We start from the raw sequence: 57,671 nt of genomic DNA, 5'->3' as shown, positions 1-57,671 counted from the left end.
TAAAAAATAAAAATTTTACAACAAAAACAGTTAGTTATTATATTGCCGGCTAATTTGTGTGTTCGTGATGATGACATAGTAATCAAGAGAAATCACCGTGCTCTATTTTCGTTATTATTTCAATTAGTTTATCTTTATTTTCAGATTCTAGAATTTGCAATGGACTTAACCCATTTAAAGCTTTCAAAGGGAGTGACAACCATTTGAGATATAACATCTGATCTTTAAAAATAGCTATAAGTCTAGATTCTATTTCGTGATCTAAGTAATTACTCATTTTTACCTCTAATAATATAATACCGACTGACTTAAATGTACCACTCAAAGTTGATTTTTGCGCAATTACTCAACGTTAAAAATATGTAACCTTCTTTAATTACTAAGCTTTAATAAAAGCTTAATTGTATATACGAGACAAACAAGAGGACAAGTAAAGACGCTAATGGTGTTTTTTTGATGTAATGTTAAATATGTAGACAAATACGGGTATATTGGTGAGGTTTGTGTTGCTTTCGGTACAATTCCACCACGCTCATCTTTAAGCTGTCGAACCCACTTATCCATTGTTGATTTACCGAAATTCATTACTTCAGCAGCTTCTTTTACTAAGTCGTCTTGGTTTAAAACGAGTTACGCGGATTCTAATCGAAATTAGGGTATAAAATTAGGACGTATTCTTTTTCACCTATCCATGTTATGAGATGATGATATCACCTCTGAAGAAGTGGCCAAATTTAATGTGCCACTACAGGTGTTTAATCGTTAATCTATTTATACGAACCCATATATTACAGCTTTATTGTAAACATTCACCGCATACAAAAATACCGTCACGATGGACGGTATTTAACATCAAAGCTATTTATACGCACTGAGATAAAACGATATTCTTAAATGATCCTTTCCCAATAAACACATGTATTAGATTTGCCAAAGATATCTTTACTTGGTTTTTTTCCAATGTTTTTTATCACATTCCCTTCATGTTTTTTCATTAAAAATGATAATTGCTGATGAACATACATAAATGGTCGCTCTGTTTTCTCGTATGCAAATAATGCTTTGATATATTGAGATTGATTATTTTTTGCAATTTCAAGAATTAATTCATGAAAAGAAAATGTTAATTTCATCGATTTTATAGCATTAGTAATTTCATCATCAAAAACTGAAAAATCAAACTCTTCCATAAAAACCTCATTACTTTAATACAGCTAGATACAACAAAGGTCGCCTAAGCGAATTTCAGAAATTCAGATAACTGGTGTAATGTTCAATCTAAGTAGTTATGAACCTACTTTATTATGCTTTAAATTCTTTTCAACTAGTTCATTACTATTATTAAGGATGGAAATCAGATCACTATGAATATTATGAAAAGAAATAGAAGTATCAACACTTTTAAAGTCGATAGGCGAGCCATAACGTAAGTCATGTTTTATGTAATAGTCATTTAATAAATCCACTTCATTTTTTGATTCAGAGTTAAAAAGTTCACTTCCGTACAGTTCATTAATTTCCTTTAATAGTTTTATAAGATCATGTCCAAATTCTTTGCGTAATTTGTCATTATATTGTTCATAGTCTTTCTTCAAAAGAAGATATTTACCAATACATTCAAATCCTTGACATAATAAATGAGCAGATACTAACTTATGCCCATCATAAGCTTTTAGTAATCCAGCTGCTGCAACAAAACTTCGTCCTTTTTCAAACATAGGCATTGTTATATTCACTTCTCACTCCTAAAAATTAGTATTTTATTAGATAATCCTATCCTCTAAATCCAAGATCAAATTTGACGCGATTATTGGTCTTAGACCAATAATTTCACGATTAACAAAGGCCGCCTAAGCGACCTTTCAAATTTGGTACATGTAACGCATCTTATGTAAGATTAGCGCCAATAAGTGGTTCGCTACGTGAAATCTAGCGAACTAGCTCCTGCAAACAATAATTCCAGGCACGTAGCTGCCAGCGTTTCAAATGATAAACGCCACAACCTGTCGCATAGTTCCGCCACATCATCAATCACGCAGTCGCCAACCTACCCAAAAATAATGCTCAGTTTATTTTGCGTTCACGCGCCCTCCGACGAGGCGTGAATGAAAATTAAAATGAGTATGTAATAACGGTTCGTGAGAGCAAGTTGTCGAGCAGTACACTATATTGACTAAGTAATCGTGAGATCTTGTGTTGAAAACTACAAAACGGTGACTCATTATGAAAAATAGATCTTCATCACAGAGTGGATATAAAAGTTAGAGAAGTAAGTAGACTGGGCTTGTCTAACAGATGGAGTATTTAACTTTTATGCTAATGTGATATTTTTAGCATAATTACCAAAGGGTTACAAAATGAAAATGAAATTTTTTATTATAGCTATTACTGCACTGTTTTTAACTGCATGTGATCCAGATGATGGTTTAGCAGGTGCAGTAGGAGAGACAGGTGCAGTAGGAGAGACAGGTGAAGCAGGGATCAACTGTTGGGATTCGAATATGAATCATATTAATGATACAAGTGAAGATATTAATGGCGATGGCGTATTTAGTACGTTGGACTGTAGAACTACCATTACCGACACCCAAAGTCCTGAAGTAGTATTTAATCATCAGCACATGTGCGAAGCATTTGCTAACTTAGGCCAATATCCCGAAAGTTGCCCGTCTGCAAGTCATTCGCTTCCAACAGGTATGATTACTCAAATATTTCGAGCACAATTATTTGACGATGGGACGGGGACGGGGGGCTACACCAGCTGTACAGCTACTCCAGGTGATGGTTTACTTACCATTAATATTAGAGATGTAGTTAATTCAGAAGGCAATGATGAAAAACATGCATACTATGAACTTGAAGGTGCTTACATAGCTGCCGATATAATAATGTCTAAAAACGCTGTTATTTTAGATGGCGCGTGTAAAGCTCGCTGTGACAGCGATAGTAAGTGTATTGGTTCAAATGCAATACAAAAGACCTCAGAGGCAATGTCTTGCAGAATATTTTATCACTCAGATTCTGTTAGTAAATACGAACGACTTTGTGCTATAGCACCCTCTGCAGCACTCGCCGGTGAACTTTGCAAGTTAGGCTTAGGTAATGCAAATCGATGGACTGCTAAATGCCCGTAGCAACCCAAAATTTTAAATAGCCACGCAATGATAACGTGGCTATTTATATTAAAATTCGAAAGGAAAAGATCATTCATCGAATACGTTTTTTTCGGGCTCAGTTTTTTCTTTTTTATGCTTAACCAGTTTTATAATCACATACTATTAAAATTAAACCCTACGGATAACGAGCTATTCCTTAGCCAGTAATATCAATAAATTTTAGCCGCACACCAGTGCGCATAACGGGTGTTATAGTAAATCTACGGTTAACTAATTATTTTTTTGATTGATAATTAATAAAGAATATACCCGCAAAACCTAAGCATAATATGGCCTTTATTGCCTTTAACTCTAATAAAACAAGGCTCATTGCAGCTTCACGATATTCATATTGAGTTGAGCTATACCCCAGCGAAACCAGTTTACATTACCCCTCAACCCGCATTGCAGTATTTAAGAAACCACCTATAATAAACCGATTAAAGAAACCAACTTAAATTGAACCAGTAGGTGATGATAATGCTGATCCGTGTTTACCTTCGTGCGTCAACCACCGAGCAAGATGCCCAACGGGCAAAAGAAGAACTCAAAGCTTTTGGAATGAAATTCGATCATCGTATTGCCGGTTACTACATCGAAAACCAATCAGGTACTAAACTCGAACGCCCAGAACTCAATAAGTTGATTGAAGATAGTGAAGCTGGCGATGTATTACTGATTGAAAAGATGGACCGTCTTACTCGTTTGCCCTGGGGGGAATGGAAAACACTAAAAGCACGCATCATGGCTAAAGGGTTAGTGATCGTTGTTGTTGATCAACCGATGACGCATACAGTGTTTAGTTCAGGCGAACAAAATAGCATTACCTTAGCTTTAACCGAATTCATGTTGGATTTGGGGGCCGCTATGGCGCGTGATGATTATGAAACGCGTCATAAGCGCCAAGCACAGGGAATTGCGAAAGCAAAAGCAGAGGGGAAGTATCGAGGTCGCCAACCGAATGTAGCGTTACATCACGATATTCTAGATCAACTGACGTTAGGGCGTAGTTATTCGCAGATACAAGCTAAGTTAGGGTGTAGTCGGGCGACGATAGCGAAGGTAGCAAAGATTGAATAATCTCTGAAGTATTAATGGTTTAGTTGTTTTTATTTCCAATTTATTTTGCTGAGACGGTTATAGACCTGGAGCAAGAAGGCTATAATTATCGGCATACTTAAAATACAAGAATAAACAGTTCCTAGAAAAGTCGCTTAGACGGCTTTTGTTGTATCTGGACGTTACAACGTGTCAGTGCTAATAAATAAGTTTGATTTATATTAGATTAACAAGGGGAAGATATTGTGTCGATAATCTGTGTTTTCTGAAAAAATCAAGTCCAAGTCATCTAATTGGTGCAAATAGTTAGAACTAAATCACAAAAATTGTCATGAATCACAAAAATAACTATACATCTCAAATAAAAGAAATTTCATATTGCGATCACGACAAATTCGCCGTAACCTGACGCCAGATGTGAAAAAACCTAGCTTGCAGGCTAGGTTTTTTCGGGATACTTAAAACGAATTTGAGACCTCGTTAAGTCCTACTATGATAGCCATATCGAGTTAGTTCTTCAAGTATTCCCTTAACATCTCTTTAATTTGTTTATACCCACTACAGCGTGAATCATTCGTGCCAGCACTGAGAGTCAGCTTTACAGCCACTCGATGAAGTGAGCGACCCTGTTAAGGTTGTAGGTAATGTTTCGGCAAATTAATGACAGGTGAGAAGGAGGGAAGCCCCTGAATCTATCCGTAACTGGGGATAAGGGATCTCAATCAATACACCAAACTCAAGCAACGCTGTCACAAAGCGAGCAACTTATAGAGCACTGACACTAGAATGTTATCTCAGTTGTAGACGACAATGTGACGAACCAGACGAGTGATTGACTCCGAACCATAGGGGTGTTCTGGTTACTGAAGATACATGGTATGTAGGCTTCAGGGGTGCAAAGATCTAGACTCGGCTCCATACCGAATCAGATGTACTCGAAACAGCGGCAACTCTTAGAGACTTTAAGGGTAGCTTGCTGCTGTTTGGGATTCCTAATCTCCCTCTCACCTCCCGAATCATTCTCCTACGCTTTTAGTCTCTAAACATAAAAAAATAACCTTTGTTTATCGCGGAGCGAAAACTTAAAACGACTTCGTCGTTACAAGCAACTGTGTGTAAACTTGAGTACAACTTGTTGTGCTAAGTTTTCCATATTTGCGATAACTGATAACTCAACGCAAATAAACAAGAGTCACTTCAGATCTAAAATGTCCGATTTCTTGACTAACAATAGCTAAAGCCATAGCGTATTTTTCAGTTTGTTGTAGCTCTTTCATTCTATTTTGAGCATATGTGTGTCTGAGTCCATGCCCACCATTTGACCAGCCCATAGCTCTATTTGATGCTTGAGTGAATGATGATGACCACCTATTTCCGCCTGCTAAATCATATTTTGTTACGTAGTTGATTGTTCTATCTGAAATGATTTTTGGATTTTCAAGTCTTCTTTCTTCTAATTTACCAGCAAGATCTTTTGGTATATTTATTTCTCTAATTAATCCTCCTTTTCCAATCACAGTATATTTTATTCCGTCCATTCCTTTAAATTTCAGCGCCTTAGCTTCCAGACTTTTAGCTCTGAACATTGCCGGACATTCATCAAGTCTATGTATTGTTAATAGTTCATGAGCTCGTAAGCCAGCCGCGGCCGCAAGTTGAGTTGAAAAAGCATATTTTTCACTCTGATGATCACAGATTTTTTCGATCTGTCTTTCTGTGTAGTTTCTTGATTGATTGTTTTTATTTTTGTCAGATTTAACGATCTGTAGTTTTTTATCTTTAGCAAGTGGGTCTTTTACTTTCGCAGAATGAAACATTTTTTGCAGTGCAAGTCTGTCTCTGTTTAATGAGCTTTGTGAATGTGTTTCACTTCTATCTGATAAGTATTGTATCGCTTGTTCTTGCGTTATTTCTTTGAGTCCGCAATTCAAATATTCATTTGCATATTCAGCAATTGTTTTTAATGACTGATAATCATTTCTGTCTGTGCCTAAGCGTTTTTCGCTTATTTGTTTCATTATATTTTTTGCTTGTGTATCAGCAATAGCTTTTGAATCTTTCTTACTTCCAAATTTAGTCACGATAATTTTTCTCAAGCCATCTGCCGATTGTGCGATGATCAACTTTAATTTTTTGTGTACTTAACCAATGCTGTATTTCTGAGTTTTTAACGTTTTCTTTTTTCAGTTCTATTATTTCAACTGACAAATGATCTAATTTTGATTTACGTTTGCTGTAAGGCCGACGTCGATTTTCTTTTGTTTCTTCTTTTAGCGATTTAGCAATTAAAGCTGCGTTGAAATTTTTTATCATTTTTATTGTCTCGTTAGTTAGATCTAACTGATCATTAATAAATTAATAATTCAGCGGCGTTCGCCTGTTCGCCCCATTTAACGTTGGACTGTTCACACGTAGCGTTTTAAGTTCGCTCAACTATATTTTTAATAGTTCTTTTTTATTCCTTTTTTTTAAACATTGATGATATTTATTTCGTTATAAATTATAAATATGACGAAATAACTGTTGTAGACAGCAAAGCTGAATATGTCAGTGTGTTTGATTGTTGAATGTAATATTTTAAATAGTAAGTACATGATCTAAAAAAACTTATCATAAAAACTTTATTAATGTGCTGAAGTGAATGCTCGTGATATATAGATATACACGTAAGAAAGAGCATCATTAAATAAGTTATTTTGAATAGCTGAGTAGAGCACGAGATTAGATCGAGTTTGATCTATTAGATTTTTCGATAATTTGATATTTAGTTAGCTAGTTAATAGCTGAGTAGATTACAGCGCTTTCGCGTGCGGCTTTTACTGTTCAACCGTCTTTAAGAAATTAAATAATAGTTCTTTTTAACAAAAAATGCAATGGGCGTCAATTTTGGGCGTGAAAGTATATAAAAAACTTATAGATTAGTGACTTACAAGCCCTAGCTATGTTAATAAAAAATTAACATAGCTAGGGCGCAGCCCGTTTTTTTTGAGAAATGTGAGAGTTGAGAGAATGAGTCTAAGCGAAAGAACGATGCTCTCGCATGAGCAAAAAATTGCGGGGTATAAGAGCTAAAAAATGAGGAGTAGGTTTAAAAATGCAGTTTACATATTTGAAATATACGTAGCATTCGATTTTGTAGTTAACAGAATTAACATACTGCAAAGCAAGAAAATTACCAGGGAGAGGTTTGTGCCACATTCTAGACGAAATAGTTATTTCTGAATCACGTAACACTGATAACAAAATAACAACGTCACTTTTTTACTGATTTAATCGAACAAAAACTATAAAAATACCGGCTATTCTATCCGTTCGGGATGAACAGTGATCACGTAGTGCGGGTTAGATGGATACTGTTAAATACAGCCGTTTTTAGAGAAAAGTCATACTAGGTGTCGAGTGATCGGTATTTTTGGTCTTAGAATCGTTTTTAGGGGCGATTTGATGGGTATTTGAGTCATGTCAGACTGATAAGTGATTTATGGCAAGATGGATTGCTAAAAATAATCAGATTTAAAATAAATCTAAGGCATAAGGTCGCTTATTGTGGCCTTGTTATACTGGACGATACTACTGAATTTGATTATAGATGAGATAAAAACGAGAAAAGCCACCTCAAGAGGTGGCTTTTCCTTTTAAATCAATTACATAAGTGCCGTAGCATCATGTCTTATTCGTTTTTAATTATATATACTTAATTAAAAACGTCAATGTTTTTTGATTTGTTTCAAATCTATATGCATAGATGTGATAATTAAATAAATAAAAATAACTATTAACAGGGTTGTTATGACATCTATAGTTGACTATATCTCAGCCGAGAGGCTGAAGAGCTACGAAAAAATATTGAAAATATCGGAGACTGAAAAACAAATTCTTGCATATCAGTGGTCAAAATCTGTAGTGTCTTCTCTTTTGCCTACAATGCAATGCTTAGAGGTTACTCTTCGGAATGCAATTAATCATTCAGTTGTTTCGAACCCACCGAGAGCTGGAAAGTTTGTTGTTAATGACTTGTGGTTTGAAGATCTTGCTGAATATAAGACTCGGAAAATGCAGCATCCTAAAATTAAGATAGTTAAAAAAAAGCTTAATAAAGGAACTATAACACAGGATAAATATGATCATGACGTTAATAAAATAAAAGAAAAAAATAAGTCATGGGAAGAGCGTGAAATATTAAATATTAAGAGAAAAATAAAAAAATTAAAAGATATTGATGCAAGCCATAGTGACATTATATCAGGGTTAGCTTTTGGGTTTTGGACGAATTTATTATCAGAGCAATATTTCGATATTAGTGAAGAGTTGTTATGGCCAAATTTAATTTCAACAGTATTTCCCAATTTGCCTAAGGAAATAACTGATCTTCAGAATGATGAGCAGTTAAAAATAATAGAAGATAAAGTCAATTCCTTTAGGGATTTAAGAAATAGGATGTTCCACCATGAACCTATTTGGAAGTTTTATAATTGGAATGATGGTAAATTGGATTATTCAGACCCAGTTTATGGGGTTAATGCTTCTTTGTCTATTTTGAGTAGAGTTCATAATGAAATGTTAACGTTCATTGAATGGATGAGCAAAGAACGAGTGGAATATTTAAAGAAAACAAAATCAATAAATCAATTTTCTGATTTATGCTCTAAGGATGGTTTGAATTCTTTTATTTCTCATGATGATATAGATTTATCTTATACAAGAACTCAAGCAAAAAGATGTAAGAACAAATTAATTAAAGATATTATCGACAATGGTCGAATGATTAGAGTAACTAAAAATGGAGAAACACTAGCTTTAGTTGGCCGAGGAAACATAGAAGCTCTTTATTTACTATGACGATTTATTAACACTACTTTCGTAAACAGATCTCTCAAAGGCTGCCAACTAGCGGCCTTTGTCGTATCTGGACGTTACCGCGTATCGGGTTGCAAGATACATACTGTTAAATACAGCCGTTTTTAGCGAAAAGTCACACTAGGTATCGAGTGATGGGTACTTATGGTCTTAAAATTGTTTCTAGGGGTGATTTGACGGGTATTTGGGTTACATCATATTGATAAGTGATTTATGGGAAGATGAATTGATAAAAATAGTCAGATTTCTTTTAAATCTAAGCTTCAGGGTGTGAAGCCTAATGGAACGAAAAGTCTCGCTAAGCAATATTGTACTCAGACAGTTGTGCTCGAATTAGCCTAAAGGTTATATTCGATCATAACTTTTCTGGTAAAAGTACCGGCTCAAAAAACGATGGTTTAATGACATCATGAAAATGAGCCCACAATAGAGTGGGCCTGATTTAACTAAGAGTGAGTTAGTTGAATCTTGATGTTATGTGTTTCGATGTAATCTACTAATTTTCTGTAATCTGATAATAAAGGCTCTCGACTACCCCAATTATTTCCTTCATCAGGAACATTCGGATTAATAAAAGTTCCTAATGGATCAATTAAGTGCTGACTGTCTTTGATGCACATTTCTGTATACTCCCAATCAAGTTCAAAGACGCCATGATATGACGTCATAAACGCTGAGATAAGAGTATATAATTCATCATCTTGATTGGTTTCATGTTGTAACTGAAGAATGGAGGATTTTAAACTTTCTGATTGGAATTGTTTATTTTCTTCGCAATACCACACGCATTCACAGTTATCGCCATCAATATTATTGATGGTCATAAGAGGGCTATTACTTTTTAGACGAACTATTGAGCCAATTTTAAACATTATTAATAATCCTTATTATTGATATGTTGGCTACATGTATAGATAAGTTTCAAACTTACACCTAACATATATATGTAAACATTTATTAATAAATGTCCAATGGTCTGTTTTTAATTGCTTTATTTTAATGTGGCTTGGTGTTTTTACAACCAAAAGGATTTACATGGAAGTGGAAAGCTATTTCAAATTATTAGTAGTATCGACCGTCTTTTGACGGTTTTTTTGTATCTGGACGTTACCGGGTATTGGTATGTAATAATGAATGATCGTTCATTATCATTTTTTGGTTCGTATTAGATGGATACTGTTAAATAGGGTTGTTTTTAGAGAAAAGGTATGACCGGTGTCGAGTAATGGGTCTTTGTGGTTTTTAAATTATTTAAAGTTAAAGTTAATCTGATATGCTTGTTGTTGCATTGTATGGGGAGGGATGAATGGATATTATTCATATATTTAATTTAATATTAATTTATATCGTTGTTGTTGTTCCTCTTTATCTTCTTATCAGTAAGAGAAAATAATCTTATTAAGTAATTTTTATTGTGAAAATATTTTGGAAAAAACCACATGCCAAGGAAGAAAGCGAAAATAAATATTTATATGATAGATAATGGAAGAAAAACATTATTAGCATCTAGCGCTATGCTTTCTGAGGTTGAAGTTATTTCAATTTGGAATAATTCTCGATGTGATTATGATTTAAGCTATCCTTATTATTCATTTGAAGTAGTTGATAGTAATGATACGTTATTACTCAATAAGTTTATTGATAAAAAAAGTGCATGTGATTATATTTTTAAAATTCATCAAACTATAATTAGTTATCTATAAAGTATGGGGTGCTTAGGTCTCCCTTTTTGTATCTAGCTATTACTATATATTGGTTCGCATAAATAAGTTTGATGTTAAATGACCTCTTATTGAGGCGGTATTTTTAATCGTTGTTTTAAAATTTAGTCAAAAAAAAGCCGCTGATTTATCAGCGGCCTTTCGACAGATTAATTACCGATAGTCAGGGTAATTACATACGAGCTTTAAAGATATTAACAATCTCAGCAAGGTTTGCTTGACGAGGATTCGTTAAAGAACACGCATCATTTAGGGCATTTTGTGCCATGAATGCGAGTTTATCTTCAGTAACACCCAGGTCAGCTAGACGTTGCTTAGTCCCTACCTTCTCAGATAGTGCATCAATAGCTTCAAGGGCTGCGTTAACTGCTTGCTCTTGAGTCATACCTGATACATCAACACCCATTGCTTTTGCAATATCAACAAAACGCTCTGGTACTTGCTTAGCATTGAAGCGTGAAACTTCAGCCAATAGGATTGCGTTACATAAACCATGAGATAAGTTGTAAACACCACCTAATTGGTGTGCCATTGAGTGAACGTAACCTAAAGAAGCATTCGAGAATGCCATACCAGCTAAGTACTCACCGTACTGCATTGCATCACGTGCTTCACGGTTTTGACCGTTATTCACTACTGCTTCTAAGTTGTTAACAATTAACTCAATCGCTTTGATTGCTGATGCATCAGTGATTGGCGTCGCTGCTGTTGAAACATACGCTTCAACTGCGTGAGTTAATGCGTCCATACCTGTCGTTGCAGTTAGGAACTTAGGCATTGCTACCATTAGCTCGGAATCGTTAACTGCTATGATAGGGGTGAAGTGCTTATCAACAACTGGGTATTTAGTTTCATCTTCTTGGTTAGTAATGATAGCAAATACAGTCATTTCTGATGCTGTGCCTGCAGTCGTGTTCACTGTTACCAATGGAAGTTGTGGTTTCTTAGAAAGGTGTACACCTTTTGAGTAGTCACGGATATGACCACCGTTAGCTGCAACCAATGCGATACCTTTAGCTGTATCGTGAGAAGAACCACCACCGAATGAAATCACGAAGTCTGCTTTGCTTTCAGCAAGAAGAGCTAGACCATCTTCGATGTTTTTCTCAGTTGGATTAGGTTGCACACCATCATAGATAACGTAATCAAGGTTATGTGCTGTAAGCTCATCTGTTAGCTTACTAACCAGACCCACTTCAACTAACACACCATCAGTAACGATAAGTGCTTTTTTCAATTCTTTTGACGCTAATTCAGCACCTCGGCATTTATTTTTGGTAACGATCTTTATTATCTTAATAAATATATGATGAATGCAGTTAAACCCATGCAATGACATAAAAACCACAAACAATAGATTATATATGGTAATAATGAGAGAGAATTTAGATAAGGAATATAGGCCATTACTTATATCTGAATATTTCAACGAACCGGATCGTATTAATAGATTTGATGTTAAATGACCGCCCATCGAGGCGGTTTTTTGATATTTGTAGGTTAGTTTGTGATTTGTTACATCGTAACTACAATGTAGTTACGATGTAATTGTTAATTATCTACAATTTGAATGGGATCCGAATAAAGCGGAAAGTAATATTCGAAAGCATGGCATTACTTTTATAGAGCCTGAATCAGTTTTTAGTGATAAATGTTCTCATGTGATACCTGGCCCTGACAGCTCATATGGTGAAGAGCGCTTTATCATTATGGGATTGAGTGAGAAACATAACACTCTCGTTGTATGTCATTACTATCGAGGTGATGACGAAAGAATTCGAATTATTTCAGCTCGGAAAGTAGAAAAACGAGAACGTAAACAATATGAGGAATTTCGTTATGCGTGATCAATATGATTTTTCAAACTCAATGGTTAATCCATACGCGAAAAAAGTAAAGAAACAGATCACTATTCGACTCGATGATGATGTGGTGACTTACTTTAAAGATTTATCTGAAAAGAATGGTATCCCATATCAAAACTTAATTAATCTTTACCTAAAAGATTGTGCATCAAAGAATAAAGAATTAACAATGGATTGGCAGTAAAGCCTTACAACAAAGGTCACTCAGTATGTAGTGACCTTTTTTAACCAGCTAAACAATTTCTTTTTGTTTTGTGTTTTCAGTCTCTAAATCAATTTTAATTTCATGTAGACGAGCAACAACTTCTTTTACTAAGATTATTGCTTCTGGCTGCTGTCGAAGATGAAATATTAGCAATGCCACCTAAAATTCAGGCTCGTATAATTAAGTTACTTGAATTACATGGAGCAAATTTAGGTCCACCACATACAGACTCAATGGGATTCGACCCTTTACGTCAAGCAATTGTACTTTGTGCCGGTAACAAAGGTGGAAATAAAAAACGTTTTTACAAACAAATGATCCCTATTGCTAATTTTGAGTTAACTAAATATCTTGAAGAATTGGAGAAATGACGAACGAAATGTTACTAGAAATTAAGTTCCAAGCTATTAGTGAAGAACTAGAGCTAAATTGGCTAGAAATATGGGGATGAGTCAGCCGTCTGTTGTTGCAATAGAGCAGTGTGGTATGATGTAAAGCTATCAACGATTAAGCGTTATATTGAGGCTATGGGCGATAAGATGAGTATCAATATTGAATTATCGACAGGTAAATAAAGTTTTAAAACTTAATTAGAGGCCGCTGAAACGGTCTTTTTTATGCCTGATTGATAATATTTAGTGTTATCAACAACTCAAAGAAACTGTCACAGCTCAAAGATTTATTCGAGCTGAAGTCGGCGAAAATACAATAAAATCTGCCCCCTAAAACAATATAGAAAACCATCAAAAGAAGCCTGTTTTAATAATAAAAATCATAAGTAAGAGATTAATAATTAATTTCTAAATACTATTTTCAGAATGGTTAGAAATTGAAATTCCTAACCATGAACATGCTGATCTTTTAAGTATTTTTTTAACTTAGAATTATTTATTTCCTGTTCAAACTTTCTAGCTCTAATTCTTAGTGGTATCACAATCCCCACGAGCTAGCGAAATAAAAAGATCTGCGGCTTATAGATGAACTATAAAAGCAATTATTGAACGAGGGACGCACATTCAAGCTGGTCCTGTCTACATTTCAGTCATCAAAAGCTATTTTAGCCTAGATATTTAGCTAAATATCAAACTTTATGAATCTAATATAATAAGGAATTTATTATCATGAAAAAAATAGTGATAGCTATTGCTCTATGTGGAATCTCAACATCAACGATGGCTGAAACAAATACTTATGATCTAACTGTAAGTACTCAAGGTTCATCTTTTTTATTTGAAAAATCGAACGATTCAAATCACACTAATAATAAATATGTTATTGAACGCCACTCAACACCAAAAGGAACAGAATACTATTTTAAAATATCACCAGATGCACCAATCGAAAATACTGATGGTATTTGGCAATTAATTACATCTGAATATTCAAAAACAGCGCAAGAAGCTAAAGATATATGCGCAAAAAATCGTTTATCTAATAGTAAATGGAGAAGTCCAACAACAGCAGAAGTTGATGGTGCAATGAAAAACTTTGACCAAAGTTTCGGTATGGCTATGGCTGAAATGGGAAAAAATACATCATTTATGGGGGCTCTAGTTGACGGAACCTATATGTACTCCAATCAATCACATAAAGGAAAAGTTGTTGTTTCAACCTCATTAACTAATCCAGAACCAACTCTTTGTATTCAAGAATAAACCCAAAGTATATACTTTAGGTTTATAACAGAAAAGCAGGGCAGATTATAACGTCTTGCTTTATTTGTAATTTAGGTAAACGATAGCTGAAGTGGCGTAGTTAATTTGGCCGCCTAGTTAGAGGAAATATCACCCCTCATAATTTAATAGGTGACACTATGACTAAAAGAATACGTCCTAATTTTACACCCGAAGTTATAGTCGGCTTACTTACCTTCGCTACTTTATAGTATTAATCCCCAGATCAAAGTCGCCATCCAGCATTAGATTAAATGCCCTGACTTGCTCTGTGATAAGCTTGGTCGGATCTATTTGACGCCAATAATTAATCTTGAACACGATTTGATCGATTTCCGTTAACACCCCATCAAAAATGGCATTTAAGATGATTAAAAACCAGCTTAGCTAAGCGGTAGTATCAAGATCTCCTTTTTGGGTTTGTTCCAATACCTCATAGTAACTGTGGCGTTTAGCCAATATCCCCACCGACATCGCATAGAATCGAACCGACTGCTGCTCAGCTTGGGCTAACGCCAAATCAGTTAGTAAATGCGTAATACGGCCATTACTATCATCTAATGGGTGAATGGTCACAAAACATAAATGAGTAATCGCCGCACGCATGAGTGTTGTCTTTAGATTGGTTAAACCACGCAGCTCAGACTCAAGAATAGTACGGCTTGGCGCTTCAAAGTGCACAACAGGTTTATCTATTCGGCAAGAGCCTATTTGCATCGGCGCATCGCCCCTTAACTGCCCACCTATCACCGGATTAAACATCGTATAGTCTTCAGGGAACAAGCGTTGATGCCAGGTTAAGAACCGCGAGAGCGTTAGTGGCATATCAAAGATTTTCTACCACATCAAGTATAATTTCTGCTAACCCATCTTTTTCTTCGGTGGTTGGAAACGGATTATCTTCGGTCATCCCAAGCTTATTAACTAACAACTAACGTACTGAAAACGCATTGATTTTTTCCCTTACAATGGCACTAGAATGAACAATGTTAGCCAGTAGTATATCAAGCATACTTTGTTGTTGATTCGGAGATTAGCAGGTAATTTTACCCAACAGTATGCCTTGGTTAAGGTGAGTTTTCCTCACCATTGGTTCGGTTACATACAGCTCCCAGTGAAAATGAGGCCAGTTATCTTGCTGCCATACCCACATAATTTATCCCTTTGATGCGAAAACCACCCTATTCAAATCACATTACGATTTGAATAGAAACGTTAATCAAATCAAACGTACAAAAATGTTAGATTAGTGATCTCTAAAAGATATTTAACTGTGTGAAAAGTTCTAGATTACAGTTAAATGACAGCCCATTGTGGCGGCTTTTTGTATCTGGGCGTTACAGTATAGGATCGCCTTGAGACAATATTGATATGTTGTATTAATTTCAGTCTGTTCTTTAAAAAATCATTTAAAGTCAAAGCCAATATGATATGCTACCTATTGCATTTTGCGTGAGATAGAGAGGACTGAATCGATATTATTCATAATTTAATATTAATTTATATCGTTGTCATTATTCCTCTTTATCTTCTTATCAGTAAGAGAAAATAATCTTATTAAGTAATTTTTATTGTAAAAATATTTCGGGAAAATCCACATGCCAAGGAAGAAAGCGAAAATAAATATTTATATAATAGAGAATGGAAGGAAAATATTATTAGCATCTAGTAATATGCTTTCTGAGGTTGAAGTTATTTCAATTTGGAATGATTCTCGATGTAATTATAATTTAAGTAATCCTGATTATTTATTTGAAGCAGTTGACAGTAATGATATTTTATTACTAAATAAGTTTATTGATAAAAAAAGTGCATGTGATAACATTTTTAAAATTCATAAAAATATAATGAGTTATCTAAAAAATACGGAGAATTAAGTCTAAGCTCTTGTATCTAGACGCTACTATATATTGAGTTACATAATATATATTATTATTTTAAATATGAATTTTATAATTAATCATAACCTTGTGGTTACATCATAAATTGATTTTTATTTAGTTTATTACAGATCGTAATTTGTGATGTAGTTATAATTTTTATTTAATTTTCAACATATACTACACGATTCTAATAGAGTATTTATCTATGATTGTTATATATGCGAAACTTTCTAAAAATCATCCTATTTTTCATTTTTGTATCATGAGTTTACTTTTTATTACCTTTATCTGTAGTGTTTATTTACTTATAAAATATACCTATTTGTGGGCGTTTGTTGGGTTAATTATACCATTACCATGTTTCTTTTTATTTTCGAAGTCTTCAAAATATAAAAGGAAACATTTACATGATTAAAAATAAGATAGTAGATCAACAGCAACATTTATTAGCATTGTTGATCACAAGAAAGACTAAAGATAAATTCATCAAAAAATACGTAAAAGAAAAAAAGGCTACAGAATCATTAAATAGAATATAATTATAAATCAAGGGATTAATTGGCTCACACCAAGGATAACGCTCGATGTTTTTTCAGTATCACCCTTCATTATATTCGAAATATTTATATAAGGTTGCTCGAAGTTGTCCAACACTTCGGATATGTGTCACGTAGGTGACACATATCCTTGTCTGCTATACGCTATTTTTATATTCTCTTTTATCAATAGCCATTATTTGTTCGAAATTAGTTTCAGACCAAATTCGAAGGTCATTAACTATATCAAATAGGGAGTTTCCGAGTTGTGTCAACGAATACTCAACAGATGGCGGACTAGTTGAGTGAACTTGACGATAGACTAGACCCATCTCCTCCAGACGTCGTAGTCTGTCAGTTAATACTTTGGTTGATATTCCCGAGATGCTACGACGTAACTCTCCAAAACGTATAATACGGGTTGAGAGAATGCCAATAATTAAAACTGACCACTTATTTGCAATTACATCCAAAATAATTCTAGTTGGGCAATTTTTATCGTACGCATTTCCAAAAGGTAGCTCTTTTTTATCCATTGTATTTCACTTTTAATTGGTTACATGGTTACTTAATTGTGCCTACTTTACAGCAGGGTATATCAAGGTATAAAGTTTCTTTAAACATTCTAAATAGGAAATTTACTTATGATTGAAATAACTTGCCATAAAGGAACAGAGGCAAATGTTAATAGTTTTATTTTGTCTGATAATAAAAATGTTATCGTTGTTGATATGCTTAGAAATAGCATAGAAGCTGAACTGTTAGCCGATAAGGTAGAAAAAACAAATAAAAATTTGCATTGTATATTTATAACTCATGCCCATGCTGATCACTATATAGGGCTAGGCGCATTTCATCGTCGTTTCCCACATGCACCAATTATAGTGGCGACTGAAGAGATCAAACAAGACATCATTCAGTTCTCTCTTTGGATGGAGTCAATAGGTTGGTTAGATGCAGAACCCCATATGAAAGTTAAAACAGATAAAAACCCTGATGGTTTTGATTATACCAACTTATTGACAGTTCTGGATAAGCCTTTTCTTAAACTACCTAATGATGAAAATATAATTAAAGTATGTGCCGATTATCCTGGTAGCGAATGTGGTCACATGGCAACGCTTGAAATACATGAGCAGAAAGTTTTTATCGCATCTGATTTGATCTATGACAAAGTACATACTTGGTGTGGTCCGGGTGTAAGCGAACAGGACATTAACAATTGGATTCTAATTCTCGATGGATTATTGGTGCAATATGATAATAGTTGGACTTTTTACGCAGGCCACGGTGGGAATGGTGATATATCACTCATAACAGCGTTGCAAGACTATTTACGAAAATTCCTAGAAGTCACTTCATCGGCGATGAACAAGCAAGAAGCAATAGATAAAATGAAAAGCCTTTTTCCTAGTTTTGGCCAAGAGGATTTTTTGCTCGTACATAGTATTAACTTTCATGTAATAGAAGGCTAAAAAATAAATCCAATAGTAGCAAAAAGAGCAGAACTTCCATCACGTTATTTTTTGCTACTATTGATCTTAGTTCTTTCTAACCTTATTGCATCTGGATTATTTTTCAGGAGATTTTGAATCCATTCATTATGTATTTATTCTGTCCATTATGCTCTGAATAATCCAGTATTAAATAATTACAAAGTGGGGCTGGGTACATTAATCCAATAGCTTGATAGTGCTCCCTGTGCTCATAATAACTCATTACCTTAATATTTTAAGGAGCCTAGATTGAACGTTCATTTTCCAATTTTTTAGCCACCCGAATTACTGTCCTATTCGACACATTTGTCAATTTTGCTGTATCACTAATACTTAGCTTATTAATCACTCGTAACTGATATATTTTTTCATGTAGATCTAAGTCTGCTCGCCGCCCGAGGTATTTCCCTTCTTCCAAAGCTTTCTTTATTCCTTCAGCCTGACGACGACGGCGATCTTGGTAGTCTTTTCTGGATATTGCAGCCAGCATGTCCATCATCATATTGTTAATCGCTCTGATCATTGAGCTAGTGAACTCATCCGTAATTTGAGGCGCGAAAGCAATATGACTTGTTGGTAAGTCAAGGCTAATAACCTTTAATTCTTTCTTGTACAGCATTTCTTTTAATTTAAACCAACTTTGCTCATCTAGACGAGAAAGTCGATCTATTTGCTCTATGATGATTGCATCTCCAATTGCTGCATCTTCAAGTAAGCGAAGTAATTCAGGTCTTTGCAGTGAAGCACCTGATTCATTTTCAATATACCAACCCGCGATACGGCACCCTTTGTCATGAACAAAGTTTTTTAACGTGTTTTGTGCTCGTTTTGCATTCTGGTCATTGGTTGATGCTCTTAGGTAACCAAATATGTACATAATATACTCTAGGTGACATTTAGATAATGATCTAATCTAGAGTGACATTTAAGTTATGACAAAGATAGATAAATCGCCAATTTTTGATAGTGACATTTAAGTATACCTAATTGTCTCATTATCCTCCTATTGGATTAGCACCATTAATTATACAAACCGATTAATCGGTTTGGGGAATTGATTTGCAAACATCGATTAGTAATGTCAACAGCCGTTCAATTGGACAGCGCTCAGCTATGGTTCAATATATCCCACAATTTTCGCCGTAGGATTTGTGTATCCTCCAGCTATTGGGAATGATTATTGTCATGATGATTCATTATAAATTGGTTTGTTATAGATAGTTTCTTAAATGCTGCAATGCGGGTTCAAGTGGTTAGTGAACTGGTTTCGCTGGGGTATACCTTAAATAACAAATCAAAGTTTGGTAACTGATTTTTGCCACCTTACTGGTTAGAGTAAGTATTCATGCTTGTAAAATTCATGGACGCCTCCCCTACTAGAAGTAATCCGAACTCTGCACAACATCTAGACATTATATTTCATTGATCAACTTTCTGAACTCTCGTACACGTAACCATTATGTAGTGGTCAGTTTATTGATGTTTTTCAGTGCTAACCTATTATTCATCAAGGTTAATATTCTCGACATAATTTCTGGCAAATAAGTAACTAAGTTCCTTCTAGATGCATGAACATTCTTTACATTTAATAGAAATGAATAGTGTATGCTTCGTATGAAATATCTAAGTATAACAGGCCTATAAAGTTGAACTAACACACAAATCAATCTCATAGATATGCTAGATTACCAACATAAATATAATTAGTTAGTTGGTATATATGAGGCGATATGGATATTCCTGACAACTTAATCAATGAGATTAAAAGAGGTAGAGTTGTTCTCTTTTTAGGGGCTGGAGCCTCAATGGGTAGCATTTCAAAATCTGGTAAAGAGATGTTTAGTGCGAATGCATTGCGCGATAAGCTGTGCGAAAGGTTCCTTGGGGGCTATGATAAGGATCTCACCTTAGCCTCAGTAGCAGAACTTAGTATTTCTGAGTCAGATAAAGTAACGGTTCAGCAATATATCAAAGAGCTTTTTGAAGATTTTGAGCCCTGTGACTTCCACAAGAAGATTCCGAAGTACAAATGGTCTACGGTTTTTACAACTAATTATGATCTCATCATCGAAGGTGCTTATGATGTTTTCGAGAAAAAATCTCAGCGTCTAGTTCCAATTATCCGAACGACCGACCGAATGGACTCGATGGTTAAGCCAGATGAAGATCTCGCGTATATTAAATTACATGGATGCATTTCTAGAATTAATGAAACCGATCCCGAGTTAATTTTAACGGCAGATCAATACGCAACACATCAGAAGAAAAGAACTACACTATTTGAGCGTCTTAAATCACTGGGAACAAGCCATACAGTACTCTTTGTTGGGCATAGCTTAGAAGATTCGGATATCCGGGCTGCATTATCTGAAATTCAAGATTTAACGGATAGTAGGCCTAGGTATTATGCTTTAATGCTTGGAGGTTCAGATAGACAGAAAAGGTTGTGGGAAAGCAAACGAATAACCATTTTAAACGGAGCCTTTAAAGCGTTTATGGACTCTTTGGATTCTCAAGTTACAGATATCGAGAGAGCTTTGATATCTGTCTCTGATAAACAACACCCAATAGAAAGAAAGTTTGTTAGTAACGATTTTTCTCTTACACCTCAAGCTTTATCTGAATTGAACAACTCGCTTAGATTTGTACATGGAGCTATGCCATCTGACACCGTAGATCCAAAAATGTTTTATAAGGGGTATTCTCAAAGCTGGACACCAATAAGCCAAGAATTGGATGTTCGTAGGAGAATCTCAGACGAAATAGTATCTGACATTATTTTAATAGATGAGAGTGAGCGGAACTCACAATCTTTTGAACTGTATCATTTGAGTGGGTTCGCTGGTTCTGGTAAGTCAGTAATTTTGCGACGGGTAGCTTGGGATGCTGCAACTGATTACGATAAGATCTGCTTATACTGGGATTCTAATGAACGGCTACCTTTTAAAGCTTTGCTCGAAATTGCTGAAAAAGTGGGTGAGCGAATTTTCGTATTTGTAGACAATGCTTCAAGTCATGTGTCTGATATTTTGGCCTTGAATCATAAATTTAATCAGGCTTCGTTACCTCTGACCTGCATAGCCGCTGAAAGAACTAATGAGTGGAATATCGAATGTTCTCCGCTTCAATCGCTTTTATCAGATAAGCTTGAAGTTGGATATCTCTCAATGAAAGAGATCGAAAGACTTATAGATCTACTTGAAAGACACAATGCTCTTGGAGAACTAAAGAAGTTGACCTCTGAAAAAAGGCGAGAAGCTTTTTCTGAAAAAGCTGGACGTCAATTACTTGTGGCGTTGCATGAAGCTACTATGTCAAAGTCATTTGAGCAGATTATTCGCAACGAGTACGACAACATTGTTCCAAGGAAAGCTCAACTCATTTATAGGACTATCTGTATTATGAACAGGTTTGATGTCTTGGTTCGAGCCGGAATCATAAATCGAGTCCATGGTGTAAGTTTTACGGATTTTACGGACCGATTTTTCTCTCCTTTAGAATCAGTAGTCAAAGTTATCAAATATGACGTAGCACAAGACCAAGCTTACGTTTCTCGTCACCCAATCATTGCAGAGATGGTGTTTGAATATTCTATGGGTTCAGAGGAAGATCGGCTTGATACATACTTGTTATTACTAAAAAACTTAGATATTGGCTATAGCCCCGACAGAACAGCATTTCGCGAAATGATTAAGTATAGAAATTTATCGGGAGTTTTTAACTTACACAAAAACATAGAAACCATTTACAAACAAATAGAAGATATTTGTGGTGATGATGATTTCTATTATCAGCAAGTAGGCATATTTTATATGCGAAGTAAGACACCTAATTTTGTAAAGTCTGAAGAGTATCTGAACCTTGCAGAGAAATTTGGTGAATTTAATCCATCAATTCAACACTCTCTTGCTGAGCTAGAGCTAGCTAGAGCTAAAAGAGCTACGGGATTGGACAAAGATAGGCTCCTGAATAAAGCAGACCGTTTAGCGAAAGAGATATCAAACAAAGATAAAGTTACTTCGCACTCATTTGATACTCAGTGCAAAATTGCACTTCAAAGACTTGAAGATGTAATTCAATCAGATGATGAAGAGCTGTTGACTGATGCTATAAAAAATACAGAAGCTGTCATTCAAAACGCCTTGAAGAAGTTTCCTGATGATGAGGTGATTTTGTCAGAAGAAGCTGCTTTTGCCCAGTTAATTTCAGATGACCAGCGCTCAATGAGGGCGTTGGAAGCTGCACACAAGATAAACCCTTCGAATGGAGCTTTATCTAACAGGCTTAGCAAAATATACCTATCTGGTTCACTTCCTAATGTAGAAAAAGCAAAAGAAATTTTGAATAGAACACTAGATGCAAGCCCTCTAGATAAGAATGCTCATGCTGGAATTGCTAGTATATTTTCGATTTACGAACCTAGTGAAAAACAGAGTGCGGAACATCATTGGAGAAGGTCATTCACAGATGGGGATAGCAATGTGTTAAATCAATTATGGTATTGCAGGCAGTTGTATATAAACGCTAAGTACGACGATTATCTTAACCAGCTTAGTAAACTTAAATTGATTCGATTACCACCGAAAACTAAACATACTATTAGAGGGTTGTTGTCAGGGAACAACGATGAGCCATTACTTATATCAGGAAAGATCGTCAACCAAACATATTCTTTCTGTTTATTAGAGGCGACTGGCTACTCCGGAGTTCATTTTTTACATCAATCTAATTGTCCATCTGATATATGGAATAATCTGAGCTGTGGTGACACATTAGAATACAACCTTGGTTTTACATTCTCTGGTGCTGCGGCCGTCATTAAACAGAAATCGCAAAAAGAGGATAAGGCTGCATTGGAGGCAATTTTAGAACCGTGAATTTACTGTGTGAATGACAACTTTTGTCTAAAATCTTTCACTTTGTAACATGCATATCCATGCAAAAGAACATGACATGGCTCCACGATAAGATAAGCTCATACATTTCATGTCGAAGTAAATATGCATACAAGCGTTTAAGATTTTAAGATTTTAAGATACTTTTTCTTATCCAAGCAACCAAGTTAGATTCTGTACTCTAACTTGGTTTTGTCCGTGCAACCTGAAGTCGTATGAAGCGTTATTTGTGATCACTGAGCGATTCTGTCGTATCGAAATTACTAAGCGGCGTTGTTATTACCAATTTCACCAATATTATTCCATATCAACGAACTTACCCGCCAATTTTACATAACATCTGTAATGACTACCAAATTTATAAGCTAATGAATAATCGTATTTTTTTGATTAGTCTGCAAATCGAGTCCAAAGTGATAATTTAAGATCGGGTAACATCATTAACAAAATAACAACGTCATATTGAGGCTTATTTAAGGTAACTTTCTTAGAGAAAATAAGCGGTTTCAAGGGAAATTATCACGAACGTTGATCACGAAGTGCGGGATAGATGGATACTGTTAAATACAGCCGTTTTTAGAGAAAAGTTAGACTAGGTATTAAGTGATAGGTCTTTGTAGTCTTAAAATCGTTTCTAGGAGCGATTTGATGGAGATTAAACAGTTGTTGTTCCACTAATTATTTTTAATAAGTGTTTGGTAGAATATGATCTTAATTTACTCTTTATGGGAAGAAATAGTGGGTTATGGCGAAGTCTAAATCTGAAATACAAAATATTATTTATCTCATTATTATTGGATTACCAATTTACGCTGTTGTTCAAGCAGGAGAATCTATTGGTTGGGGAGTCATTACAGGAGTAATTGCGGCTGGAATTGTCTTTTATTTGTGGTCAAAATCAAATAAAACCAAAAAGAGAAGAGAGTATCTTATAGATAAGTATCAAGATTTATCTCTTGTTGAAGATTTAATGAATCAGTGTTTTTGGGTGGAACAAACAGCAGATCAACTTATTGATTCATTAGGGTATCCTGTTGATGTTGAACAAAAAATGCTTAAAACAAAAAAGAAAGAAGTTTGGAAATATTCTCATCAAGGTGGAAATCGCTATAGTTTACGAATAACACTTGATAATGATCATGTTGTAGGTTGGGATCAAAAATAAGCAGTGCACATTAATTATTATTTAAGATAAGGATTTTGTTAATTTATATGAAAAAAATATTGTACATGTTTATTGTTTGCATAAGTTTTTCTGCAAGTGCCAACTACGCAGATGGATTTACAAAAGTTTGTGCTGATGCGATAACTAAAATAAATTTGGCTAAAAAAAATGAAAGTAAGATACAAACTGAATTTTTCATTCGAGCAAAATACTATTCTAATAAATATTATTCAAAGAAAAATTTATCTGATAATGATATTAAAAAAATAAGAAATAATATGATAGATAACTGCAAAAACTATCCATATATGAAAGTAGATACAGCAGCAGCTCAAGCAGTACGCCGATATTCTAAAAGTTAAAAAAATAGATTAACTGTTAAATACCGCCCAAGTTGAGGCGGTATTTTTGTATGTGAGGTAGATTTAAAATAAATCTAAGGTGTAAGGTCGCTAATGGCGACCTTTGTTGTATCTGGGCGTTACTGCGTATCTGTATCAGATCGCTTTAGATGCATACTGTAAAATAGGACTGTTTTTAGAGAAAAGGCATGATCGGTATAGAGTAATGGGTCTTTGTGGTCTTAGAATCGTTTCTAGGGATGATTTGATGGGAATTTTGGTTGGCTTTAAATTTATTTAATAATGATTTTGTAGAAAAAACCCTGAATTATTCAGGGTTAGTGCTTTTAGTTAATCTCAGGTTTATTGTTATGAGGCCCAAGAAATCGATCTCCATTGAAATGAATCATATGATCAGGGTTATCAGCAATCCATACTTCAGTTTCCCATGCTATATCGGCAGCGTTTTTTCTAAATTCATTCCGATGAGGAAAGGCTGTGACATAAACACGTCCTACTGAACAACCATCTAGTGCTTCTTCAAGTTCAACCCATCGTTTTGGGCTTACTGGACCATGACTAGTCACGGCTTCAATTAAAAATAACCACTTACGATTTTCATCATAAACAACAACATCGGGTAACTTATCATGAGACATTGGAGGAACGTTTAATGATTCTAAATATTTAGTTTCTAGAACCATATGTTTACCGCCCTCGTTACGGCTACTTGCTGTATCACCAATATATAAAACGGTTCCTCCTTCGCCAATAAAACGAGGGCAAAATTCATGCACAATATCAGCGTGAAGTTGGTTATGAACACCAGGAGAGAGAGTTATTTTATTACCGTTAGGTAGGTGTACAGGAATCTTTTCTTTATTAATTGTTCTTTCATAGATAGCTTGAAGTGTAGGTACTTCATTTAGAAACTCTTGAACCAATTCTTTCCAATTGTTATCAGGGTATGCGTGAAGAATTTTTATAATAGGTTGGTTTAGAGAGTAATTATTATCCTTGCTGTTTGTTGCTCTAGCTGGATTATCACGATTTCTATCAACAACTTGTGCTTGATCAAACTGATGTAATGTTTGTCTTCTGATTGTTTCTCTAGAGTTTGGCTTATAGTCTTTACCATATTCAGAACGAATAAACTCCATAATATTAACAGTTGGTAAAAGTGGTGCAGTAGCTACACTCCAGTTATCTTCTGGTTTTATATTTGCAAGAGCCAAGAAGACCCAAGCTGACCTATCATTACATTGCTGTTTAGGTAAGCCTAATGATTTCAGAATTTCCTGAGCTTGTAGTAGTTTTTGTTCTCTCATTTTTAGCTATCAAGTATTAAAATAATAGGTTTTACAATGTAACCTATGTGCAGGTTTTTTTCTTCCTTTTGTGCAGGTTTTTTGCGATAATTCTGAATAAATTAATTACTGTAAAAATGATCAATTATGACAGCATTGGCACAAAATATACCTCTTAACTTAAACGATATTGCTGATATCAATCGAGTTTCAGTAAATGGAAAGCTTGATGAAAGTCTTAGAGGAAAGCTAGGTCAATTTATGTCGTCATCTGCTGTTTCTAAGATACTTGCTGATATGTTTGAAAATATAAATGGTGAACATCGTATTTTAGATGCGGGGGCTGGGGTTGCTTCATTAACAGCAGCATTTGTAGAACGAGTTAAAGATCATGCTACAAGCATTGATTCTACATGTTATGAGCTTTCTAGCATTATGAATTATTATCTTATAGATACATTGCAGCATTGCTCTAATTCTTGTGATTATAATGACGTGCAATGGAATCAAACAGTAATTGAAGAAGATTTTATTGCACATTCAGTAGCTCTACTTCAACGCGATGATTTTACTCCAAGTTTTAATAAAGCAATTTTAAATCCTCCTTACCTAAAAATTTCAGCAAAAGGTTCGGAACGAGCTGATTTACGTAAAATTAATTTTGAAACTGGTAATTTATACTCAGCCTTTGTTGGACTTGCTATAAAACTTATTGAAGATGGCGGCGAATTAGTTGCTATTACTCCTAGATCGTTTTGTAACGGTCCATACTTTAATAGTTTTCGTAAACTATTATTAGATAATTGCTCTATTAACAAAATACACGTTTTTAATAGTCGAAAGTCAGCATTTAAGGCTGATAAAGTTCTTCAAGAAAACGTTATATATCATTTAACAAAAGGTGAAGCACAAAGAGATATAGTGATTGTAACTTCTAGTTCTTGTGCTGATGATCCTAACCCCTCTGTATATGAAGTTCCTTTCGATAAAATTGTTAGTAATAATAATCCAGATCGATTCATTCATATAATTACAGATGAAGAAGAGCTAAACATAGCAACTAAAGCTGGCGGTTTACCTTGTTCATTAGATGATTTAGGTATTCAAGCAAGTACAGGAAAAGTGGTCGATTTCCGAACTAAAGAAAATTTAAGTCAAAATTATATTGATGGTTCTGTTCCTTTAATTTTCCCACAACATTTACAGAAATGTTCAATTGAATGGCCTATAAATGATGCTAAAAAACCTAATGCTTTACTCAATAATATAAATACAGCTAGTTTGATGGTGAAAAACGGAACATATGTTCTTACTCGTAGACTTACAGCTAAAGAAGAAAAGCGAAGAGTTGTAGCTTCTATTTATACCGCGAATATTGCTGATGTTGATGTGGTTGGTTTTGATAATAAAACTAATTATTTTCATGCATTAGGCGAGCCATTAGATGATGCATTAGCAAAAGGTTTATGGGTGTTTTTAAATAGCACCTTAGTTGATAAATATTTTCGTCAAATGAACGGAAATACGCAAGTTAATGCTACTGATCTAAGAACCTTACGTTATCCAACAAGGTCACAACTTGTTTCAATGGGTGATATGGTTGATTTTGAAGATTTTAAGCAGATTAATATTGATAAGATAGTAGAAAACGTACTTTACTAAATTCTATCCGTTTGAATGCGTATAAATAGATTTGATGTAAAAACTAACAATTTAAGAGATCGCTTAGGCGGTCTTTGTTGTATCTGGACGTTACCGCGTATCGGATCTCTTTAGAGGTAATATAATTTTTATGAAACTGATTAAAACGAATCATAAAGAAATAGAATTAATGCAAAAGGACACCGCATTAGACGACCGAGATTTAGCTAATGCTGCTGATGAACTCTTACCTAATGCTAGTAATAACTTAAAAAATAAATTTATTGATCGTGAAAACCTGAGCAATGAACCAGAGTATGTAAAGGCCTTATTAGAATCTGTTATTGACTCTGAGAATGGCACCACTTATAGCTAATCATTTTTAATGGTCACTAATAGTCGGGTTTCTATTTGTTAGTACGCATAAATAGATTTACTGTTAAATGAGACTGATTTGAAAGTATGAGGATTGGGTGCTCATTGGCAATGTAACCAAACAAACTAAATCAGGTAGAGGCTTCGGAAGCCCCTACCTGTCTAGCTCTACTTAGATTCGTAGACAAGCGTTGCTAGAAAGACCGTGTTTCCATCTTTGATTTGCAATTCACATAGCGAATCACGCACCATCCATGTAAAACTCAGTATCGTTATACAGATAACGATTAGACCCATTAAGGCGGTTTTTCGTAGCATACAACTTGCCTCTTAGCTAAATAGAGGCTAACATCAGAAGTGTCGAGTTTCATCAGATTGCCTCATTGATTAAAAATTAATGGGGCTTTCGTCTATCTGGCCTATCACAAAACATTTTCGTTCGTTGCTCAAGACTAGATAGCCAAGAGCACCCGCACCGATTATACATTAACTCGCCTACTCCCTATCATTTTTTTGTCATTGAACCTTCAAACCTATAAATTAAGTAAATTTCTGCCATTTACTCGCTATTAAACATAATTGATATAATGATTACCAAAATTTATAGAATGATGTGTGACATATTAAAGTGGGACTGATAGCAGTTACACTGCGAGTTCACATAAATAGGTGACATACGTTTGGGCGGGTAATAAATGGTTATATTTAGCCGCTGTTATGGATCTATTTGCTCGAAGAATTGTGGGTTGGGCGTGCTCAGATAGCCCAAATAGTGATTTAACCTGTGCCGCACTTCGAATGGCTTATGAAAGCCGTGGTCGACCACAAAATGTGATGTTTCATTCAGATCAAGGTTGCCACTACACCAGCCTTCAATTCAGGCAGGCATTATGGAAATACCAAATAACTCAAAGTATGAGTCGACGTGGAAATTGTTGGGATAATGCCCCAATGGAACGATTTTTTAGAAGTTTCAAAACGGAGTGGATGCCCAAAGAGTGCTATAACAGTTTTGTAGAAGCAGAAAGGGATACACTCAAATATATATTGCAGCATTACAATACCAAGCGGGGCCATAGTTATAACAACTATTTATCGCCAGTGATGATGGAAGCAGCCGCTTAATTTAAACACCTATAAAGGTGTACAGTTTTACTTGACCACTTCAACCCGCCACATAGGCGGCTTAGAAGTAATAGGTTCACAGAAACATTGTTTCTTGCATGTGTCCCGCCACATAGGCGGCTTAGAAGATCGTTCAAGACCCTGATTTTAATCACGCTGAGTGTCCCGCCACATAGGCGGCTTAGAAGTTACAACCCCCATTGTAATCAATATTTATAATGTGTCCTACCATATAGAAGAATGTCATATCCTTCGAACTTGGTGTTATCCGATACCAACAGCATTACATGCTTTTATTGTGTAACCTTTATTAAGGCATCATGCTTGAATTCGATTGAATAAGTTGTTCTATCTGTTTTATTTGCGCACCATCAATGAAATGTAAATAATTATTTTCAAGTTACCGTTATTGAGGAAATTATCACTTAAAAAGAAATCTAAAAATCATAATATCTTTGTTTTATAAGTAATTTTGGATTAAAACAATGAATATAGTCGAACGTTTTTTAGGTTATACAAAAATTAATACAACCACAAATCAAGCAAATGGTGCAGCAGGTATCATGCCTTCAAGTACCGGCCAATATGAATTAGCGAGTTTGGTTAAAAAGCAATTAGAAGCTCTAGGTTGTGTTGATATTGTTCTTCGAAATACCGCAATTCTTACCGCTACTTTACCGTCTAACTCTAAAAAACAGTTACCAACCGTTGCCTTCTTTGGACACCTTGACACTAGCTCAGAGCGAACTGAAGATACGCATGCTGAAGTTGTTCATTATGAAGGGGGAAATATTCCATTATCTACTGGTCCAATTCTTTCTCTAAAAGAACAACCAGAACTTGTAAATTATGTTGGGCAAGAAATCATCGTGAGTGATGGACAATCATTACTTGGTGCTGATGATAAAGCGGCAATTGCAGCCATTTTAAATGCGTTGCAGTTTTTTTACGAAAACCCAGAAGTTGAACATGGAACGATAAAGGTGGGGTTTGTTCCTGATGAAGAGCAAGGGCTTCTGGGAGCAAATGCATTTGATGTGAATGAGTTTGGTGCTGATTTTGCTTATACACTAGACTGCTGTGGAATTGGTGAGTTTGTTTGTGAGAACTGGAACGCAGGTAATGCTGTAGTTACATTCACCGGACAATCTGCACATCCTATGAATTCAAAAGGTAATTTGATCAATTCGTTATTATTAGCCAATTCATTTATGACCCAATTTCCAGCAAAAGAAACACCAGAGTATACAGAAGGTCGTGAAGGTTATTACTGGATGAAAAAGCTTGCAGGAAACTCAGCGAAGACCGTTCTTAATATGGATATTCGAGATTTTACGGAAGAAGGCTATGCGTATCGAAAAGCCTTTATTACTGAGCAGGTTCGTCTTTTTAATGAAACTAATAACAATAGAGCAGTTCTTGAAATTAGTGATCGTTATAGCAACGTGCATAACTTTTTAAAAGACTCTACATTACCTGTTGATTTAGCAATGGCGGCTTATAAAGAAAATGGCATAGAACCAAAAGTGATCCCTATGCGTGGTGGTTACGATGGGGCTGTACTTTCAGAAAAAGGACTACCGTGCCCTAACATCTTTACTGGAGCACATAACTTTCATTCGATATTTGAGTATCTACCTGTTCCATCATTAATCGCTGCGAGTAATGTAGTTAAAACAATAATTATTAATTTAACAGAACATGAAGGTGTATAAACATGGTTCAGTTAATACTTGTTCTTATTATTGTTGTTATTGCCGCCCGGATGATTCTAAAAGGCTATAAAGCTGAGCCCACCTTATTGATGTCAGGTATAGTTTTAATTTTTGCTACTGGAATATTTGGTTGGGGGCCGATGCTTCCAGCCTCTGTGTCGTCAACAAATTTCTCTGGATTTGATCCGTTTAAGTATATCCAATTTCTAATGGGGTATCGTGCGGGTGCATTAGGTTTGATGATAATGGCGTTAGTTGGCTTTGCTGATTATATGAGCCATATTGGCGCTAACGCAGTAGTCGTTCGCTTAGCTACAAAACCATTAAGTCGCATTAAAAACAAAAACATCATGCTGTTCTTTGCTTATTGTATGGCGAGTACTCTTCAGCTTGCTATCCCATCAGCAACTGGATTAGGTGTGTTATTAATGGGTACGCTGTATCCGGTAATGTTAGGTTTAGGCCTTTCTCGTGGTAGTGCTGCAGCGGTTATAGCTAGTTCGTTGGCGGTAAGTTTTACCCCAACCGGTGTTGATGCCATTCGTGCTAGTGAGGCATTAGGAATGGATTTAATGAGTTACGTTTCTCATTACCAAGCACCGACATCGATCATTACAATGATCGTGATCGGGATTATGCATGTTATCTGGCAAACCCATGTAGATAAAAAACACCCTGAGCAATTTGAAGAAGCCGCATTAGCAGAATCCAAAGAGGCAAGTTCTGCACCTAGTTACTACGTCATACTACCTTTGCTTCCTATTATTATGGCTGTATTTTTTTCTAAATTAGTGGTTTCAACTGTTAACATGGATGTAACAACGATTGTCTTTGTTTCCATGTTTATCGCTATGTTGTGTGAATGCATAACAAAAAGAAGCTTAAAGGTTGTATTTGATGGCTTTGGTGTCTTTTCAAAAGGAATGGGAAATGCGTTTAGTAGCGTTGTTGTTTTACTCGTGGCAGCCGGTGTCTTTGCTTATGGGATCCAAGCTACGGGCGCTATTTCTAATTTAATAATGCTTGCCGAGTCGGTTGGTTTACCAAGTGTCGCAATGACTTTAGTTTTTGCTGTTGTTACCTTGATGGCAGCCGTAATTATGGGATCAGGTAATGCACCATTCCTAGCGTTTGTTGAGTTAATTCCAACGATTGCATCGAGCATGGGAGCCAATACAGCTGCGATGTTAATGCCAATGCAACAAGCTTCAGCAATTGGTCGTTCAATGTCTCCAGTATCGGCGGTTGTTATCGCGTCAGCAACAGGAGCGAAGTTAAGCCCTTTTGATGTAGCCAAACGCACTTCAGTACCAGTATTGGTTGGTTTTGTGTTCCATTTTATTGTTGTATATGTATTTTATAGCTAAATTACATTTATATTTTTGAAACAAAAAAGCCACGAAACCTAAAATCATCAAAGGTTATGTGGCTTTTTCTTGGTAGTTAATATTGAGATTCTTAACCAACACAGATCAATAAAAACATGACACAATTTAGGTGTTAACCTACAAAAAACACCTAAATTATGTCATACTTAGCTTAGTCATGTAATCTATGGACAGAGCCTGTGAGCACCGAAGAATATTACTATCCAGCTGTTAGCGATAACCTACCAAAACACATCAAAAAAGGTCATCAACTCGTATTCAGTCGCCAAGACCTATCTGCTCGTGAAGCCGATCTGTTTGCATTGATGATCGCACAAATGAAAAGTAACGACTGGGATCACAGTACTCCTCATTACGCGTTCACATCTAACCAGCTTTCAGATTGGTTGGGTGTTGATACCAAACACATTGGCAGTAACTTAAGCCCTGTAGCTAACCGCCTTGCTAGCCGAAAAATTGGTATTAAGCGTGAAAATACAAAAGGGGATATCGAATTTGATTATCGACCTTTGTTCAAACATATCGCTTACAAGAATGGTGTGTTAACTATGGTTCCGAATGATATGCTCAAATCTGAATATATCGAATATAACCACGGTTTTGCGCTAATCAACACACGGAACTTTTTCGACGTAAAGAAAGAATACTCAAAACGTCTGTATGAGCTTCTAAGCCGATTTAAAAGCAAAGGCTATGAAATGCACGCGCAAAGCTTACAAGAGCTTAAAGGCGTGTTTGGATTACTAGATGAAGCAGGAAAAATAAAGAAAGATAAAAGTTCATTTAAGAACAACAGCGTATTTATGAAACGTTGTATTAGACAAAGTATTACCGATCTTTCAGAACACCCACAAATCAAAAAAGAGTTACTGTTTATCGACAGTGACAAAGGTGACTTTGGTTTTGAGTTAATAAAAAAAGGGCGAACAATTACTGGCATTCGTTTTTTATTCCGTTGGCTTAAACTCGGTACAGTAGACGAACTCAACCAACATGACGCTATCAAAACCATTAAAGAACTCGAACTCAAACGCCTACAAGATAACGTCAAGTTATCTGATGGTGAACTAGAAACGCTCGCTATTGCTTACCACTACATTGGTAAAGATGACAAAGCCACAAAAATTGAAGAAACCTTAGCTAAACGTCATTTCACCCCAGTCCCCGATACTGAACCAACAGACGATATTGATGCATTTTTAGATAAAATTGATACGCTAAGTGAAGTCAGTGGTAATCCTGAATATTAAATTAGAACTAAATAACTAACACATTTTAGGTATTGGAAGAGATAGCAACAGTGTTTAGAACTTTTTGATGCGATATAGGACGCATTTTAGGTAAAAAAAGGATTTGAAACCTAAAATGTGTCATCTATTGATAAATATGGCCCTTAAAAAAGTCATCATTGAATCGAATAACCTAAAAAAGCCATTTATCCCAAAAAAAACAAGAATCACACCTAAAATGTGTCACCTATATACCTAAAATAGGATCATAAACGCCTAAAATGTGTCACCTATACACCTAAAATAAGATCATAAACACCTAAAATAGGATCATAAACACCTAAAAAATGTTGTTTGAGCACCTAAAAGATGTCCTTTAATTGCTTTTTTCTTTTTTATTATCAATGAGTTACAGTACCTATAGATCTTATAGTCTTTATAGCTCTTATAGATCTTTATAGTTTATATAGATCTTTATAGTCATTGTGGATAACTGGAAAATCAAAGATTTACACAGTTTCCCACAATAGATAACAATGTTTTTTGATTTTATTTTAATATTACCAAGCTTTAATCGTACCAATTTTACCTTTTTGTTAACCTAAAGTGCTCTCTTTTGCTTGTATTCGTACATTACTCACCAGGAGTCTAAACCTAATTATTGTTGATACAGTATTTTTAATACTGCATTTTCTATAAATACTAAATTAACTAAGCCTATCTGAATTAACATATTCAAGAATACTGTGTTTATGATTGTTCATATATTAAGCTCAGGCTAAAGTTAGTAAAAAGTCATTATGTAATTATTAATAAAGGTTAGAAATTAAAGAGAATGTTTGTTTTCTTTAAAGTAATAAAAGTTATAGTGCGTTAGATGGGTAATATTCACTGCTTTATGACTGTATTTCTATGTGTGTAGTGATCTATGCACATCAATCACTAAATGACGATATCTATATTGGCCAAACGCAATGTATTGTTAATCGCTGAGTTGAACATCATTATGTAGCCAATTCTCATTCACACCCAGAGCAAAATCAAACCTCTCAACTTAAGCAACATCATTAAAGTGACAATGTAACTTTAATCTTTTAGTTCCCGAACACATGTGTTCTTATTGTCCCTGTAAGCTCTTATATTAAGCACAGCGGATATCCTAAGCTTCGCTATCATAAACCCCTTAATAATCACTACACGTTCTTTTTATCCTCATATTTTAAGACATTCTCAAAACCTTACCTTCCTATTAAGCATGCTCTTTGCTGTAGGTAGATATTAATACCGGTTTTTCCTGTCGAATGACAAAAGGAAGATATCACGCGTTCTATTACTATTTAGTCAAATGATGGCTTTGAAATTGATGTACTTTTATGTGCCTCGATGGGGCCCGTTCAATGTTTTATAGTGCTAAGGGATTGATAGGATGAGTCATTGAAGGGGAGGTATTTTAGGACGAAGTCCTTTTTTTTCTTTTCTAAATAGTAGATATATTTATATATCTACTAACCTATCTCTATTTTAATAGAGACTAAAGAACCTCTAGCATTCCATAATGTTTTTTCATACTTTCGTTTTTAATTTATATAAACATACTTATCCACAACAACACACTCAATAATCAAATTAAACCGATTGATTAATTTTTCATCTCAAACCTAGCATTATAAATGTATTTAATGTTCAGTTTTTGAGTTGATATTTATAATAGGTATGACAAAAAACCGCAGTTAAGCGGCATCTTATAAAAAGAGGGAGTTAGTGCTCTGTGGTGTAGTTACCACCAAAGATAGACGATTCAATCACTCGTCCTTGCGGATAACGTTCGCTAGGTTGTTGTGTTGTCGTATCTGTGCGCAATACAGTAGGTCGTTGACGTTTCTTCCATACATATGCATCACTAAATGCTTCATAGCGTACCCAGAGGGTTTTAAATCCCTTTTTAACGCGGTTAGCAATGGAACGTAACTTTGATTTTTTAACATCTTCATCGTTATCAAGACCAAAAATATTAATAAATTTTTGAGTTAATGACTTATAAGCAGGTTTTGAGTACACACGGGGTAAATTTTCATCTTTCAGATCTAAGTTAACCAACAGATCACGATCTTGTAGATAGACGGCATCAATGACTAAGTAATCAGCCATTTTTAATAACTTTATAGCGTGATAATAACGCTTATCATTAATTGACTCGCCCCAACACTTTTCATAATTCTTAATAATTGTGTTATGGGTGATCGTATCCATGTGCTCTAGCTTTGGTTTACCTATTTGATAGGTTTCAACCTCAAGATCACAACACATGGCCACCATGATTTTAACGCACGTTTCACGCTGGCGTTTTTGCAACCCGTAAACAATCGATTGACAGTAATTTAAGTCGTGTAATTGACCATTATAAGCATGAGGATTATCAATAAATCGAGCAAAAGCTAGCAATAACCGTTTAGTACAATACGGAAATTTTGCTTTTCCTGATGCGTTATGTTTTTGAGAACCAAGTTGTGTAATTCGTTGCTCAACGATTAACTGACGAGCAGAAATATCACGCTTAAACTGAGATTGATTCTTAGGATGCTTACGCTTAGATGTTGACATGAGACACGCCCTCATCATAACCATATTGATCAATTAATGATCTATCGCTATGTGAATGGGTACTGTGTCTAGGTAGCTGCTCCATGCAGTAGAGATTGATATTCATTTTTATTCCAGAGTGTAGGTTTAATTAGAGTTCCACCCCTAACATTAAAAACAATATACATTTAAATAATTGAAAAAACAACAACACTGTAAGACAGAGACAGAAACAAAAAAACCTGAATCCTCTGGAAATTCAGGTTCTTTTGCGAATGCTATTTTGTCGAGTTGGAAGCTCGACACATTCTAATTCGAAAAATACACTACATAGTAAGCTATGTAGTAGTGTGCTATGTAATGCACTTCGCTATCGAATATTCAACAAATTATAGCTGATAAGATGAAAATGTAAAGATTCAAAAACATACTAATCTAGATCTTTTTGATCTTTTTTTATTTCATTTTTTAAGATGGATACGATCCAATCAGTTTGTGTGATTTTCGTTCTTTCATTCTGATTTAACTTATTAATTTCATTATCTATCTTTATCTTTAGCTCTTTGGGGCACCGGAATGTAATAGATATACTTTTTGATGTTGTTGATGGATTATATTTTTTCATTGCCACCCTTTTCTGTCTTACAGTTTTGCTGTACAATCTGTCTTACAGTACTCCTGTAAGTGTATCATTCATTATTGTGGTTGATAGAAAATCCCCTTTCTACCAACCACGAATCAAATGAGAGGGTAATCTCTATGACTAACTATCATAATAACATGCACCAAAATATTTTTCCTGATTTAACAGCGAAACAACTTATTGTTTTGGTGCATTATTCATTAGGGAAAAGTGCCAAAGTGATTGAAGATGAATTAAATTGTTCAAGAACAACAGTTGAAAAACATTTATCAGAAATTCGAATCAAATTTAACTGTAATAAATCAAGTGAGATCAGAGTAATATACTTTATGAGAATAATAACAAAACTAATAGATTAATATATTCTTTAAGGGGCTAGGATTTTCCTAGCTTTTTTTTTATTTTTTAAAAGGCATAATTATAGAAACAAATAATAAAGGAATTTAAAATGACCAAAATAAAAGATTCATTTCCAAATGAAAATAATATTACAGTGACAATTACTCTTAAAGGTAAACATGCTGAAAATTTATTAAATGCATGTTCTCGTTCTAAAAGGAGTAGAAGAAGTGAGATTACAACAAGAATTGAAGATCATCTAATTAATAATAAAAATTATATCGTTAATTAAATTAACATCAAAAAATATTTTATTAAATTATCTAGTCAACTGAGCGCCAGTAGAGCGCGGGCAGGATAGCCCAATAAAAACTACTTGTCGCCACTCACGGGCGGCGACCATTGCTGACAGGCGTGGGAGTACGTGATTTTTAAAAATCGCCCATAACTTATTAAATGGATAAAAATCATAATGTTAAAAATAATGTATGCGTTAATCTCATACGAAGATTTTGCGCAGTGCCACGGATTACAACAATTGTGTGATAAATCTTTTAATAATTTCAAAATATTAAAAGTACATTTTATTGCAGAGATCGATAATGGGATTGTTTTTTCAGCTCTTCTTTCTGATGACAATCAAAATATACATCCTCTAAAAATATCCTTATTTAGAACAACAATCAAACATGTGGTAAAAAAAACGCATCCTGCAAATCCAGATCCAAGCTCAGTTAAATCCCTAAACCGATATCTTCGAAAAGTAAATAATCGTTCAATAACTAATAAAAATTGGAAACAATTTTTAGACTCTAAGAAAAAAATTATTTCTCAATACCACAGTTAAAACTTAATCGGCTTGTAAAAAGATGACTTATCGAAATACCTCCTTATTTCGATGTGCCATGACGCATCAATATTAGTTAATTGAAAATTGGAAAATATATGTTTAATAAGATTAAAGATGCTATTACGCATCGGTTTTATCGTGTGTTACTCCTTATGTTGTTAATGCCAACTTTTGCACACGCATCATCATCAACAGGTATGCCATGGGAAGATCCTTTGAGTAAAATTGTTGACTCTGTAACAGGGCCTATGGCATTTGGGGTCTCGGTTTTAGGTGTCGTTGTTGCTGGTTTTGCACTGGTGTTTGGTGGACAGCTTGATGGATTCGTTCAAAAAATTGCCATTCTTGCTTTAGTTATTGCCGTCATAGTGATGGCAACAAACGTGATGAGTGCATTGTTTGGCATTTCATCAACAGTCGTAGCTATGGGGGCACTAAAAACCCTCACTATCGCGTAGGGCTCAACAATGAGCGAACAATTACAACATGTTCGCATATTTAAGTTTAATCGAAGTCATTTATTCCTGGGAGGTGAACGAGAGTTAGTGCTTGTTACCTCCCTTTTCTGTCTTGTCTTAATTGTTATTTTACAGAATGTCATTGCTGCAATAGTCGGCATGATTTTGTGGACAGCATTGCTGCCCGTTTATCGATTGATGGCAAGTGCAGATCCCCGAATGTCCAAGGTTTATACTTTATATGCGCGTTATCAACGCTTTTATGCCGCTCACGGCATGAAACATTATGGGAAAGTAAAATGATCCCGTTAAAAACATTTCGAAACCATCACAAAGGTTTCTCTGATTTACTCAATTACGCTGCCATGGTTGATGATGGCATTATCGTTAATAAAGATGGCTCTTTTTCAGCAGGATTTTTATACAGAGGACTCGATATTAGTAGTTCTACCGCCTCCGAACGAAATCACATCGCTAATAGAATGAACCAAACCCTTGCCTCATTAGGAACGGGGTATATGACTCAAATAGATGCCATACGCTCAGTAGCATCAACGTATTCCGCCCCTGAAGGCTCACACTTCCCTCACGCTGTTTTTAAAATGATAGATGATAGCCGACGATTCTTTTTCGAAGAGGGTGGTAATAAGTTCGAATCACGGTATGTACTTACTATTACCTATATGCCCCCCTCTAAAAATCTATCAAAAATTACTGAACTCGTGTTTGACGAAAGCGAAATTGATCGGGCAAGTCCAGCAACACGTAATCTAGGGAGATTCAAAAACAAGCTAGTTGAGCTACAAGGGATGCTCGACACTTTTCTACAAGTCGAACGCTTAAACGCTAAAAATAAGCGGGGTGAATGGCAAGACGATTTTTTGAGTTTCATCAACTTTACGATTATAGGTCAATGGCAACCTATTACACTCCCTCACACGCCTATGTACTTAGACAGCTATTTAGGGACATACGATTTTTGGACGGGCTTAAAACCTAAGTTAGATCAGGCGTATATTTGTTGTATATCCATCGATGGGTTCCCTAACTTCGGGCACCCAAACATGTTAAGTGCATTAGATTACTTAAATGTTGAGTATCGCTGGCATTCTCGCTTTTGTCATTTTGATGCAGCTCAAGCTATTGAGCTTTTGAATAAAGAACAAAACAAGTGGAAACAGAAGGTTATCTCTTTTAAAGACAAATTGCTTAAAACCAATAATCCAGCACAAGATGATGATGCACTTGATATGGTTAATCAATATAAGAGTGCAATGACCGCCGTATCAAAAGGTGATATTCAATATGGCCATTACACAACAACGATTGTTTTACGTCATACCGAGATAGAAAAACTTGAGCTGGCAGCAGATGAAGTAACAAAGTGTCTGCGTAATATCATGGGGTTTACGTGTCGCATCGAAACCGTCAACGCAGTTGAAGCCTTTCTCGGCACATTGCCATCAGATTCATTACATAATGTTAGAAAGCCGCTCATTAGTACCATGAATCTTAGTCACTTATCACCGTTAGCTGGGATTTGGACGGGGAATGAAAAATGCCCTTGCCCATTTTATCCTGAGAACTCCCCCCCTTTAATGTATTGCAATGCAGAAGGGAATACCCCCTTCCGATTTAATCTACACGTTAACGATTTAGGCCATACTTTGGTTTTCGGTCCGACAGGTGCAGGTAAATCGACACTACTTGCAACGATTGCCGCTCAATTTATGCGTTATTCCAACGCATCATTATTTGCCTTTGATAAAGGCAACTCCATGTATGCCATCAGTCAGTGTGGTGGTAAACATTTTGATATTGGAGGTGATAACAATAGCCCTAGCTTTGCGCCATTAGCCGATCTCGATAATGATTTTGAATGGTGTGAGCAATACATCGAGCAACTATTAGTCTTGCAAGATGTGACGGTTACCCCGGCCATGCGTTCTAAAATCAATGAAGCGTTAAAGCGCATGACTGGAAAGGGGATCAAGACACTCAGTGAATTTGTAGCAATGGTTCAAGATGATGCCATTAAAGAAGCCATTGTTTATTACACAACGGGCAGTCGGTGTGGTGACTTACTTGATGCAGAAGAAGATTCATTAGAACTGAGTCATTTACAGGTCTTTGAAATTGAATCTTTAATGAATCGCGGTGATAAAGATCTGATACCGGTTCTGCTTTATCTCTTTCGAAAAATTGAACGCGCCTTAAAAGGCCAGCCATCGATGATTATTATTGATGAAGCATGGATTGCGCTTTCTCACCCCGTTTTCAGAGAAATGATCAAGGAGTGGTTAAAGGTATTACGTAAAGCAAATTGTATTGTGATGATGGCAACGCAATCTCTGACCGATGCAGTAAAAAGCGGTATGTTAGATGTACTAATCGAATCATGCCCCACTCAAATATTTCTTCCTAACGCCAAAGCCGAGCAGTTCGCTGAAATATACAGTCAATTTGGGCTTAATAGCAGACAAATTGAAATCATCAAGAATGGTCGTCCCAAGCGTCAATATTACGCATTTACACCAGAAGGCAGTCGATTATTTGATCTTGCCTTAAATCCATTAGCCCTCGCCTTTGTGGGGGTATCCGATAAGGAAGAATTGGCAGAGCTAAAACAAACCATCAATGAATACGGTGATGCATGGTATCTGCCGTGGCTCGATCTTAAAAAGGTTAAATATTAAATTCAGAGGATCTTATGAAAAAAATTTTTTTTGTGGCTGTTATTTCGTTATTTAGCACCCACAGCTACGCCCTTTTCTGTGCGAACTGCGCAAACACATGGCAAATGGCCGCAGCTAATACAAAACAAGCGCAATCTTATTTGGAAACAGTAAAACAAACACTGAACTCAGTTAAGTCATTACAAAATGAAGCACAGTCTATTGCTTATCAATTTGAGAATCTCAAGAATTTAAAACAACACAACTGGGGAGATGCTTTAAATCAAATAGACAAATTAGGTCGTATTGCACGAGAAGGTCAAGCACTCAGTTACTCACTTTATGATCTTAATTCCACTTGGAACGAAAGATTTAAAGGTTATGAGGGATGGGCAGGACAAGAGCAAACAAATAGAGAAATGACGCAGAAATACAAAGAATGGGGTGATACGATGCGAGATACGGCTAAGTCGTCTTTAAAAGTCGCACAAGAAATGGCGCGTATTCAAGAAGAAGACGAAACCACGATTACTCAATTGCAGCAAAATTCTAGTGCATCAACAGGCGCATTAACCGTGGCACAAGCGGGTAATGAGATCGCAGCTCAAACCACACGTCAGCTACAAAAAATGCAAACATTGATGCAAACCGATATTCAAATGACAGCAACTAATATGGCGTTAGCCTCTGAGAAACAAGAGCAACGTCAAGCCGCCACCGATGCCATGATCGCTTCACCTGATGAATTGAAAACCAATATTCATAACGGTAAGGACTGGTCAAAGCTCTGGTAATAACTCAAAGAGAAATCATCATGAAAAAATTCATCATTTTAACCGCTTTTCTTGTTCCCGCTTTATTAGTTGGGTGTTCTGATCCTGCGCAAGCGAAAAAAGAACGTTGCACTCAGTTACAAAATCAAGGAACTGACGCAAGTATGGGAAAAGGGACTCGTAAGTACAGTGAAATAAAAGCTGAATGGGATAAATTACAATGTCATCAAACCGATATTATTCACGGATAATGCAAGGGGCTTTTATAGCCCTTTTTTCTTCTTTCACCCACGCCGCAGAAGTTGCGCAAGATAACTCCCTCGATAAAATCATTCAAGCCTTTCACGATAAAGCCACCGCATGGGAACCCATAATACAGAACCTCACACTAGGGTTATTTGGCGCGTTGCTGACAATCTCAATGGTATGGCAATTTAGTCAAATGGCTATCAAGGAGGGAACTGGATTAGTTGATGTCATTGCAGAACTGACTCGCAGAGCCATTACTATTGGGGTCGCAATTTGGCTATTTAATTCTGCCCCCGATTTGGCGCGAATATTAATAAACTCATTTGTTGAAGTTGGGTCAAAAATATCAGGGAGCACTGTTACATTCAGTCCCAGTAATGTCTTTGAGTTAGGAATGAATATAATCTCTATTGCATGGAGCAAGTCATCATTAATTAAACCTGTTAGTTCATTGATATTCTTTTTATCCGCTTTAATTATATTAATCTGCTTTGCAATGATGGCAATGGAAATGACCATCCTCATCGTTTCTGGTTACATCACGGTCTCTGGCGGCATTGTAGCTATGGGATTTCTTGGGAGCGAATGGACAAAAGAACACGCACTAAATTACTTTACTGCGGTACTCGGCATTGCTTTTAAAATGTTGGTCATGCAACTCATTTTCATTATTGGTTACTCCTTTATACAAGATTGGGGAACATCAATTGATGCTGACAGTTCTAATATTGATTATTTATCCCTAATCGGGGTCTGTATTGTTTTTGCTGGCATGATGCGTGAAATACCTCAAATTGCAGCATCATTAGCATCAGGTCGATTCACTATGGCGGGTGGAGGTGTTCAATCCGCAGGAGGAGGGATTGTAGGAGCGGCGGCGGGTGCTGCCCTGTTAGCCAGCGGTGCAGGTGTAGTCGCGGCAAGCAAAGTGGCGGGATTGGGTGATACTGATTCATCATCCAATGCTGATAATACAACACCGAACAGTCAAGGCGGGATAGACACAGGTGAGGGTGATAATGGGGAAGCCTATGAAACTCACTTAGCCAAACAAGCTGAAAATAATGCCTCTTCTTCAAATACGTCCACTACTTCAAGTCCTCACGTTGATAACCCCCACTCAGATAATACCGCCCCAAATAATCAGGGAGCAGATACAGGTAAAGGTGATGATGGTAAGGCATATCAACAATCAAAGCTTAAGCAAGCGGCAGTGACAACCGCTAAAGCAACAGCGAAAGTAGCAGGAGGGGTCACAAAAGGGGTTTTACATGCGGCTGCGGAGCAAAGTTCGGTTGGTCGCCACATGGCAAGAGCCGCTACTCACATGTCACAACATGCTGAAAAAAGTAAAATTGATAGTCAAACTCCCGACTATCAAGCCATTCATGAAAGGTTAAGCAAGCACTTAGTCGTTGATGACGGTAATGATCCCAATAATTTTAGAGACAATATAATGCAAGCGAGTGAGCATCATGAAAAAGACAAAAAACAAGACGAGTAATGTTCATCTCGATGAACAATCACTGATGTACCTAAGAGCAAAACACGAATGGGATGAACGAATAGGCAGTACATTAAGCCAAGCGCATAATTGGAAACTCGCGGCCTTTAGTTCTATGTTTATTGCGGTGTGTGCCGTTGTTGGTGTCGGTTACATTGGTGCTCAAAGTAAAATAGAACCCTATGGCATCGCTTTACAAGGCGACAGTGTTTTACCTATTGCCCCCTTAAATAAACTAAAAGAAACCGAAATTGAACGTTTTAAAGTCACGGAAATTGAGAACTTTATAGAAGAAGTACGAACTGTTTATATTGATGTTGAAGCGCAGAAAAGCATGGTCCGAAAAGCCTATAGTCATTTGCGCTCAGGTGATCCAGCATACTTACAAATAACCGCACAATTTAAGCAACAAAATCCGTTTGAACGTGCAGAAACGGAATTAGTTAAAGTCAAAGTTGTTGCTGTTTTACCTTTATCACCAAACACTTATCAAGCTGAATGGGATGAAACAGCCACAAACAGTACCACTGGGCTGCAATTATCTAAGCAACGTTATAAAGCAACGCTAAACACCTATGATATCCCCCCAACGTCAAAAGCCGCTATTCACAATAACCCCCTCGGTTTTTACATCAAAACATTCAATGATGTAGTTATTTCTCACTAACACTCGGATTTTATTATGAATAAATTACTGCCGATCTTATTGATCGTCAGCGCGAACGTGTGCGCGCAATCTGTACCCGCGATTAATACATCGGATATGTCCTCACCATTACTCGGCCAAAATCAGGCTTTAACCGCTAAAGAGAAACACGGACTCGCTTTAGCCAAAAAATGGATCAACGGTACATCTCGACCTATTACGCAAGGTGATGGCTCCGTCACCTATTTTTACGGGACAACCATGCCTCAAGTTGTATGTGCCCCACTCAAAACCTGTGACATTCAACTGCAAGCAGGAGAGCGGATCACTAAAAAAGGCGTCAATATTGGTGACAGTGTTCGATGGGTTGTGAGTCCTGCAATCTCTGGCGAGGGAGCAAAGCAAATCACTCACATTATTGTTAAACCCTCTGATGTGGGCTTAAACACAACAATGGTGATCACAACCAACAAGCGCACTTATAACATTGGCCTATCATCACGGTCGCATGACTGGATGCCGACCATTAACTTTGATTATCCTGAAGAGGTGCAAGCCGAATGGGATAGCTATTACGATACTCAACAGCAACACATTGCTGAAAAAACGCTGGGGAACGGATTAAATATTGATAACCTCGACTTTAATTATGCCGTGTCAGGCCGTGGGGCATTTAAACCGCTTCGGGTTTACAACAACAGTGTAAAAACCATTATTGAAATGCCCTCTTCTATTAACGCTGGCGAGTTACCCTCTTTACTTGTTGTTAATGCAGGCAAAAAAGAAATTGTGAATTATCGCTATCGGGACAATAAGTTCATTGTTGACCAATTAGCGAAACAAATTGTGTTGATTATGGGTGTGGGTAGCGATCAACAATCCGTGTTAATTACCTATAAGGGCAAATGATGAAAAACCTCTTTTTTAGTGTCCTTCTTTTACTCACTGGATGCGCGAACCCATTAGTTGATATTGGTGGCAATGTTAACAATGTTTCACTGACTCAATCCCACGCGAAACAAATAACAGACAGTGTGGCAAAAGAGTTAAAAAAACGCTTTTATGCGCGTGCTGTTTTTGATTTTCCTCATGATCCTAACAATGTCTTTGCCGCCTCCTTAGAGCAATCATTACGCTCACAAGGCATGGGGGTTGCTATCAACAATCAATCCCAATATCGACAATTACGTTATCATTTAGACGCACTGAATAAGACTCAATTTTTCATTGAAATTGATGTGGGTGAGGTTCACTTTCAGCGTATCTGGATTGTAGAAAATGGCATATTAGCCCCATTAGTGAGTACGGCTAATTTTGAGGGGGTGAAGCATGAATGAACACTCACCTAATGGCTTAACCACAAGTGCCGATCCCAAAAAAGGTTTTTTAGGGGGCGGCATCTCTAAAAAACTACTGGGTATCATTATCGCTGGGATTTTTTTGCTGCTGATGTTTACGGTCTATATTATTTCACAAAAAGGCCAACATAAAACAGTCGATGAACAAACAGCATCAATCCAAACAGAAGCATCAAACAGTGGAAGTGACAGTAGCAATGGAGGGATGAATGAAATATTAAATCAAGCACCCGATAAAAACCGAATCACCCCATCAGCATCATTACCCACACTCACATCACCCAAAACGACTATTGATGAAAAGGCACCATTACTGACTTCGCCAGCTCAACCTCAAGAGTCCGAAGTTGATAGAAAACAGCGTTTAAATACTGAGCGCGAGCAAACACGTATTCGTCAACTCAAGGAGCAACAATTTCAAGCGGCGTTAACGGCTCAATCAAGCGTCAATGTTGATATGAAAGACGATAGCCCTAATGGCTCTCCCCCTCAACAGGCATCAGTACCCAACCTGCCTCAACAACCGCAAATTCTTGCTGAGAATGATCCCAATAACCAAGCGTCAAAAATGGCGTTTGCTAAGGAAAAGCACAGCAATACGTACTTATTACAAGGCCGTGAACAGCCGTTAAGCCCGTATGAATTAAAGGTAGGGACGGTTATTCCTGCCACGCTGATAAGCGGTATCAACTCCGACTTGCCAGGTCAAGTGATTGCCTCTGTCAGCCAGAATGTGTATGACAGCGCAACAGGTAGCCATTTATTGCTGCCGCAAGGCGCGAAACTGTACGGGGTTTATGACAGCAACGTTTCATACGGTCAAGATCGATTACTCATGGCATGGACTCGCGTTAACTACCCTGACGGTACAACCCTTGAACTCGATGGAATGGGGGGGATTGACGCACAAGGTTATGCTGGCTTTGAAGATCAAGTTGACCACCATTATTGGAAAATATTCGGTAACGCATTCATTCTCGGCATGATCACAGGCGCAACCGAAGCGGGGGTAAGTGACAATAACAGTGATGATAATACAACTGCTGAATCCGTCAGTAATGGAGTAGCAGAGCAATTTGCAGAAACAGGCTCAACACTGATTGAAAAAAACCTCGATGTACAACCTACTATCAAAATCCGAAACGGTTACAAGTTTAATGTCATGCTGAATAAAGACGTTATTTTGCAGCCATACCACCCTATTTAATGGATTAACAACAAATGAAATATACCGTTATTGGGGTCATGCTTAGTCTTGCATGGCCTGCATTAGCGCAAGCCTCTTATATTAGAACAGAGGCTTACGCGACGCACTTAGACCATCAGAAAATTCACATATCAAGCACACTAACCCAACCGATAACCAAAGCACCTCCATCCCCTCTTCTTTCTCAGCCTACAACCATCAAAACACAAACATTGCGCTCTCAAGCATTATTTGGGTTTGATAGCTACCACATTACGAACACTACCGCTCTTAACGGCTTAATCAACACGCTGCAATCTAGCCCAGTAAAAACTATCACCATCACAGGCTATACCGATAGTCGGGGAAGGATTTCCTATAACCAACGTTTATCTGAGCAAAGGGCGCAATCTGTTAAGCGGTACTTAAAACAAAAAGCCCCACAGCATAGATACCTCATACAAGGAAAAGGCGAACAAAACCCTGTCGCAACCAACATGTATTTGTGGGGAAGAGAACAAAACCGACGCGTTGTTATTACGTTTGAAGGTGAACGATGAACAATAAACCTTTTGGCTATCAAGAGAAAAAACATGGCTTGCCGCTGATTAAGCGGCTTGGCTATCTCATTCTCTTCTTATGTTTAGCGACATTATTAAATATCGCGGCCACTGAGTACGTTGCACAACAATTCGGTTGGCCTCATTGGACACCGAGAAACCCTTTTTCATGGATGTTATGGGCGATTCAATACCCTGAATATAAAGACTTCTTTCGTCAAATATGGATAGGATTTTTAGTTGTACTCGCGGTGATGGGTGGAGGCATATCAATGATCATGTACTTTGCCAAAAAACCACAAGGCAATAAAACCTCGGCGGGTACTGCCGCTTTTGCCGTCAAAGAAGACATTGAGCAAGCGTCTTTACTCACGGGGGATGGTGTTTATGTCGGAGGGTGGGAAGAAAAAATAGGGGCAACAAAACTCAATCCTCTAGCGAGTGCTATCCAAATGCATTACTTACGACACAATGGCCCTGAGCATATTCTGTGTTTCGCCCCTACCCGTTCGGGTAAAGGCGTGGGCTTGGTCTTACCTACGTTGTTGAGCTGGCAAGGATCAGCGTTGGTACTTGATATTAAAGGTGAGCTTTATTCGGAAACCGCAGGCTGGCGCAGTACGCAAGGCGGCAACATTTCATTGTTATTTGATCCTGCTCGACCTGAATCAGTCGGTTTTAATGCATTAGAAGAAGTAAGAATAAACGCGCCGGTTAATGGGCGGTTCACAACTAATGGTTATGAAGTCTCAGACGCTCAAAATATTGCCCTTATGCTGTCTAATCCCAATGGAGACGATATTTCTAAAGATCACTTTAAACAGCAAGCGTACTCATTAATTACTGCCCTTATCATTCACAACCGCTACAAATCAGCACACACGGGGGAAATGGCGAGTCTTGCTGATTTAGGCGAAAACCTCAAAGATCCTGACACATTAGATATCTACGCCATGTTTTCAAAAATGATGACATTCCCTCACATGGACAAGAACAGCGAACAAGAAGAAGTGGCATTTACAAAAGAAGACATGGACGAGTTAATCAGTTTAGATAAAGCTGATACTCACCCACTTGTGCTTCAAATTGCGGCTGATATGTACAAAAAAGCCGATCGCGAATTAGCAAGTATCATCTCAACGGCATCGGCTGCATTTAACTTATTCTTAGATCCTGTTGTCGCAAAGAACACTAAACACAGCGATTTCACCATTGATCAACTCCGCAATGATGATAAGCCGCTTTCGTTATATGTAGTCACAAGACCCAATGATATTGAACGACTCAAGCCTTTATCACGGATGTTGTTCACATTAATCTTAAAACGCGCAACTGAAACGTTAGATAAACCTAAACATCGCCTATTAATGATGATGGATGAATTCACCTCAATGGGACGGTTACAAGCCCTTGAGGATTCCATCGCTTATGTGGGGGGCTACGGCATTAAGATTTATTTGATTGTTCAAGATACTGAACAACTTTATAAGGCTTACGGTAAACAAGAAACCATCATGTCGAATTGTCATATCCGTATTGCTTATGCGCCCAACAAAATGGAAACCGCAGAATTATTATCGAAAATGACGGGAACAATGACCGTTGCTGAAATATCAACCACGGTATCAGGAAAGCGTTCAGGCATGACTGATAACGTCAGTTATTCGATCAATGAGAAAAGCCGTCCACTGCTTACTCCCGATGAATGTCTACGTTTACCCGCGCCACTCAAAGACGAACACGGAATGATAAAAAAGGCAGGCAAGATGCTTATTTTTGCGGCAGGTTTTCCACCTGTGTTTGGTACTCAAATTTTATGGTTTATCGATCCTGTATTTAAGCAACGTCACTCCAGTGCAGGCGGTAAAATGATCGCCCCCAACGTCGCCGATCAAGTTGCGTTACTCAATAAACCTATTTGGGGGGAGGATGACGAATAATCAAAAGATAGTTGGCCTGTTGATTGGCCTTGCCTCTGTTACCGTAGGGTTTGCAGCCATTGGGTTTAGCATCGGTTATCGTTGGAACGAAAGTATTTCTTATCCCCCTGGTCTTTACCGTTTAACCCAATCAAGCACAACCTATCAAAAAGGGGATTTAGTTTTATTTTGCCCACCCAATAATGCCGCAATTCAAATGGCAAAAAACCGAGGTTACTTGAAATTTGGTACATGTGACGGCGGTGTAACCCCCGTTATGAAGCGTATCGTTGGCACCAGTGGCGATAAAATAACGTTTAACCACACCATACACATTAACGGCCATAAGTTAGATCGCACCTATCTTTTAAAAGAAGATGGCGAACATCGACCATTACCTCAATTAAGCAATTTCACTATCGAGAAAAACCACGTCTTTGTGATTTCAGATCACCTACCGACCGTCAGCTTTGACAGTCGCTACTACGGTGCTGTACCCGCCACAAATATTATCGGTCATATCATGCCAATTTGGACACCATAACCCAATAGCCTTATGCACATATCCATAGGGGAGTGAAGACATTAAAACGATCGCAGCGACCTTGTGGGTATGTGTATAAGGCGAGCCGCACACTGATTCTAGGAATATTAATATGGCTAACTTAATCAGAGATAAAGCATTACAGCATTATCTCGACACGGTATCACTCATCGACCCCTATAAAGCAATTAATACAGATTATCCGATTGAGATCCGTGGTTGTTTTCTTGGCGAACCACTATTTCAAGCGATCTTTATAGTCAACACTCCTCGCCAATTTCTTGCTGACTTGAAGCGTCATCAATCTTTAGAAATAGTGAATGAAACGCTTCACTGTATCGAGGGAAAACTAGACAGTACATTACTCTTAAAAGCCATCCCCTCATTATCCGATTTTAAAAAAGTATTAGATAACCTCGGTAATGATTATGACGAACTTTTACAGCTCGTCATCGAATGGAAAAGCAACGGAGCAAATCAAATAGAGCTGACTTGTTATCATGATATGTACGTTATGGAAGAGGCAAATGAAGACGATACATAAAAGATCAAACATTGATGTGAAACAGTTGGATTTTGCTTATCATGTCGCTAAACGATTGGATGAACACCGAGAACTGATAGAGGACATCGAAAAAAACACGGGTTTTTTTTCTAAACTTGAATATCAAACCTATAAAGAGATCGCCCAGAAACAAGATGATTACTTGGTTTATCTTTATTACCTACGAATGGGACACCAAGTTATTGAGTGCATTTACCCCTCAAAATTCACGGCACAATTTCCGTACGTCAGACCTCGCCCTTCCTGCTTATCAAAAGTACATATAACAACGTCAATATTCGTTCGTGTTATGAACATTATAGGATGGCGTTCTAACGGAAAAATTAAACCAAAACAACTAGGAGATGTTATCCAACATCTAACCGCTCATAGATCGCTTATTAACGCGGTAGACACAAACACTCACTTTTTCAATGAGCAATGTTTTTGGCATGAGTCTCACGCTCGATACCAAGATGATTATTTCCAATATTTGTATCTGCTCCAAAATGGCAAAGCATTTAATGAAAAAGATCCGTCCAAAAACATGTGCCCTAGACCAAGCGTACTTAAACCATCAACGTTCAAGCAGAAAATATAATGGAAGCTAAATATGCCTCAAAAATGCTTAGATTGTAATAAAGTTATATTGCCCAACGATGATGCAGGGCTATCCGCAACAGCGTGTAAATATTGCGGTTCTACCAAATTAGTATGTGATCACCCAAGCGGGCACTTCGATCCAATCAAAGGTTGCTTTGTTTGTGGCACCTGCGGACATGAATATAGAAGTGGAGTAAAACAACTACGAAAGCTAGCAGAAGGTAATAATTCATTATCTAAGTTAGCAAAATTATTAGATATACAATGAAAAGTCTTTCTTTCTATTCTGATTTGCAGACCAAGCGTACTTAAACCATCAATGTTTAAGCAGAAAATCTGAAATACCCCAATTGGCATCTAACGAGTAGATAGCGATAAAGTAAATACTACGAATTTACCTCCCAAAAAATCAGCTTCCTCTATTTCATATCATTCCCTCAACATCATATTAAGGAATATATCATGCGCTTATTTATCGCTGAAAAACCATCCCTCGCTCAAGCCATTTTTGAAGGCTTAAATGGCGATCCGAAAACAGAAAAACTCAACGGCTATTTCCAACATGGAAATGATGCGGTTACATGGTGTTATGGCCATATGCTCGAACCCTTTGACCCACAAGATTACGATTCAAAATATGCATCATGGCAATTTGATGACCTCCCGATCAAAACCCATATACCACCTCAACTAAAACCCAAGCCTGAAAGCAAAAAACAATTGAGTATTATCTTAGATCTCATAAGCAAAGCAGAGTCGATTGTTCATGCTGGCGATCCTGACGAAGAAGGTTGCTTGCTCATAGATGAAATATTGGGGTATGCCAATAATAAGAAGTCTGTAAAACGCTTATTAGTTGCTGATCTTAACTTAGCCCCTGTTAAAAAAGCCCTTGCTAACTTATTACCAAATGAACAATTTCAAGGTATGACGCAAAGTGCATTAGCCCGTTCACTTGCCGATCAAAGTTTCGGGTATAACTTAACCCGTGGTTGTACATTGAAAGGAAGAGAAAAAGGATTTGATGGCGTGTTGAATGTAGGCCGTGTTCAAAGTGCAGTACTTGGGCTTGTTAATACGCGAACATTAGCAAACCACAACCACACTGAAAGTTTCTATTACAATGTTCATGCGGTCATTGATGTTAATGGCCATCACGTTAAAGCTCAGTATCAACCAACAGAACACGACCAGCTAGATGAAAAGAAACGCATTATTTCAGAGGCCAATGCAAAGAATATAGCGCAACGTGTTAGCGATAAATCAGCCTTAGTGACACTGGCAATGACAAAACCAGAAAACACTAAGCCGCCATTGCCTCTTAATCTATCAACACTTCAACAATTATGCGCAAAGCAGTTCGGTTACTCCGCCTCTAAGACGCTAGACATCATGCAAAAATTGTATGAGACGCATAAGCTACTGACCTACCCGCGAACAGATAGCCGTTATTTATCCGATGAACATTTTTATCAAGCCGCTGACTTGGCAAAATCAATCGCACAAACTGCACCATCATTCGCTGACGCGTGTTTAAATATGGATATAGCCATTAAACACAAAGCATTTAATGCGTCTAAAATCGAAGCGCATCACGCTATTGCCCCAACGAACAAAGACGGCTCTACGCTGACATTATCAAATGAAGAGAAAAATGTTTACGCATTAGTTGCGATACATTTTATTGGCTTGTTTTATCCTGATTCAATCAGAGATAAAACCAAAGTATTGTTTGATATAACAGGCGATACATTCACCGCAACGCAAAGCATTTTAGTTCAGCGAGGATGGGAAACCTTACACCGACAATCGGACAAAGAAGAACTAACGAAGCCTAAAGATGTTGATTTAAGTACCTTGAGTTTTAATGATGAGGGTGCTTGTTCTCAAACTGATATTGAGAAGAAGAAAACACAGCCCCCTAAATACTTCACAGAAGCAAGCCTACTTGCAGCCATGACACGCGCAGCTAAGTTCATTGATGATAACCCTGAATTACGTAAAGCACTCGAAGCTAAAGACGAGGGCGGTAGCGACCAAGGCAGTATTGGTACAGAAGCCACGCGTGCAAGCATCTTAGAAAAACTGGCGGCAAATACAAACCTCATTACGATTGAAAAAGAGAAAGGCTATAAAGAGCAGGTTTGGAAGACCACCAAACAAGGCCAAGAGTTTTGTACGGCACTACCAAGTGACGTCATCAAACCCAACATTTCAGCAATGTGGGCTGAAAAACAAGCCCAAATTAAAGCAGGTAAACTGACCGTCGAGGCATTCATTGGAGATGTTGATCGTTATATTCATGAACGCATTGTTCACCTAAAAGATCATGGCATCAATATTACCGCAAATGCGATGGCTTGCCCTGTTTGTAAGGTGGGGTTTTTACGTAAACGTAAAGGCGGAACGGGGTATTTCTGGGGCTGCAATCATTACCCTGATTGTAAAACAACGTTCCCCGACAAAGCAGGCAAACCCAACATGGCCATAAAAAAGCCGGTTACACTTAGCGAGCATTTATGCCCTAAATGTGACAAGCCCTTAATCCGAAGAAAAGGAAAAGTGATTAAAGGGAAAGCTTCTTATTTTTATGGGTGCAGTGGCTATCCAACATGTAAAACAACGCTATTTGAAAAACAAGGTAAGCCGAATTACGATACGGTTAAATAGGATAGATAATAATGTTCGATGTCACTCCCTACATCGAATGTATCAATGATGTTCACGCTACAACGTTACAAAGTGTCATCCGCAATGAATCTGGCGGTGATCCATTCGCGATTAACGTCAATATCATTAAAGGTAAACCACGCCCCAAATATCGTCAGCCAACATCTAAAAAGCAAGCCATTACACTTGCCAAGCACTATATCGCGCTGGGTCATTCTGTCGATCTGGGATTAACACAAGTGAACAGTAGAAACCTCTCACACTATCGCGTTTCTATTACTGATATGTTCGACCCTTGTACCAACCTCCGTGTTGGTTCAACCATTCTTTACGATGCTTATCAACGCGCTTTAAAAGTTGATAGCAACAAGCAATCAGCACTCCTCAAAGCATTAAGCATCTACAACACAGGCAATATGCGCTACGGGTTTAAAAACGGGTACGTTCGTAAATATACCCGTGGTCAGCATTATTCAAAACAACCAACGAACTCAAAACAACCAACGAACTCAAAACAAACATCTAACGCAATTAGTTATGCGCAAACCACTATTGATCTAGGAGATATCTATGACACCCCCTAAAAAACAGACCAATACAAAAACATCACCATTACCAAATTCAAAAATTGATACCACATTATCTCAATTACCTGATAGCCGGCCTCAATTTGAATTACTTTATAATGGTTCGCCTATATTCATCGATATGAATACGTTGCTACAATGCTTGAAAATAGCTGAATATACCCACCATATACCTCCTATTGACGGGGCTTGGTGGCTTGAGATTACTAAACGTTATTCCGTGGAGATTCATTTAGATGGACGTATTCAAACTTCGCCTTAACGATACAAATTGCATTGAAATAACAAGGGAGATTTTTGAAAAAGAGACAAAACAACAAGGCCCCTGGTATCAATCGCTGAATGGCCGAGATGAATCACATTTGGCTATTTGTCCAGCTTGTGACAATACGATCACAATTATTGGTCTACACGCAAATGAGACCGAATTAAATACTGAGACAGGGGAAATTCAGACCAAAGAAGATCGTGAGCCACATGGTCGTCACTATCTTTATAAACAGTTGGATAATTTGGGTATCCTTGATAGAGAAGCCTATGAAAACTGTCCTTATTCTGGAAAAAGAAGCCTGACAAAGGGAACAAAGCATTCAAAAACGAGCAAAGTTCCCTCTCGTATTCTACATATCTTATCTGAAAGCCTTGATCGTGTTTGGTTTATATTATCAAAATCCATAGGGATAAATATAAGTAATAATCAATTAGAAGAGATGGTTATTCGGTATAAGAGAGCTGAAGGATGGCTATATGCAGGGGCTACAGTGATGAATGTTCCGTGGATTTTTGGTTACTTCTCTCGCTCAACGTCCCTTCGTTATAAATCAATAATGAATGAGAATATAAGATCAGCCATATCTAGAGAATATCCAGATGCTATCTTTGAAGATAAATATTTCACGTTAAATTCAAAAGAACGGGCAATAAATCCCTGTTTTTGTTTTGAAAATCATACGAGAAAGATGAATAAAGAACACTTAGATGAAACTATCGACTTAGTTATTACTAATGACGATGGTCATGAAATATATCGGCAAGTTATAGAATTTGACCACCAATATTTTATTAATCTACTAAATAAAGAGAATACTTATCGCAATAAAAGCATTCTTTCTATGGGCGAGAAATATTTCTTATCATGAGTCACGTTTATCAGCTTGTACCTACCAAGTAAAAAATCAATAAATTTAGGGCATTTAGATCAGAATTGCTTAAGGCCCTAAATATACCAAGGAACACACAATGAATTACGGCAAACTTAGCTTTGTTGAGTCATTCTGTCGATCTTGGATTAACACAAATGAACAGTAGAACCCCCTCACACTATCGCGTTTCTATTACTGATATGTTCGACCATTGTTCTAACTTCCGTGTTGGTTCAACCATTCTCTATGACGTTTATCAACGCGCCTTAAAAATTGATAGCAGCAAGCAAGCAAGCAATCAGCATTATTCAAGCCAACCAACTCAAAACGCCCCGTTAACGCAATCAGTTATGTACAAACCATTATTGATCTAGGAGATATCTATGACACCCCCTAAAAAACGTCACACTGTCACAATTAATGACATGAATTTTCAGCAACGACAACAAGCCGTCCTTTCTCATGCCGTCGTCGAGTTTACAATGGAAGAACTCGCTGAAATGGGTGCCGTTCTTGATGATGATCCAATGACAGAAGAAGATTACGAGGTCGAACATGGCCAAGAGTAAAGATAAACCTCAAGAAACACATGCAGAAAAAATAGCTAACCTAATCATTAAACAAATCGAAGCTGGAACTGCCCCTTGGCAAAAGCCGTGGGATTCAGACCACCCTAGCGGCTTACCTCATAATGGTATTACAGGTAATCGTTACAAAGGGGGAAATGCAATCTACCTACAAGCCACGCAGATTGAAAATGAATATGAAGATCCGCGCTGGATGACGTATAAGCAAGCACAGTCGGTAGGTGCTCAAGTTAAAAAAGATGAAAAATCAACGGAGATTGTTCACTATAAATTCAAAGAGACAAAGTGGGTTGAAAATGACAAGGGCGAAAAAGAAAAGGTAACGGTTAATCTGAGTAAACCTAGAGCATTTTCAGCCCGCGTGTTTAACGCTGAACAAATTGATGGATTAGAGCCTTATCAAGCCCCTGAAATAACATGGGATAAGAACGAACGAGCAGAGGCAATACTTCAAGCGTCCAAAGCAGAAATTATTCATGATCAAGCTGACAGTGCCTTTTATAGCCCTGTACGAGACCAAATTCACCTCCCTTCTGAATCCGCGTTCCCAACGCAAGAAAAGTATTATGCGACAGCACTTCACGAATTAGGCCATTGGACAGGCAATCAAAATAGGCTTGATAGAGATTTATCAGGCCGCTTCGGTAGTGAAAGTTATGCTAAAGAAGAATTAAGGGCTGAGATAGCATCTTTAATGATAGCTCAAGAAACAGGGATCGCGCCTGAGACGGAAAGACATGCTGCTTACGTTAAATCTTGGGTTAAAGTCCTACAAGATGACCCTACCGAAATTACAAGGGCTGCCAGTGATGCAGAACAGATCACGAATTACGTGTTGGACTTTGAACGCACACTCGAACATGAACTTACCGAAGAGCAGCAACACATTGAAGTTGAACAACACATCAATGAGCTTGCAAAAGATGCAATGGTATATTCACTTAATCATAATGATGAACCGTTCTTATGTACGTTTGTTAGCGACACAGATTTAGGCGATAACTATCAAGATATTCACAATGGAATATTTTATATGGCTGACGCTCAACATCAAGATGACGATAAACGTCTTCTTGCTTCAATCAGTGAGCAATCTGTTATACAGCACCTTGATGACAGCAAAACAGACACATTATTAGAAGCCGCCTTAGAGCAAAAACCTGCCGATAAAGTATTACTGGTCTTTGGTGATAAAGAAACAAAGCAGAATTTGAAGCATCACGAACCTGATGTTTTTGTCATGACGGCAAGTGATATTGATTTTGGTGCTAAGAGCCTCACTGACGCCATTAAACACAAAGGGGTAGAGGTTAGCAGTCGTCACATCAAGCAAGTCCAAGATGGCGCTCAGAGAAAGCTAGATCGCAAGATTTATCAAGATAAAGAAAAACACACTGAAAAAGTCATAGAAAAAGCCGCCGATATTGAGCGATAAAAAATGTAGATAGGCACTAAAGCCTATCTACGCTCTAGCGTTCAAGTTGATTGGCCTTATCTTGTAGTGGTACATTAAATTTGGCCACCTAGTTAGAGGTGATATCATCACCTCATAATTTAATAGGTGACACTATGACTAAAAGAATACGCCCTAATTTTACACCCGAATTTCGATTAGAATCAGCA

55 protein-coding genes and 4 pseudogenes are annotated in these 57,671 nt (G+C 36.9%); 45 read left to right on the top strand and 14 right to left on the bottom strand.

What is annotated here, in order from left to right:
- Positions 1–492: 492 nt before the first annotated feature.
- The 3 genes and pseudogenes from C9I86_RS20290 to C9I86_RS13200 form a co-directional block, all read right to left on the bottom strand.
- Positions 493–630, bottom strand: a pseudogene (locus C9I86_RS20290) (IS3 family transposase); the annotation flags it as partial.
- A 260-nt stretch (positions 631–890) separates the two neighbouring features.
- The gene (locus tag C9I86_RS13205; protein ID WP_107276609.1) at positions 891–1,190 is read right to left on the bottom strand and encodes a hypothetical protein; all 300 of its coding nucleotides are present in this window, start codon (positions 1,188–1,190) and stop codon (positions 891–893) included.
- A 96-nt stretch (positions 1,191–1,286) separates the two neighbouring features.
- Complete coding sequence (locus C9I86_RS13200; protein WP_146142636.1) at positions 1,287–1,736, bottom strand: hypothetical protein; 450 nt, start codon at positions 1,734–1,736, stop codon at positions 1,287–1,289.
- A gap of 621 nt (positions 1,737–2,357) precedes the next feature.
- On the opposite strand from C9I86_RS13200, the gene C9I86_RS13195 reads away from it, so the two are divergent.
- Together C9I86_RS13195 and C9I86_RS13190 are read left to right on the top strand one after the other, a co-directional pair.
- Positions 2,358–3,134, top strand: coding sequence for a hypothetical protein (locus C9I86_RS13195; RefSeq protein ID WP_107276607.1), 777 nt, complete (start codon positions 2,358–2,360; stop codon positions 3,132–3,134).
- A gap of 501 nt (positions 3,135–3,635) precedes the next feature.
- Positions 3,636–4,235 (top strand): recombinase family protein, encoded by a 600-nt coding sequence (locus C9I86_RS13190; protein WP_107276606.1) that lies wholly within the window; start codon positions 3,636–3,638, stop codon positions 4,233–4,235.
- A 1,151-nt stretch (positions 4,236–5,386) separates the two neighbouring features.
- Here the strand turns inward: C9I86_RS13190 and C9I86_RS13185 are convergent.
- Both C9I86_RS13185 and C9I86_RS13180 read right to left on the bottom strand, forming a co-directional pair.
- Positions 5,387–6,310, bottom strand: coding sequence for an integrase domain-containing protein (locus tag C9I86_RS13185; protein ID WP_146142635.1), 924 nt, complete (start codon positions 6,308–6,310; stop codon positions 5,387–5,389).
- A complete protein-coding gene (locus tag C9I86_RS13180) occupies positions 6,288–6,527 on the bottom strand; it encodes a hypothetical protein (RefSeq protein ID WP_107276604.1) in 240 nt (79 codons plus the stop codon). The genes C9I86_RS13185 and C9I86_RS13180 overlap by 23 nt, the downstream gene beginning before the upstream one ends.
- A 1,476-nt stretch (positions 6,528–8,003) precedes the next feature.
- On the opposite strand from C9I86_RS13180, the gene C9I86_RS13175 reads away from it, so the two are divergent.
- Complete coding sequence (locus C9I86_RS13175) at positions 8,004–9,053, top strand: Abi family protein (protein ID WP_107276603.1); 1,050 nt, start codon at positions 8,004–8,006, stop codon at positions 9,051–9,053.
- Positions 9,054–9,517: 464 nt separating this feature from the next.
- Here C9I86_RS13175 and C9I86_RS13170 read toward each other — a convergent pair whose 3' ends face one another.
- On the bottom strand, positions 9,518–9,943 hold the full coding sequence (locus tag C9I86_RS13170; protein ID WP_107276602.1) for a hypothetical protein: 426 nt from the start codon (positions 9,941–9,943) through the stop codon (positions 9,518–9,520).
- 567 nt (positions 9,944–10,510) lie between these two features.
- Between C9I86_RS13170 and C9I86_RS13165 the strand changes: the two genes are divergently transcribed.
- Positions 10,511–10,774, top strand: coding sequence for a hypothetical protein (locus tag C9I86_RS13165; protein WP_146142634.1), 264 nt, complete (start codon positions 10,511–10,513; stop codon positions 10,772–10,774).
- 190 nt (positions 10,775–10,964) lie between these two features.
- On the opposite strand, the gene C9I86_RS13160 is transcribed toward C9I86_RS13165, so the two are convergent.
- Positions 10,965–12,131 carry an iron-containing alcohol dehydrogenase gene (locus C9I86_RS13160; protein ID WP_107276600.1) on the bottom strand — a complete coding sequence of 389 codons (1,167 nt, stop codon included), beginning with the start codon at positions 12,129–12,131 and terminating at the stop codon, positions 10,965–10,967.
- A 208-nt stretch (positions 12,132–12,339) separates the two neighbouring features.
- On the opposite strand from C9I86_RS13160, the gene C9I86_RS13155 reads away from it, so the two are divergent.
- From C9I86_RS13155 to C9I86_RS13135, 4 genes and pseudogenes are all read left to right on the top strand, one after another.
- Positions 12,340–12,639: a BrnT family toxin gene (locus C9I86_RS13155; protein WP_107276599.1), complete on the top strand. Its 300-nt coding sequence runs from the start codon at positions 12,340–12,342 to the stop codon at positions 12,637–12,639.
- The gene (locus tag C9I86_RS13150; RefSeq protein WP_107229483.1) at positions 12,632–12,841 is read left to right on the top strand and encodes a BrnA antitoxin family protein; all 210 of its coding nucleotides are present in this window, start codon (positions 12,632–12,634) and stop codon (positions 12,839–12,841) included. The genes C9I86_RS13155 and C9I86_RS13150 overlap by 8 nt, the downstream gene beginning before the upstream one ends.
- A gap of 173 nt (positions 12,842–13,014) precedes the next feature.
- Positions 13,015–13,101 (top strand): annotated as a pseudogene (locus tag C9I86_RS20390) (type II toxin-antitoxin system RelE/ParE family toxin); the annotation flags it as partial.
- Between the two features lie 882 nt (positions 13,102–13,983).
- Positions 13,984–14,517: a hypothetical protein gene (locus C9I86_RS13135; protein WP_107276597.1), complete on the top strand. Its 534-nt coding sequence runs from the start codon at positions 13,984–13,986 to the stop codon at positions 14,515–14,517.
- A 199-nt stretch (positions 14,518–14,716) separates the two neighbouring features.
- Here the strand turns inward: C9I86_RS13135 and C9I86_RS13130 are convergent.
- Positions 14,717–15,688: pseudogene (locus C9I86_RS13130) on the bottom strand (Fic family protein); the annotation flags it as partial.
- Positions 15,689–16,133: 445 nt separating this feature from the next.
- On the opposite strand from C9I86_RS13130, the gene C9I86_RS13125 reads away from it, so the two are divergent.
- Together C9I86_RS13125 and C9I86_RS20350 are read left to right on the top strand one after the other, a co-directional pair.
- Positions 16,134–16,412: a hypothetical protein gene (locus C9I86_RS13125; RefSeq protein ID WP_146142633.1), complete on the top strand. Its 279-nt coding sequence runs from the start codon at positions 16,134–16,136 to the stop codon at positions 16,410–16,412.
- A gap of 413 nt (positions 16,413–16,825) precedes the next feature.
- Complete coding sequence (locus C9I86_RS20350; protein WP_255418392.1) at positions 16,826–16,957, top strand: hypothetical protein; 132 nt, start codon at positions 16,826–16,828, stop codon at positions 16,955–16,957.
- A gap of 155 nt (positions 16,958–17,112) precedes the next feature.
- Here C9I86_RS20350 and C9I86_RS13120 read toward each other — a convergent pair whose 3' ends face one another.
- Entirely contained in the window at positions 17,113–17,490 is a 378-nt protein-coding gene (locus C9I86_RS13120) for a helix-turn-helix domain-containing protein (protein ID WP_107276595.1), read from the bottom strand.
- A 108-nt stretch (positions 17,491–17,598) separates the two neighbouring features.
- On the opposite strand from C9I86_RS13120, the gene C9I86_RS13115 reads away from it, so the two are divergent.
- The gene (locus tag C9I86_RS13115) at positions 17,599–18,429 is read left to right on the top strand and encodes an MBL fold metallo-hydrolase (protein WP_107276594.1); all 831 of its coding nucleotides are present in this window, start codon (positions 17,599–17,601) and stop codon (positions 18,427–18,429) included.
- Positions 18,430–18,694: 265 nt separating this feature from the next.
- Here the strand turns inward: C9I86_RS13115 and C9I86_RS13110 are convergent, their stop codons facing one another.
- Positions 18,695–19,327 carry a recombinase family protein gene (locus tag C9I86_RS13110; protein ID WP_107276593.1) on the bottom strand — a complete coding sequence of 211 codons (633 nt, stop codon included), beginning with the start codon at positions 19,325–19,327 and terminating at the stop codon, positions 18,695–18,697.
- An 853-nt stretch (positions 19,328–20,180) separates the two neighbouring features.
- Here C9I86_RS13110 and C9I86_RS13105 point away from each other — a divergent pair.
- The 3 genes from C9I86_RS13105 (at position 20,181) to C9I86_RS13095 (ending at position 24,872) form a co-directional block, all read left to right on the top strand.
- Positions 20,181–23,327 (top strand): SIR2 family protein, encoded by a 3,147-nt coding sequence (locus C9I86_RS13105; RefSeq protein WP_107276592.1) that lies wholly within the window; start codon positions 20,181–20,183, stop codon positions 23,325–23,327.
- A 763-nt stretch (positions 23,328–24,090) separates the two neighbouring features.
- The gene (locus C9I86_RS13100) at positions 24,091–24,510 is read left to right on the top strand and encodes a DUF2845 domain-containing protein (RefSeq protein ID WP_107276591.1); all 420 of its coding nucleotides are present in this window, start codon (positions 24,091–24,093) and stop codon (positions 24,508–24,510) included.
- A 47-nt stretch (positions 24,511–24,557) separates the two neighbouring features.
- Positions 24,558–24,872, top strand: a complete 315-nt coding sequence (locus C9I86_RS13095; protein ID WP_107276590.1) for a hypothetical protein — start codon at positions 24,558–24,560, stop codon at positions 24,870–24,872.
- 326 nt (positions 24,873–25,198) lie between these two features.
- Here C9I86_RS13095 and C9I86_RS13090 read toward each other — a convergent pair whose 3' ends face one another.
- A complete protein-coding gene (locus C9I86_RS13090; protein ID WP_107276589.1) occupies positions 25,199–26,179 on the bottom strand; it encodes a BsuBI/PstI family type II restriction endonuclease in 981 nt (326 codons plus the stop codon).
- 126 nt (positions 26,180–26,305) lie between these two features.
- Here C9I86_RS13090 and C9I86_RS13085 point away from each other — a divergent pair, with 126 nt between their 5' ends.
- Positions 26,306–27,820 (top strand): Eco57I restriction-modification methylase domain-containing protein, encoded by a 1,515-nt coding sequence (locus C9I86_RS13085; protein WP_107276588.1) that lies wholly within the window; start codon positions 26,306–26,308, stop codon positions 27,818–27,820.
- Positions 27,821–27,950: 130 nt separating this feature from the next.
- The gene (locus C9I86_RS13080; RefSeq protein WP_107276587.1) at positions 27,951–28,175 is read left to right on the top strand and encodes a hypothetical protein; all 225 of its coding nucleotides are present in this window, start codon (positions 27,951–27,953) and stop codon (positions 28,173–28,175) included.
- Positions 28,176–28,342: 167 nt separating this feature from the next.
- Here the strand turns inward: C9I86_RS13080 and C9I86_RS13075 are convergent, their stop codons facing one another.
- The gene (locus tag C9I86_RS13075) at positions 28,343–28,471 is read right to left on the bottom strand and encodes a Hok/Gef family protein (RefSeq protein WP_369925745.1); all 129 of its coding nucleotides are present in this window, start codon (positions 28,469–28,471) and stop codon (positions 28,343–28,345) included.
- A 372-nt stretch (positions 28,472–28,843) separates the two neighbouring features.
- Here C9I86_RS13075 and C9I86_RS13070 point away from each other — a divergent pair.
- From C9I86_RS13070 to C9I86_RS13055, 4 genes and pseudogenes are all read left to right on the top strand, one after another.
- Positions 28,844–29,299 (top strand): annotated as a pseudogene (locus C9I86_RS13070) (IS3 family transposase); the annotation flags it as partial.
- A gap of 485 nt (positions 29,300–29,784) precedes the next feature.
- Positions 29,785–31,014 carry a peptidase T gene (gene pepT / locus C9I86_RS13065; protein WP_107276584.1) on the top strand — a complete coding sequence of 410 codons (1,230 nt, stop codon included), beginning with the start codon at positions 29,785–29,787 and terminating at the stop codon, positions 31,012–31,014.
- A gap of 2 nt (positions 31,015–31,016) precedes the next feature.
- A complete protein-coding gene (gene dcuC / locus C9I86_RS13060) occupies positions 31,017–32,381 on the top strand; it encodes a C4-dicarboxylate transporter DcuC (protein ID WP_107276583.1) in 1,365 nt (454 codons plus the stop codon).
- A 200-nt stretch (positions 32,382–32,581) separates the two neighbouring features.
- Positions 32,582–33,652: a replication initiation protein gene (locus tag C9I86_RS13055; RefSeq protein ID WP_107276582.1), complete on the top strand. Its 1,071-nt coding sequence runs from the start codon at positions 32,582–32,584 to the stop codon at positions 33,650–33,652.
- 1,737 nt (positions 33,653–35,389) lie between these two features.
- Here the strand turns inward: C9I86_RS13055 and C9I86_RS13050 are convergent.
- Positions 35,390–36,232: a hypothetical protein gene (locus tag C9I86_RS13050; protein ID WP_107276581.1), complete on the bottom strand. Its 843-nt coding sequence runs from the start codon at positions 36,230–36,232 to the stop codon at positions 35,390–35,392.
- 409 nt (positions 36,233–36,641) lie between these two features.
- Positions 36,642–36,836, bottom strand: coding sequence for a hypothetical protein (locus C9I86_RS13045; protein ID WP_107276580.1), 195 nt, complete (start codon positions 36,834–36,836; stop codon positions 36,642–36,644).
- 134 nt (positions 36,837–36,970) lie between these two features.
- On the opposite strand from C9I86_RS13045, the gene C9I86_RS13040 reads away from it, so the two are divergent.
- From C9I86_RS13040 to C9I86_RS12915, 25 genes are all read left to right on the top strand, one after another.
- On the top strand, positions 36,971–37,213 hold the full coding sequence (locus C9I86_RS13040; RefSeq protein WP_107276579.1) for a LuxR C-terminal-related transcriptional regulator: 243 nt from the start codon (positions 36,971–36,973) through the stop codon (positions 37,211–37,213).
- Between the two features lie 89 nt (positions 37,214–37,302).
- The gene (locus C9I86_RS13035) at positions 37,303–37,485 is read left to right on the top strand and encodes a TraY domain-containing protein (protein WP_107276578.1); all 183 of its coding nucleotides are present in this window, start codon (positions 37,303–37,305) and stop codon (positions 37,483–37,485) included.
- A 180-nt stretch (positions 37,486–37,665) separates the two neighbouring features.
- A complete protein-coding gene (locus tag C9I86_RS13030) occupies positions 37,666–38,040 on the top strand; it encodes a hypothetical protein (protein ID WP_107276577.1) in 375 nt (124 codons plus the stop codon).
- A gap of 98 nt (positions 38,041–38,138) precedes the next feature.
- Complete coding sequence (locus C9I86_RS13025; protein WP_107276576.1) at positions 38,139–38,501, top strand: TrbC/VirB2 family protein; 363 nt, start codon at positions 38,139–38,141, stop codon at positions 38,499–38,501.
- Between the two features lie 9 nt (positions 38,502–38,510).
- Positions 38,511–38,804 carry a conjugal transfer protein TrbD gene (gene trbD, locus C9I86_RS13020; protein ID WP_107276575.1) on the top strand — a complete coding sequence of 98 codons (294 nt, stop codon included), beginning with the start codon at positions 38,511–38,513 and terminating at the stop codon, positions 38,802–38,804.
- Entirely contained in the window at positions 38,801–41,197 is a 2,397-nt protein-coding gene (locus C9I86_RS13015) for a conjugal transfer protein TrbE (RefSeq protein WP_107276574.1), read from the top strand. The genes trbD and C9I86_RS13015 overlap by 4 nt, the downstream gene beginning before the upstream one ends.
- Before the next feature lie 14 nt (positions 41,198–41,211).
- The gene (trbJ, locus tag C9I86_RS13010) at positions 41,212–41,970 is read left to right on the top strand and encodes a P-type conjugative transfer protein TrbJ (RefSeq protein ID WP_107276573.1); all 759 of its coding nucleotides are present in this window, start codon (positions 41,212–41,214) and stop codon (positions 41,968–41,970) included.
- A 20-nt stretch (positions 41,971–41,990) separates the two neighbouring features.
- On the top strand, positions 41,991–42,200 hold the full coding sequence (locus C9I86_RS13005; protein WP_107276572.1) for a hypothetical protein: 210 nt from the start codon (positions 41,991–41,993) through the stop codon (positions 42,198–42,200).
- Positions 42,170–43,702, top strand: coding sequence for a P-type conjugative transfer protein TrbL (trbL, locus tag C9I86_RS13000; RefSeq protein WP_107276571.1), 1,533 nt, complete (start codon positions 42,170–42,172; stop codon positions 43,700–43,702). Before C9I86_RS13005 ends, trbL begins: the two co-directional genes overlap by 31 nt.
- The gene (locus C9I86_RS12995) at positions 43,674–44,369 is read left to right on the top strand and encodes a type IV secretion system protein (protein WP_199190790.1); all 696 of its coding nucleotides are present in this window, start codon (positions 43,674–43,676) and stop codon (positions 44,367–44,369) included. The genes trbL and C9I86_RS12995 overlap by 29 nt, the downstream gene beginning before the upstream one ends.
- Positions 44,370–44,384: 15 nt before the next feature.
- A complete protein-coding gene (trbG, locus tag C9I86_RS12990; protein WP_107276570.1) occupies positions 44,385–45,257 on the top strand; it encodes a P-type conjugative transfer protein TrbG in 873 nt (290 codons plus the stop codon).
- A complete protein-coding gene (locus C9I86_RS12985; RefSeq protein WP_107276569.1) occupies positions 45,257–45,685 on the top strand; it encodes a hypothetical protein in 429 nt (142 codons plus the stop codon). The genes trbG and C9I86_RS12985 overlap by 1 nt, the downstream gene beginning before the upstream one ends.
- Positions 45,678–46,913: a TrbI/VirB10 family protein gene (locus tag C9I86_RS12980; protein WP_107276568.1), complete on the top strand. Its 1,236-nt coding sequence runs from the start codon at positions 45,678–45,680 to the stop codon at positions 46,911–46,913. The genes C9I86_RS12985 and C9I86_RS12980 overlap by 8 nt, the downstream gene beginning before the upstream one ends.
- A 14-nt stretch (positions 46,914–46,927) precedes the next feature.
- Positions 46,928–47,452, top strand: coding sequence for an OmpA family protein (locus tag C9I86_RS12975; RefSeq protein WP_107276567.1), 525 nt, complete (start codon positions 46,928–46,930; stop codon positions 47,450–47,452).
- Positions 47,449–49,392 (top strand): type IV secretory system conjugative DNA transfer family protein, encoded by a 1,944-nt coding sequence (locus C9I86_RS12970; RefSeq protein WP_107276566.1) that lies wholly within the window; start codon positions 47,449–47,451, stop codon positions 49,390–49,392. The genes C9I86_RS12975 and C9I86_RS12970 overlap by 4 nt, the downstream gene beginning before the upstream one ends.
- Positions 49,382–49,915: a conjugative transfer signal peptidase TraF gene (gene traF, locus C9I86_RS12965; RefSeq protein WP_107276565.1), complete on the top strand. Its 534-nt coding sequence runs from the start codon at positions 49,382–49,384 to the stop codon at positions 49,913–49,915. Before C9I86_RS12970 ends, traF begins: the two co-directional genes overlap by 11 nt.
- Before the next feature lie 112 nt (positions 49,916–50,027).
- Positions 50,028–50,459 carry a hypothetical protein gene (locus C9I86_RS12960; protein ID WP_107276564.1) on the top strand — a complete coding sequence of 144 codons (432 nt, stop codon included), beginning with the start codon at positions 50,028–50,030 and terminating at the stop codon, positions 50,457–50,459.
- Positions 50,443–51,060 (top strand): hypothetical protein, encoded by a 618-nt coding sequence (locus C9I86_RS12955; RefSeq protein WP_107276563.1) that lies wholly within the window; start codon positions 50,443–50,445, stop codon positions 51,058–51,060. The genes C9I86_RS12960 and C9I86_RS12955 overlap by 17 nt, the downstream gene beginning before the upstream one ends.
- A gap of 464 nt (positions 51,061–51,524) precedes the next feature.
- On the top strand, positions 51,525–53,732 hold the full coding sequence (locus C9I86_RS12945; protein WP_107276561.1) for a DNA topoisomerase 3: 2,208 nt from the start codon (positions 51,525–51,527) through the stop codon (positions 53,730–53,732).
- Between the two features lie 11 nt (positions 53,733–53,743).
- Positions 53,744–54,316, top strand: a complete 573-nt coding sequence (locus C9I86_RS12940) for a lytic transglycosylase domain-containing protein (protein WP_107276560.1) — start codon at positions 53,744–53,746, stop codon at positions 54,314–54,316.
- Entirely contained in the window at positions 54,303–54,581 is a 279-nt protein-coding gene (locus tag C9I86_RS12935) for a hypothetical protein (RefSeq protein ID WP_107276559.1), read from the top strand. The genes C9I86_RS12940 and C9I86_RS12935 overlap by 14 nt, the downstream gene beginning before the upstream one ends.
- Positions 54,556–55,458 carry a hypothetical protein gene (locus C9I86_RS12930; protein WP_107276558.1) on the top strand — a complete coding sequence of 301 codons (903 nt, stop codon included), beginning with the start codon at positions 54,556–54,558 and terminating at the stop codon, positions 55,456–55,458. The genes C9I86_RS12935 and C9I86_RS12930 overlap by 26 nt, the downstream gene beginning before the upstream one ends.
- Positions 55,459–55,616: 158 nt before the next feature.
- The gene (locus C9I86_RS12925) at positions 55,617–55,835 is read left to right on the top strand and encodes a hypothetical protein (protein ID WP_107276557.1); all 219 of its coding nucleotides are present in this window, start codon (positions 55,617–55,619) and stop codon (positions 55,833–55,835) included.
- Between the two features lie 9 nt (positions 55,836–55,844).
- Complete coding sequence (locus C9I86_RS12920; protein ID WP_107276556.1) at positions 55,845–56,030, top strand: hypothetical protein; 186 nt, start codon at positions 55,845–55,847, stop codon at positions 56,028–56,030.
- On the top strand, positions 56,017–57,483 hold the full coding sequence (locus C9I86_RS12915) for an ArdC family protein (RefSeq protein WP_107276555.1): 1,467 nt from the start codon (positions 56,017–56,019) through the stop codon (positions 57,481–57,483). The genes C9I86_RS12920 and C9I86_RS12915 overlap by 14 nt, the downstream gene beginning before the upstream one ends.
- Positions 57,484–57,671 lie beyond the last annotated feature (188 nt).

Origin of the sequence: Photobacterium sp. NCIMB 13483 (assembly GCF_003025475.1) — a bacterium.
In the GTDB taxonomy this organism is placed as follows: Bacteria; Pseudomonadota; Gammaproteobacteria; order Enterobacterales; family Vibrionaceae; genus Photobacterium; species Photobacterium piscicola.
The sequence above is the reverse complement of the archived record's forward strand: the minus strand, read 5'-3'. Positions and strand labels throughout refer to the sequence as shown.

Excerpts from the sequence above, each read along its gene's own strand:
- C9I86_RS13180 (WP_107276604.1), bottom strand. The coding sequence starts at position 6,527 with ATGATAAAAAATTTCAACGCAGCTTTAATTGCTAAATCGCTAAAAGAA.
- trbG (WP_107276570.1), top strand. The coding sequence starts at position 44,385 with ATGAATAAATTACTGCCGATCTTATTGATCGTCAGCGCGAACGTGTGC.
- C9I86_RS13050 (WP_107276581.1), bottom strand. The coding sequence starts at position 36,232 with ATGTCAACATCTAAGCGTAAGCATCCTAAGAATCAATCTCAGTTTAAG.
- C9I86_RS13030 (WP_107276577.1), top strand. The coding sequence starts at position 37,666 with ATGTTAAAAATAATGTATGCGTTAATCTCATACGAAGATTTTGCGCAG.
- C9I86_RS13095 (WP_107276590.1), top strand. The coding sequence starts at position 24,558 with ATGAAAAAAATATTGTACATGTTTATTGTTTGCATAAGTTTTTCTGCA.
- C9I86_RS13005 (WP_107276572.1), top strand. The coding sequence starts at position 41,991 with ATGAAAAAATTCATCATTTTAACCGCTTTTCTTGTTCCCGCTTTATTA.
- C9I86_RS13025 (WP_107276576.1), top strand. The coding sequence starts at position 38,139 with ATGTTTAATAAGATTAAAGATGCTATTACGCATCGGTTTTATCGTGTG.
- pepT (WP_107276584.1), top strand. The coding sequence starts at position 29,785 with ATGAATATAGTCGAACGTTTTTTAGGTTATACAAAAATTAATACAACC.
- C9I86_RS12955 (WP_107276563.1), top strand. The coding sequence starts at position 50,443 with ATGAAGACGATACATAAAAGATCAAACATTGATGTGAAACAGTTGGAT.
- C9I86_RS12985 (WP_107276569.1), top strand. The coding sequence starts at position 45,257 with ATGAAAAACCTCTTTTTTAGTGTCCTTCTTTTACTCACTGGATGCGCG.
- C9I86_RS13035 (WP_107276578.1), top strand. The coding sequence starts at position 37,303 with ATGACCAAAATAAAAGATTCATTTCCAAATGAAAATAATATTACAGTG.
- C9I86_RS12970 (WP_107276566.1), top strand. The coding sequence starts at position 47,449 with ATGAACAATAAACCTTTTGGCTATCAAGAGAAAAAACATGGCTTGCCG.
- C9I86_RS13195 (WP_107276607.1), top strand. The coding sequence starts at position 2,358 with ATGAAAATGAAATTTTTTATTATAGCTATTACTGCACTGTTTTTAACT.
- C9I86_RS13135 (WP_107276597.1), top strand. The coding sequence starts at position 13,984 with ATGAAAAAAATAGTGATAGCTATTGCTCTATGTGGAATCTCAACATCA.
- C9I86_RS13080 (WP_107276587.1), top strand. The coding sequence starts at position 27,951 with ATGAAACTGATTAAAACGAATCATAAAGAAATAGAATTAATGCAAAAG.
- trbD (WP_107276575.1), top strand. The coding sequence starts at position 38,511 with ATGAGCGAACAATTACAACATGTTCGCATATTTAAGTTTAATCGAAGT.
- C9I86_RS13205 (WP_107276609.1), bottom strand. The coding sequence starts at position 1,190 with ATGGAAGAGTTTGATTTTTCAGTTTTTGATGATGAAATTACTAATGCT.
- C9I86_RS13170 (WP_107276602.1), bottom strand. The coding sequence starts at position 9,943 with ATGTTTAAAATTGGCTCAATAGTTCGTCTAAAAAGTAATAGCCCTCTT.
- C9I86_RS12945 (WP_107276561.1), top strand. The coding sequence starts at position 51,525 with ATGCGCTTATTTATCGCTGAAAAACCATCCCTCGCTCAAGCCATTTTT.
- C9I86_RS13100 (WP_107276591.1), top strand. The coding sequence starts at position 24,091 with ATGGCGAAGTCTAAATCTGAAATACAAAATATTATTTATCTCATTATT.
- C9I86_RS13125 (WP_146142633.1), top strand. The coding sequence starts at position 16,134 with ATGCCAAGGAAGAAAGCGAAAATAAATATTTATATAATAGAGAATGGA.
- C9I86_RS13120 (WP_107276595.1), bottom strand. The coding sequence starts at position 17,490 with ATGGATAAAAAAGAGCTACCTTTTGGAAATGCGTACGATAAAAATTGC.
- C9I86_RS13115 (WP_107276594.1), top strand. The coding sequence starts at position 17,599 with ATGATTGAAATAACTTGCCATAAAGGAACAGAGGCAAATGTTAATAGT.
- C9I86_RS12915 (WP_107276555.1), top strand. The coding sequence starts at position 56,017 with ATGGCCAAGAGTAAAGATAAACCTCAAGAAACACATGCAGAAAAAATA.
- C9I86_RS13110 (WP_107276593.1), bottom strand. The coding sequence starts at position 19,327 with ATGTACATATTTGGTTACCTAAGAGCATCAACCAATGACCAGAATGCA.
- C9I86_RS13045 (WP_107276580.1), bottom strand. The coding sequence starts at position 36,836 with ATGAAAAAATATAATCCATCAACAACATCAAAAAGTATATCTATTACA.
- C9I86_RS13105 (WP_107276592.1), top strand. The coding sequence starts at position 20,181 with ATGGATATTCCTGACAACTTAATCAATGAGATTAAAAGAGGTAGAGTT.
- C9I86_RS12920 (WP_107276556.1), top strand. The coding sequence starts at position 55,845 with ATGACACCCCCTAAAAAACGTCACACTGTCACAATTAATGACATGAAT.
- trbL (WP_107276571.1), top strand. The coding sequence starts at position 42,170 with ATGTCATCAAACCGATATTATTCACGGATAATGCAAGGGGCTTTTATA.
- C9I86_RS12995 (WP_199190790.1), top strand. The coding sequence starts at position 43,674 with ATGAAAAAGACAAAAAACAAGACGAGTAATGTTCATCTCGATGAACAA.
- C9I86_RS12975 (WP_107276567.1), top strand. The coding sequence starts at position 46,928 with ATGAAATATACCGTTATTGGGGTCATGCTTAGTCTTGCATGGCCTGCA.
- C9I86_RS13150 (WP_107229483.1), top strand. The coding sequence starts at position 12,632 with ATGCGTGATCAATATGATTTTTCAAACTCAATGGTTAATCCATACGCG.
- C9I86_RS13165 (WP_146142634.1), top strand. The coding sequence starts at position 10,511 with ATGCCAAGGAAGAAAGCGAAAATAAATATTTATATGATAGATAATGGA.
- C9I86_RS12930 (WP_107276558.1), top strand. The coding sequence starts at position 54,556 with ATGGACGTATTCAAACTTCGCCTTAACGATACAAATTGCATTGAAATA.
- C9I86_RS13090 (WP_107276589.1), bottom strand. The coding sequence starts at position 26,179 with ATGAGAGAACAAAAACTACTACAAGCTCAGGAAATTCTGAAATCATTA.
- trbJ (WP_107276573.1), top strand. The coding sequence starts at position 41,212 with ATGAAAAAAATTTTTTTTGTGGCTGTTATTTCGTTATTTAGCACCCAC.
- C9I86_RS13085 (WP_107276588.1), top strand. The coding sequence starts at position 26,306 with ATGACAGCATTGGCACAAAATATACCTCTTAACTTAAACGATATTGCT.
- dcuC (WP_107276583.1), top strand. The coding sequence starts at position 31,017 with ATGGTTCAGTTAATACTTGTTCTTATTATTGTTGTTATTGCCGCCCGG.
- traF (WP_107276565.1), top strand. The coding sequence starts at position 49,382 with ATGACGAATAATCAAAAGATAGTTGGCCTGTTGATTGGCCTTGCCTCT.
- C9I86_RS13015 (WP_107276574.1), top strand. The coding sequence starts at position 38,801 with ATGATCCCGTTAAAAACATTTCGAAACCATCACAAAGGTTTCTCTGAT.
- C9I86_RS13160 (WP_107276600.1), bottom strand. The coding sequence starts at position 12,131 with ATGTCATTGCATGGGTTTAACTGCATTCATCATATATTTATTAAGATA.
- C9I86_RS13040 (WP_107276579.1), top strand. The coding sequence starts at position 36,971 with ATGACTAACTATCATAATAACATGCACCAAAATATTTTTCCTGATTTA.
- C9I86_RS12925 (WP_107276557.1), top strand. The coding sequence starts at position 55,617 with ATGAACAGTAGAACCCCCTCACACTATCGCGTTTCTATTACTGATATG.
- C9I86_RS20350 (WP_255418392.1), top strand. The coding sequence starts at position 16,826 with ATGATTAAAAATAAGATAGTAGATCAACAGCAACATTTATTAGCATTG.
- C9I86_RS12980 (WP_107276568.1), top strand. The coding sequence starts at position 45,678 with ATGAATGAACACTCACCTAATGGCTTAACCACAAGTGCCGATCCCAAA.
- C9I86_RS12935 (WP_107276559.1), top strand. The coding sequence starts at position 54,303 with ATGACACCCCCTAAAAAACAGACCAATACAAAAACATCACCATTACCA.
- C9I86_RS12960 (WP_107276564.1), top strand. The coding sequence starts at position 50,028 with ATGGCTAACTTAATCAGAGATAAAGCATTACAGCATTATCTCGACACG.
- C9I86_RS12940 (WP_107276560.1), top strand. The coding sequence starts at position 53,744 with ATGTTCGATGTCACTCCCTACATCGAATGTATCAATGATGTTCACGCT.
- C9I86_RS13190 (WP_107276606.1), top strand. The coding sequence starts at position 3,636 with ATGCTGATCCGTGTTTACCTTCGTGCGTCAACCACCGAGCAAGATGCC.
- C9I86_RS13175 (WP_107276603.1), top strand. The coding sequence starts at position 8,004 with ATGACATCTATAGTTGACTATATCTCAGCCGAGAGGCTGAAGAGCTAC.
- C9I86_RS13075 (WP_369925745.1), bottom strand. The coding sequence starts at position 28,471 with ATGGGTCTAATCGTTATCTGTATAACGATACTGAGTTTTACATGGATG.